The organism is Thermus sp. NMX2.A1 (genome assembly GCF_000511705.1).
GTDB classification, from domain to species: Bacteria; Deinococcota; Deinococci; order Deinococcales; family Thermaceae; genus Thermus; species Thermus scotoductus.
The window spans coordinates 1-52,343 of sequence record NZ_ATNI01000063.1; the positions used below are offsets into that span (position 1 = coordinate 1).

Sequence of the window (52,343 nt, forward strand, 5' to 3'; positions counted from 1 at the left end):
ATCTTCTTGACGCTTCCCAGGGCCTCCTGCTATAGTGCCTAGTGCGGTCGGTCCGCGGTAGCTCAGCAGGTAGAGCGGCCGGCTGTTAACCGGTTGGTCGCAGGTTCGAGTCCTGCCCGCGGAGCCATATGGGGGCCTTAGGGCCCCCTGGGTCTTTTTTTAGGGGAGGCGAAAGGGTATAATCTTAGCTCGTGCGGCCTGCCGGGCCCAGAGAGGAGGTGTAGATGCGCAAGTACGAGGTGAACATCATCCTGAACCCCAACCTGGACCAGAGCCAGCTCGCCCTGGAGAAGGAGATCATCGGGAAGGCCCTCGAGGCCTTCGGTGCCCGGGTGGAGAAGGTGGAGGAATGGGGAATGCGCCGCCTGGCCTACCCCATCGCCAAGGACACCCAGGGCTACTTCCTCTGGTACCAGGTGGAGATGCCCGAAGACCAGGTGAACAACCTGGCCCGGGAGCTCCGCCTGCGCGATAACGTGCGCCGGGTCATGGTGGTGAAAACCCAGGAGCCCCTCCTCACCAAGGCGTAGACTGTTCCCATGGCAAGAGGCCTGAACCGCGTTTTCCTCATCGGTACCCTTACCGCCCGTCCGGACATGCGCTACACCCCGGGGGGGATGGCCATTCTGGACCTGAACCTGGCGGGCCAGGATACCCTCCTGGATGCTTCCGGCCAGGAGCGGGAGGTGCCCTGGTACCACCGGGTGCGCCTTCTGGGCCGGCAGGCGGAGATGTGGGGGGACATCCTGGAAAGGGGCCAGCTGATTTTTGTAGAAGGCCGGCTGGAATACCGGCAGTGGGAGCGGGAAGGGGAGAAGCGGAGCGAGGTCCAGATCCGGGCGGATTTCATCGATCCCTTGGAGGGGCGGGGCCGCGAGACCCTCGAGGACGCCCGGGGCCAGCCCAGACTTCGCCACGCCCTAAATCAGGTGATCCTCATGGGCAACCTCACCCGCGATCCCGATCTGCGCTACACTCCCCAGGGGACGGCGGTAGCCCGGCTGGGCTTAGCCATCAACGAGCGCCGCCCGGGCCAGGGACCGGACGGGGAGAGGACCCACTTCATAGAGGTTCAGGCCTGGCGCGACCTGGCCGAGTGGGCCGGGGAACTCAAGCGGGGCGAGGGGCTTTTGGTGATCGGCCGTTTGGTGAACGACTCCTGGACGAGCTCCACCGGGGAGAGGCGCTTCCAGACCCGTGTGGAAGCCCTCAGGTTGGAGCGACCCACCCGTGGGCCTGAAAGGACCGGCGGAAGCAGGCCCCAAGAGCCAGAGCGCTCTGTCCAGACGGGTGGGGTGGACATTGACGAAGGACTGGAAGACTTCCCGCCGGAGGAGGATTTGCCGTTTTGAGCACGAAGAACGCTAAACCCAAGAAGGAGGCGCAGAAGCGCCCTTCCAGGAAGGCCAAGGTCAAGGCCAGCCTGGGGGAGTTTGACCTTAAGGATTACCGCAACGTGGAGGTGCTGAAGCGGTTCCTGTCGGAGACGGGGAAGATCCTTCCCCGCCGCCGCACGGGGCTTACCGCCAAGGAGCAGCGCATCCTGGCCCGCACCATCAAGCGGGCGAGGATTCTTGGGCTTCTTCCCTTCACGGAGAAGCTGGTGCGCAAATAGGGGGTGGATATGAAGGTCATCCTGCTTGAACCCCTGGAGAACCTGGGCGATGTGGGCCAGGTGGTGAACGTGAAGCCCGGCTACGCCAGGAACTACCTCCTGCCCCGGGGCCTGGCGGTCTTGGCCACGGAGAGCAACCTGAAGGCCCTCGAGGCCAAGATCCGCGCCCAGGCCAAGCGCCTGGCGGAAAGGAAGGCGGAGGCGGAGAGGCTTAAGGAGATCCTGGAGAACCTCACCCTCACCATTCCGGTGCGGGCGGGGGAGACCAAGATCTACGGCTCCGTGACCGCCAAGGATGTCGCCGAGGCCCTTTCGCGCCAGCACGGCATCACCATTGATCCCAAGCGCCTGGTGCTGGAAAAGCCCATCAAGGAGCTGGGGGAGTACGTCCTCACCTACAAGCCCCACCCCGAGGTGCCGATCGCCTTGAAGGTGAGCGTGGTGGCCCAGTAGGGGCCTGGGGATCCGGCAGGCTGCCTTGGGACCCCTGGGAAGCCAGGGGTCCTTAAGCTTTTCCTATGGGGGCTGTGCTCATCGCGGGAGCGGGTAGCGGCATTGGCCTGGCCACGGCCCGGCTCTTGGCGGAAAGGGGTTTTCGGGTCTATGGCGGGGTGCGCAAATCCGAGGATGCAAAGGCCCTTCGCGCCCTGGGGGTGGTGCCCCTTTTCCTGGATGTAACCCAGGAGGAAAGCCTTGTGCAGGCCAGGAGGCTTCTGGAGGGGGAGGGGTTGGAGGGACTGGTGGCCAATGCGGGGATTGCCGTGGCGGGGCCCTTGGAGCTTATTCCCCCTTCCGTCTTCCGCCAGGTGCTGGAGGTGAACGTCCTCGGGGCCTTAGCCACGGTGAGGACCTTTTTGCCCCTTCTTCGAAAGACCCGGGGGCGGGTGGTGCTCATGGGCTCGGTTTCCGGCCTGGTAGCCCTGCCCCTGGCGGGACCCTACGCCGCCAGCAAGTTCGCCCTCGAGGCCCTGGCGGATGCCCTGAGGGTGGAGCTCCTTCCCTTTGGGGTGAGGGTGGTCTTGGTGGAACCGGGGCCCGTGGCCACCCCCATCTGGGAACGTTCGGAACGCTGGGCGGAAAGCTACTTGGAACCTCCTCCTTCCGGTACGGAAAGGGTGTACGGCCGCTACCTGGAGGTGGCCCGCAGGGCGGCCCGGGCCAGCGCCAGAAGGGGCCTGCCCCCCGAGAGGGTGGCGGAGGTGGTGCTTAAGGCCCTCCAAGACCCAAGGCCCAGGGCCCGCTACCTGGTGGCCCCTAGGGGGTGGCAGACCCTTCTTCTCCGCCACCTCCCTGAGGCCTTACGGGACCGGCTTCTGGCCCGCTTTCTGGCCTAGGCCAGCTCCAGGTTCACCAGAAGGATCAAGTGGCCCTCCTGCCGCTTCAGGATGCCCTCGAGGCTCCGCACGGGAAGGTGCTGGCGGAAAACCGCCAGCACCTCATCCATCAGCCTCTCCGCAAGCCCTGGGTCCAAGGCCTCGGGGTCAAGCTCCAAAAGCATCTCCAGCCGGGTTTCCAAGTCCATGCCCCTAGCCTAGGTCCCTGGGGTCAGAGGCCGGTCAGGGCTACCTGGCAGCATGCTTGCGCAAGCCAGCGAAGCTGGGCCCGGTGAGGCCCGATACTTTAAGGGAGCTTTCCCCTGGCGTATGCTTAAGGACGTGGAGTTTCTGGTGGAGGACCTGGGCCTTTTGCCCTACCCCCAAGCCTGGGAGTACCAGAAAAAGGTGCACAAGGAGGTGGTGCGGGGCGAGCGCCCCCCCACCCTGCTTCTTTTGGAGCATCCCCGGGTCATCACCCTGGGGAGAAAGGCCACGGGGGAGAACCTCCTTTTTCCCGAAAGCTGGTACCGGGAAAACGGCTTTGAGGTCTACTGGGTGGAGCGGGGTGGGGACGTCACCTACCATGGGCCCGGGCAGCTGGTGGGCTACCCCATCTTTCCCGTGGGCCGGGAGGTGCGCCGCTTCCTTCGGCAGATAGAGGAGGCCATCGTCAAGGTGGCGGCCTCCTATGGCCTGAAGGCCTACCCCACCCCGGGGTACGCGGGGGTCTGGGTGGGGGAGGACAAGCTCTGCGCCATCGGGGTGGCGGTGAAGGAGGAGGTGAGCTTCCACGGCTTTGCCCTCAACGTGAACACCGACTTAAACGACTTCTCCGTCATTATCCCCTGCGGGCTAAAGGGGAAAGGGGTCACCTCCCTGGAGCGGCTTTTGGGCCGCAAGGTTCCCATGCCGGAGGTAAAGGACAGGGTGGTGCGGGCCTTCGCCGAGGTTTTCGGAATGGAGCCCCGTGTAAAGGAGGATCATCGTGAAGCCCAAGTTTGAAACCGTGGAGCTCCTTGCCCCCACCGGGGAGGTGGTGGAGCTCAAGGTGGTGAAACACGGCCTTGCCCAGGCCCGGCCCGAGCCTGTGGACCGGAATAAGCCCGCCTGGCTCAGGGCCACCCTGCCCACGGGGGCCAAGTACCAGGCCCTGAAGGCCACGGTGAACGAGCTCAAGCTCCACACCGTCTGCCAGGAGGCCCTCTGCCCCAACGTGGGGGAGTGCTGGAGCCACGGCACCCTCACGGTGATGATCTTGGGAAGCATCTGCACCCGGGCCTGCAAGTTCTGCGCCGTGGACACGGGAAACCCCAGAGGCATTGTGGACCCGGAGGAGCCCAGGAGGGTGGCCGAGGCCATCGCCCGGCTCCATATCCGCTACGTGGTCCTCACCAGCGTGGACCGGGACGACCTTCCCGATGGCGGGGCGGCCCACTTCGCCGCCACCATCCGGGCCATCAAGGAGAAGGCCCCTGGGGTCTTGGTGGAGGCCCTTACCCCCGACTTCCAGGGGGACCTCAAGGCAGTGGAAACGGTTTTGGATGCGGGCCCTGAGGTCTACGCCCAGAACCTGGAGACCGTGCGCCGCCTTACCTCCAGGGTAAGGGACCCCCGGGCGGGGTACGATCAGACCCTTAGGGTCCTGTCCCACGCCAAGCGCTATCGGCCTGACGTTCTTACCAAAAGCAGCCTCATGCTGGGCCTGGGGGAAACGGAGGAGGAGATCCTCGAGGCCATGCGGGACCTGAGGGCGGCCGGGGTGGATATCCTCACCCTGGGCCAGTACCTGCGCCCCACCCCTGCCCACCTGCCCGTGGAGCGCTACGTGCCCCCGGAGGACTTCAAGCGCTACGAGGCCTGGGGGTACCAGCTGGGCTTCCGGGAGGTCTTCGCCGGGCCTTTGGTGCGGAGTTCCTACCGGGCGGATAAGGTCTTCCTGGAGGCTTCAAAGAAGTAGGGGGCCTTCCACCTGGTAGGCTAAGGCCATGACCGGAGGCCGCACCGCTGGCATGCCCCTTTTTCTTCTGGACCTCTTGGCCCTTCTCTTCTTTGCCGGGACCGGGCTTCTTTCCCACGGGCTTCCCATCACCCTGGGGGGCCTCGCCCGGAACGTGCTCCCCGTGCTTTTCGTGTGGCTATTGCTTTCGCCTCTTCTGGGAACCTACCGCCAGCCCACCTGGAAAAACCTCCTCCTCACCTGGGCCATTGCCTTCCCCGCGGGGCTTTGGCTTAGGCAGATGGTCCTGGACGGGAGCTTTGGGGTGGGGTTTTTCGTCTTCCTGGGCGTGGCCATGGCCTTTGGCCTTCTCTTCCTCCTCCTTTTCCGGGGCCTCGCCAAGCTTTTGAAGTTCTGGTAAAACGGGAACATGGAGACGCTGGCCTTCCTCGGTCTTGGGGCCATGGGCTACCCCATGGCCGGCCATCTGGCCAAGAGGTTTCCCACTTTGGTCTGGAACCGCACCTTCGCCAAGGCCTTAAAGCACCAGGAGGAGTTCGGTTCCAAGGCCGTGCCCCTGGAAAAGGTGGCGGAGGCCCAGGTGATCTTCACCTGCCTGCCCACCACCAAGGAGGTGGTGGAGGTGGCGGAGGCCCTGTGGCCCCACCTGAGGCCCGGCACCTACTGGGTGGACGCCACCAGCGGGGAACCCGAGGGAAGCCGCAAACTGGCGGAGCGCCTTTTGGAAAAGGGCGTGGTTTACCTGGACGCCCCGGTCTCCGGTGGGACCGTCGGGGCGGAGAAGGGTACCCTCACGGTGATGATGGGGGGGCCCGAGGAGGCAGTGGAGAGGGTGAAGCCCTACCTGGCCTACGCCGCCAAGGTGGTCCACGTGGGGCCCGGGGGGGCGGGGCATGCGGTGAAGGCCATCAACAACGCCCTTTTGGCGGTGAACCTCTGGGCGGCTGGGGAGGGATTGGTGGCCCTGGTGCGGCAGGGGGTGTCCGCCGAGAAGGCCCTCGAGGTCATCAACGCCTCCAGCGGCCGCTCTAACGCCACGGAGAACCTGATTCCCCAAAGGGTGGTCACCCGGGCCTTCCCCAAGACCTTCGCCCTGGGCCTCCTGGTGAAGGACCTGGGGATTGCCATGGGAGTTTTGGATGGGGAAAAAGCCCCAAGCCCCCTGCTTCGCCTCACCCGGGAGGTGTACGAGATGGCCAAAAGGGAGCTGGGCCCGGAGGCCGACCACGTGGAGGCCTTGAAGCTTTTGGAGCGCTGGGGCGGGACGGAGATCCGCTAGGGATGGGAGAAGGCCTGCGGGCTGCCTGGCCCATCGCCCTGGGCTACTTCCCCGTGGCCGTGGCCTTTGGCGCCTTGGGGGCCCAGGCGGGGCTTGGCTACCTTTGGATCCAGCTCACCTCCCTTCTGGTCTTCGCCGGGGCCAGCCAGTTCGCCCTGGTGGGGCTTCTAGCCCAGGGGGTGCCGCCCCTTTTGGCGGCCTCCCTGGGCCTTCTCCTTAACCTGCGCCACGCCTTCTACGGCCCGGCCCTGAGGCCCTACCTGAAAGGAGGCCCCCTGGAGGCCTTTTTCCTCACCGACGAGGTCTTCGCCCTGGCCTTAAGGACGCTTCCCGGCCTTTCCCCGGAAAAGAGGCGGGGCTACTTCCTGGGCCTGGGTTTGGGAGCGTACCTTTCCTGGAACCTGGGCACCGCCTTGGGGGCCTTGGGGGCTAAGGGGCTTCTGGCCTGGCCCCGCCTGGGGGAGGCCCTTGCCTTTGCCCTTCCCGCCCTTTTTCTCCTCCTGGCCCTGCCCCACCTGCGGAACCCAGCGGCCCTTCTGGCGGGCGGAGTGGCCCTGGGGTTTCACCTCCTGGGCCAGACGGCCTGGGGTCTATTCCTGGCAGGGGTGGTGGGGCTCCTTTGGAAGGAGCCCTGGAAAGGGAGGAAGGCATGACCCTGGCCCTTCTCCTTCTGGCTTTGGGCACCTTTCTCCTCCGCTTTCTGCCCTGGCGGGGGGAAAAAAGCCTGAAGACGGGCCAGGCAGGGCCCGCCTTGGTGGTGGCCCTTTTCCTGGTCTCCGCCTTTAGCCCGCCTCCTTCTTCCGAGTGGGTCCGGGCGGCCTTGGCCCTTCTTGGCACCTATCTGGGGCTTAGGCTCACCGGGAACCTGGGCGTGGCCGTCTTCCTGGGGGCAGGGCTTTACGGGCTTCTCGGGGCCCTGGGCTTTTAAGGGTCCGGTGGGGCAGAAGCCCCACCGGGAACTCCCAAGAAACCTGTTGGGTCAACGGTTCAGGATGTGGATGGCCTGTTTGTGGAGGGCTTCCGCCGCCTCCATGAGCCCCTCGGAGAGGGTGGGGTGGGGGTGGATGGTGAGGCCCAGGTCGGAAACCGTGGCCCCCATCTCCAGGGCCAAGGTGGCCTCGGCGATGAGCTCCCCCGCTTGAGGACCCACCACGAAGACCCCGAGGAGGAGGTCGGTCTCCGCATCCCCCACCACTTTCACCAGGCCCTCCGCCCCACCCAGGGTAAGGGCCCGGCCGCTGGCGGAAAAGGGAAACTTCCCCACCTTGACCTTATACCCCGCCTTCTCTGCCTCCTCCTCCGTGAGCCCCACCCCGGCCCATTCGGGGCCGGTGTAGACCACGCTGGGCACCTGGAAGTCGAAGAGGGCGTTTTTGCCGGCGGCGTTTTCGGCGGCCACCAGGCCCTCCTTCATGGCCTTGTGGGCAAGGAGGGGGGGCCTGGCCACATCCCCGATGGCGTAGACCCCGGGGGCCGAGGTTTCCATGCGGGCGTTCACCTGGATGAAGCCCCGTTCGTCCACCTTGACCCCGGCCTTTTCCAAGCCGAGCCCTTCCGTGCGGGGCCTGCGGCCCACCGCCACCAGGATTTTGTCCACCACGATCTCCTCCTGGCTGCCTCCCTGGGCGGCCTCGAGGAGCACGTGGAGGCCATCCTGCTTCTTCTCGTAACCCACCGCCTTGGTGCCCGTGCGTACCTTAAGGCCTTCCTTCTCCAGGGCCTTGCGCAGGAGGGCGGCGGTTTCCCTGTCGCCTGCGGGGAGGATCTCCGGCATGTATTCGATCAGGGTCACCTCCGAGCCCAGGCGGTGGTAGATCTGGCCAAGCTCGAGCCCCACCGCCCCGCCCCCGATCACCAAAAGGCGCTTGGGGATGCCCTCTTCCACCCTTAGGGCCCGGGTGGAGTCCCACACGTCCTCTCCGAAGGGAAAGCCCTTTAAGGGCATGGGCTCGCTTCCCGTGGCGATAATGAGGCTTTTCGCCCCATAGGCCTCGCCGTTTACCTCGATCTCCTTGGGTCCCTTGAAGCGGGCGAAGCCCCGCAAAAGCTCCACCTTGTTGCCCTTTAAAAGCCCGGCCACGCCCCCGGTGAGCTTCTTCACCACGCCATCCCGCCAGGCGCCGAGCTTGTTGAAATCCAGTTCGGGCTTGGCCTTCAGGCCAAAGCCCTCGGCCCCCTTGAGGTGGTGTACGGTTTCCGCGGCGTGCAAAAGCGCCTTGGTGGGGATGCACCCCACGTTCAGGCACACGCCCCCCACCTCGGCGGCCTCCACCGCCAGAACCTTAAGCCCGAGCTGGGCTCCCCGGATGGCGGCGTGGTAGCCGCCGGGTCCGGTGCCGATCACGATGAGGTCGTAGGTCTTCATGGGGTCCATCCTACATTTCCAGAAGGAGCAGGTCGGGGTTCTCCAGGAGCCGGATCACCTCCCGGGTGAAGGAGGCCGCCTCGGCCCCGTCCACCAGGCGGTGGTCAAAGGAGAGGGAGAGGTACATGATATCCCTCGCCTGGATGGAGCCATCCGGCATCACCCAGGGCCGCTTCCGGATGGAGTGCACCCCCAGGATGGCGGCCTCGGGTACGTTGATGATGGGGAAGCTCATCAAAGCCCCCACGGAGCCAATGTTGGTGATGGTGAAGGTGGAACCCGTGACCTCCTCGGGGGAGAGCCTTCCTTCCCGGGCCTTGGCGGAGAGCTCGGCGATCTCCTGGGCCAGCTCCAGGATGTTTTTCCGGTCCACGTCCCGCACCACGGGCACGATGAGCCCCCTTTCCGTGGCCACCGCCAGGCCCAGGTGGTAGTAGCGCTTGTAGACGATCTCCTGCCTTTCCTCGTCCAGGCTGGAGTTCAGCATGGGGTACTTCTTCAAAGCCCGCACCACCGCCTTGAAGATGAAGGGGAGGTAGGTGAGCTTCACCCCCTGGCGTTCGGCCTCGGGCTTCAGGCGCTCCCTCAGGGCCACCAGTTCCGTGAGGTCGGCCTCGTCCACGTTCAGGGTGCGCACGGTGTAGAGGTGGCTTTGCCAAAGCCCCTGGGCGATGGTGCGGCGGATGCCCCTTAGAGGGATGCGCTCCTCCAGGTGCTCGTAGCCCTTGGGGGGGGTGTAGCGGGGTGGGGGCGGGAAGCCCGTGGGAAGGGGTGCTGGGGCCTCCTTGGGGCTTGGGGGCGGGGGTGCGGCCTGGGCCTTAAGCTGTTCGGCATAGGCCCGCACGTCCTCCACCCGGATGCGGCCCATGGGGCCGGAGCCGGGGATGGCCTCGAGGGGAATCCCCAGTTCCCGGGCCAGCTTCCGGGCGGCGGGCACCGCCAGGATGCGGCCTGGAGCCTGGCCTTCCCTGGGAGCCTGCTCCGCTTGGCCTCTTAAGAAGGGGTTCTTCACCGCCACCTGGGTGGTGTCCGGTTTGAAAAGGGAGAGATCCTCCTTTTCCTCCTTTGGGGGAAGCCCGGGCTCCACGATGGAGCGCTCCTCCACCGCTTGCACGGGCGGAGCCTCCTCCTTTACCTCCTTTACCCCAGCCACGGCCTCCCCGGGCTCCGCCAGGAGGGCGATGGGGGCGTGGACCTTGACCACCTCCCCTTCCTTGGCCAGCTTTTTCAAAAGCACCCCCTCGTAGGGGGAGGGTAGCTCCACCGTGACCTTGTCGGTCATCACCTCCACGAAGGGCTGGTCCTTCTTGAGGTAGTCCCCTTCCTCCACCAGCCACTTGAGGATCTCGCCTTCCACCACGCTTTCCGCCAGTTCGGGCATGAGGATTTCCTTGGGCATAGGCCTCCTAGATCAAATCTAAAAATTCCTCGAGGGAGATCTGCGCATCTTTGAGAATGTGGGCTAGGGTGGAGCGCTTTATGGGGATATGCGCAGGCACGATGACGATGATCCGCTTTTCTCCCAGCTGCCTCTCCATCCGGATATGGCTTCCCCGTTGGCGCACCACCTGAAAGCCTGCCTTTTCTAAAGCCTTGATCACCCGCTTGTAGGACAAGGAGGGGACCTTCAAACCTCTACCTCGGCCAGCTCAGCGTTCTCCGGCAACTTTTCCTCTAGCGGTTCCAGGTAGAGGGCGATGGCCTCACGGATGTTGGCCAAAGCTTCTTCCAAGGTGTCCCCCTCGCTAATACAACCAGGAAGGGCAGGCACGTAGACGGTGTACCCTCCCTCCTCGCTCTTTTCCAGGACCACCTTTAGCCGCATAAAGCCTCCCTTCAGTCAGTAGTCTAACGCCCGCTTGGCGGCGTTGAGGATGCGGGTGACGGTGGGCAGGTACAGCTTGTCCTGGGCGTAGGGGTACGGGGTGTCAAACCCCGTCACCCGGATGGGAGGGGCGAGGAGCATGTCCAGGATGTCCTCGGCGATGGTGGCCGCCACCTCGCTGACGAAGCTGGCGTGCCGGGGGGCGTCGGATACCAGCACGGCCCTTCCTGTTTTGGCCACGGAGTTCATCACCGCCTCGTAATCCCAGGGCATGAGGGTGCGGAGGTCCAGAACCTCGGCGGAAACCCCCGCCTTCTCCAGCTCCTCCGCCGCCTGGAACACCTCGGGCATGACGGTGCCGTAGCCGATGAGGGTGAGGTCCTTCCCTTCCCGCCTGATGGCGGCCTTGCCCAGGGGCAGGACGTAGTCCTCCTCCGGCACCTCCTCCTTCACCGAGCGGTAAAGCCTTTTGGGCTCCAGGAAGACCACGGGGTCCTCGTCGCGGATGGCTGCCTTTAAAAGGCCCTTGGCGTCGTAGGGGGTGGAAACCGCCACCACCTTGAGCCCGGCGGTGTGGACGAAATGGGCCTCGGGGCTTTGGGAATGGTGGTGCCCCCCCTTGACCCCGCCCCCGGAGGGCATCCGCACCACCAAAGGGGCGGTGAACTGCCCGCCGGAGCGGTAGCGGAGCTTGGCCACCTGGCTCACCAGCTGGTCGAAGCCGGGGAAGATGTAGTCGGCGAACTGGATCTCGGCCACGGGCCTTAAGCCGTGGGCGGCCATGCCCAGGGCAGCTCCCACGATGGCGGCCTCGGAAAGGGGGGTGTCCATAACCCGGTCGGGGCCATACTTCTGCAAAAGACCTTCCGTCACCAGGAAGACCCCGCCCCTCTTACCCACATCCTCTCCTAGGACCACTACCCGGGGGTCCAGGGCCATCTCCTCGTCCAGGGCCCGGTTCAGGGCTTGCACCATGGTCATGGGGGCCATGGGGACCTCCTTAAAGCTCTTCCTTGAGAAGGGCCTCCTGGCGCTTTAGGTGCCAGGGCTTTTCCGCAAGGACGTCGTCGAACATCCACTCGGGGGGTACAGCGCCGGCCTCCTCGGCTTCCTTCAGGCCCCGCTCCAGCTCGGCGCGGATCTCCGCCCTCAGGTCCTCCTCCCACTCCAGGTTCCAGAGGCCCCTTCCCTCCAGGAAGCGCTGGAAGCGGAGGATGGGGTCCCGTTTCCGCCAGGCCTCCACCTCCTCCTTGGGGCGGTAGCGGCTGTCGTCGTCCGCGGAGGAGTGGGGGCCATAGCGGTAGACCCTGAGCTCCACCAGGCTCGGGCCCTCTCCCATGCGGGCTCGCTCCACCGCCTCCTTCACCACGTAGTAGGAGGCCAGGACGTCCATGCCATCCACCAGATAGCCGGGGATGCCGAAGGCGTGGGCCTTGTCGGCGAGGGTGGGGCTGTGGGTCTGGTGGCGGTAGTCCACGCTGATGGCGTAGAAGTTGTTCTCGGCGATGAAGACTGCCGGCGCCCCCTGCACGGCGGCGAAGTTGATCCCGGCGTACCAGTCCCCTTCGCTGGTGGCCCCGTCCCCGAAGGTGCAGACCGCCACCTGGCCCGTGCGCAGAAGCTTCATACTGATGGCGGCCCCGGCGGCGGGGGGAACGTGGGAGGCGATGGGGCTCGCCACGGTGAAGAAGTTAAGGGCCTTGGAGCCGGGGTGCTCGGGCATCTGGCGGCCTTTGTTGGGGTCGGCCTGGGTGGCCAGCATCTGGCCGAAGAGCTCCTTGAGAGGGATCCCGAGGGCCAGGGCCAGGCCGTGGTCGCGGTAGTAGGGGAAGACCCAGTCAAAGCCCGGCCTTATGGCGTGGGCGATGGCCACCTGGGCGGCCTCGTGCCCGGCGGCGGGGGCGATGAAGCTGGTCTTGCCCGTGCGGATGAGGATGGTGTAGCGCTCGTCAAGCATCCGGGCCGCCAGCATGTCCCGGTACAGGCGGCGTAGCTTATCCTCGTCCAGATCCAAGGGGAAATCCCCCAGCCACTCCCCCTTCTCCCCGATGAGCCTTATGGGCTCGGGGGTGAAGGGCTGAAACCGGTGGGTGTCCTTTACCATAAACCCTCCTTTTCCGGCGCTTTTGGCGCCTGTAGAGCCTGCCCTGGGTAAGGGCCTGGGGCTCCTTTATCGGGGTGGGTGAGGTCCCACTTTCCCTTCGCCCTGAGTATACCCTGGCCCTAAAATGGGGGGGTGCGCCTAAGGGTGGTGGCGGTGGGCAAACCCAGGCTGGATTACGCCCGGCTGGGAGTGGAAGAGTATGCGATGCGCATCCGGAAATATGCTTCCCTCGAGGTCCACTTCGTCAAGGAAGCCCAGGACCTCCTGCCCAAGGCGGAGGGCCACCGCAAGGTGGTCCTGGACGAAAGGGGAAAGCTCTTCACCACGGAGGGCCTTTGGGAAGAGTTGAGGCGCTGGGAGGGGGAACGGGTGGCCTTTTTGGTGGGGGGCGCCGAGGGGTACTCTGAGGGGGTACGTGAGGGAGCCGACCTCCTCCTTTCCCTTTCCCCCCTTACCCTGCAGCATGAGCTGGCCCTTTTGGTCCTCATGGAGCAGCTCTACCGGATCCTTACCCTGAGGGCCGGGCATCCCTACCATCGGCCATGACCTACGAGGCCTTTGTGGCGCTGGTGGAAAGGCTTTGGGCGGAGATCCCCGAGGCCTTCAAGCGGGAGCTTCAGGGGGTGCACGTCCTTCCCCAGGCCAAGCCGGAGCCCGGGCTAAAGGGGGTGTGGCGGCTTGGGGAATATCTGGACCCCGGCCCTCCTTCCACCTTCCGGGGATTTGAGGGGCTCGGGCGGCACATCGCCCTCTACTACGGTTCCTTCCAAAAGGTGGCGGGGCCGGGGTTTGACTGGGAGGAAGAGGTCTGGGAAACCCTCCTCCATGAGTTAAGGCACCACCTGGAGTCCTTGGCGGGCCAGGACGACCTGGTGCGGGAGGACCTTAGGCGCCTGGCCGAGTTTCGCCGGGGCGGGAGGCCTGGGGGAGAAGGCCATTAGGTTCTCCCTTTAAGGGGCGCCGCTCGGCAAACCCCCCCGCCAGGGGATGGTAGTGGGCCACCTCGGGTTCGCCTTCCTGCCAGCAGAGGAAGACCACCTCGCCGCCCACCCGGCTGGGGAAGTCCACCAGGCCCCGGTCCAAGTCCTTGAGGAAGACGCCCAGGGAGGCCAGGTAACGGGCGTCGGCTTCCAAGGAGCCCAGGAGGAAGCGGGCCTCCTCCTCCAGGGCCCTTCGTTCCAGCCCGCGGGCCTCGGGAAGCCGGGCCTGCACCTCGGAAAGCTCCTTCCGGGCCTGCCGCATCTGGGAGAGGACCCGCTGGATCTCGGGCAAGAGGGCATCGGCCTCTTCCTTGGTGAAGATGCGGGCAAACATACCTAGCCTTATCCTAGCACAAACGCTTTGGGAAATTTAAGCCTGGAATACTCAAGGGTCGGACTCCCCGGTCCGGAGGGGGGACACGAGGGCCACCTCGCCCGCGCCGATCCTGACCCCCTCCACCTGGAGGCTGCCGTCGGGGAGGATGGCCTCCGCCACCCCCTCCACCACCCCCTTAGGGGTTTGGACCCGCACCCTTCGGCCCAGGGTGTAGGAGGCCTCCCGGTAGAGGGAGAGGAGGGTTTCCGGGCTTTCCAGAAGGGGGAGGAGGCTTTCCAGGTGGAGGAGGAAGCCCGAAAGCACCTCCCGCCGGGAAAGGGGAGAGAACTCCCTCAAGGCGGCGGCGCCCTCGGGAGCCCAGTCCACGTTCACCCCTACTCCCAGGAGGACGTAGGCCACCTCCTCTCCCTCGGCCTTGGCTTCCAAAAGGACCCCGGCCAGCTTCCGGCCATCGGGGGCCAGGAGGTCGTTGGGCCACTTGATCCCCCCCACCCCCACCGCCCGCCAAAGGGCCAGGCCGGCGAGAAGGGGAAGGAGGCCCATGGAGGAGAGGGGAAGGGTGGGACGGAGGAGGAGGGAGAAGGTGAGGCTTTCCCCCGGGCGGCTTGCCCAGGGCCTTCCCCGCCTGCCGCGGCCCCTTTCCTGCACCTCGGCCAGGACCAGGGCTCCCTCCTCGGCTCCTTCCTCCGCCCAGGCCCTTAGGACATCCTGGGTGCTTCCCACCCGCCCCAGGTAGCGGTAGGGCCGGCCGAGGCGCCCTGAGGGGTGGAAGAGGTGGGGAAGGGGAGTGCCGGGCCGGATGCGGTAGCCCTTCCGGCTCATCTCCACGGGGAAGCCCTCGGCGAGAAGCTTTTTCGCCTCCTTGGAAACCGCCTGGCGGCTTACCTTTAGGCGCTGGGCCAGGGCCTCGCCGCTTTGGTGGTCCTCGGTGAGGAGGTCCAGAAGCCGGGCCATGGGGGGTGCTCTTCAGGCCAGCTCCACCTGGGAGAGATCCCCCAGGATCAGGCGGTGGGCCCGGGGGAGGCCATCGCGGTTTTTCACCTGGGCCCCCACCCCCAGGATGCTTTCCTGGAGGCGTAAGGCCACGTCCTCCAGGATGGCGTGGTCCTCGAGGATGGAGTACTCCACCTCCGAGCGCACCACCTTGGCCCCGGGCCCTAAGGAGGTGAAGGGCCCGATGTAGGCTCCTTCCACCACCGCTCCCTCCCCGATGAAGGCGGGGCCGATCACGGTGCTTTTCCGTACCCTAGCTCCTTTCTCCACCACCACCCGCCCGGTGAGCTGGCTTTCCACCACCTCCCCCTCCACCTGGGGTTCCAGTTCTTCCAGGATGAGGCGGTTGGCGTCCAGGAGGTCCTGGGGGCGGCCGGTGTCCTTCCACCATCCCTCCACCTCCACCCCCACCACCCTCTTCCCCCGGTCGATGAGGCCCTGGATGGCGTCGGTGATCTCGTACTCCCCCCGGGCGGAGGGCTTGAGCCCCTCGATGACCTCCAGCACCTCCGGGGTGAAGACATAAACCCCGGCCACCGCCAGGTCCGAGGGCGGCTCCTTGGGTTTTTCCAGAAGGCGCACGATCCTTTCCCCTTCCAGCACCGCCACCCCGAACTGGCTGGGATTTTCCACCCGCACCAGGGCGATCACCGCGCTCACCCCCGGGGTAAAGGCCTGGAGAAAGTGGGCGATTCCCTTCTGGAAGAGGTTATCCCCCAGGTAGAGGACGAAGGGGCTTTGGCCCAGGAAATCGCGGGCCACCGCCACCGCATGGGCCAGGCCCTGGGGCTCCTCTTGCAGGATGTAGCGCACGTGGTAACCCGAAAGGGCCTCCCGGATGTCCTTTTCCGTTTCCGGGGAAACCACCACCCCGATCTCCTCTATCCCCGCTTGCAGGAGGTTTTCCAGACCGTAGTGGAGGATGGGCCTTCCCGCCACCCGGATCACGGGTTTGGGCCGGGTGTGGGTGAGGGGGCGGAGCCGGGTGCCCCGTCCGGCAGCCAGAATGAGTCCTTTCACGCCGGGAAGTATACCCCGTAAAATGAAAAGAAGGATGCCCAGGGCCTCCGTGCGTATGGCTTACGCCTACGACCGCCTCCGGGCCTACCCCCCGGAGGTGGCGGGCCGCATCGCCACCGCCATAGGGAATGCCCTGGGGGTGCGGGGGGAGGAGGCGGTGCTCCTGGAGCTTGGGGTGGGTACCGGGCGCATCGCCCTGCCCCTCATCGCCCGGGGATACCGCTACCTGGCCCTGGACAAGGATCCCGGCATGCTGGAGGTCTTCCGCCAGAAGGCGGCGGGGGTTATGCGCAAGGTGCGCCTTATAGAGGCCGATGCCCGGGCCATTCCCCTGCCCGACGAGAGCGTGCACGGGGTGATCGTGGTCCACCTTTGGCACCTCCTCCCCGACTGGCCCAAGGCCCTGGCGGAGGCCTTGAGGGTGCTGAAGCCGGGAGGGGTGCTTCTGGAAGGCTGGGATGAGATGGAGGCGGAGGAGGAGCGCCTGATCCAGGACAGGTGGCGCTTCCTGGTGGAGGCGGAGGGCGTGGGGGTAGTGCGGGGCTTGCACAGAAAGCGCCTCGAGGAGGTGGAGGAAGCCCTAAAGCGGCTTGGCCTCAGGCCCAAGACCAAGCAGGTGGTCCAGTGGCGGGAGGAGCGCACCCTGCGCCAGGCCCTCGAGGCCCTGGAGGAAAGGCTTTACTCCTTCACCCAGCTGGTTCCCGAGGAGGTACACGAGCGCATCATGCCCGGGCTCTGGGCCTGGGCCCAGGGGGAGTTCGGCGATTTGGACCGCTCCTTCACCCTGGAACGGAGCTTTACCCTGCGGGCCACCCGCATGGCCTGATACCACCCCATCCTGGCAGGGCCACGCTTAAGCCCTTGCTTAAGGGATCTATTTTCTTGGCCCGATATGCTTAAAGGATGAAGGCCATCCGCATTTCCACCCCCAAGGAAGGTTTGGTGAACATCACCCGCCAGGTGGAGGAGGTCTTGGCCGGGCACACCGGCTTGGTCTACCTCTTCGTTCCCCACACCACCTGTGGCCTTACCGTGCAGGAGGGGGCGGATCCCGATGTGGCCCACGACCTTCTCGCCCGCCTGGAGGAGCTGGCCCCCAGGGTGCATCCCAAGGACCGGCATGCGGAGGGAAACTCACACGCCCACCTGAAAAGCCTCCTCACCGGGGTGCACCTCCTCCTTCCCGCCGAGGGGGGGCGGCTTCGGCTTGGCCGCTGGCAGCAGGTTTTTCTGGCGGAGTTCGACGGGCCGAGGATGCGGGAGGTGTGGGTCAGGCTCCTCTAGCCGGGCCCGCCTAGACCCAGCGCACCTCCTGCACGCTTTTCACGCCCTTTATGGCCTGGACCAGGGATTCCCGCTCCCCGTCCTGCACGGTGAGGCGGAGGCGGATGCGGGCCAGGGGTCCGAGGATCCGGGTTTCCGAGCCCAAGGCGCTCTTCCCCGCCTCGGCCACCACCTGCATCACGTCCCTCAGGAGGCCGGCGCGGTCCTGGGCCAGGACCTCGAGGGTGGCCACCTTGCCCCCCACCCCCTCCCAGTAGGCCCCGATGACCCGGTCTGCCTCCGGTCCCTGGAGGATGCGGCGCAGGTTGGGGCAGTCCGCCCGGTGGATGGTGACCCCCCGGCCCCGGGTGACGAAGCCCAGGATGGCGTCCCCCTTCATGGGCTCGCAACAGGAGGCCAGGCGGATGGGGGCCTGGAGGTCCTGCTCCAGGCGGATCCCCCACTCGTTCCTGGGGGGTGCCTTGGGCTTTTCCGGCTTGAGAAGGGCCTTGGGGTAGAGCTTCTCCGCCACCTGCTTGGGGGTGAGGCGGTTTAGGGCCAGGGCCAGGTAGAGCTCCTCGGGGGAAGGGGTGAGGCCCAGCTTCCTGGCGGCCTCCTCCAGCTGGCTGTCGCTGGGTTTGGGGAGGCCCCGGCGCTTAAGGTAGCGCTCCAGGAGGTTCTGCCCCCTCTCCAGGGTTTCCTGGCGCTCCTGGGTGCGGAAGTACTGGCGGATCTTGCTCTTGGCGCTCCGGGTTTTGGCGAACTCCAGCCAGTCCTTGGAGGGGTGGGCGTTTTTGGCGGTGAGGATCTCCACGATCTCCCCGTTTTGCAGCTCGTAGGAGAGGGGGACGATCCTTCCGTTCACCTTGGCCCCCACCATGTGGTGCCCCACCTCGGTGTGGATGTGGTAGGCGAAGTCCACGGGGGTAGCCCCCTTGGGCAGATTGATGATCCGCCCCTTGGGGGTGAAGACGAAGACCCTGCCCCCGAGGAGGTCCCGGGTCACCGCCTCCACGAACTCCCGGGAGCTGCTGAACTCCTGCTGCCACTCCTGGATGCTTTTAAGCCAGGAAACCCGCCTCTTTAGCTCCTCGGGGTCGGTGAGGCCCTCCTTGTAAAGCCAGTGGGCGGCGATCCCGTACTCGGCGATGCGGTGCATCTCCCGCGTGCGGATCTGCACCTCCAGGGGAAGCCCCTCCAGGGCGATGACCGTGGTGTGGAGGGACTGGTAGCCGTTGGGCTTGGGCACGGCGATGTAGTCCTTGACCCGCCCGGGGATGGGCTGCCAGAGGGCGTGGACCAGGCCCAGGACGTGGTAGCAGACCTGCTTTTCCCTCAAGGCCCTTCCTTCCTCCGTGGGGGCGGGCTTGGGGTCCAGGATGACCCGGACCGCCAAGAGGTCGTAGATCTGCTCCAGGGCCTTCCCCTCCCGCTCCATCTTCTTCCAGATGGAGTAGAGATGCTTGGGGCGGCCCGTCACCTCCAGGCCTTGGAGCTGGGCCTGGAGGAGCTCATCCCTCCTTAGGGCTTCCTCCAAGGCCACCATGGCCTTTCTGATGATCTGTTCCCGGGCCTCCTGGGTTTCCTGGATCCGGGAAAGAAGGGCGTGGTAGGCCTCGGGGTGGAGGTAGCGGAAGGAAAGGTCCTCCAGCTCCCACTTGAGCTGCCCCATCCCCAGGCGGTGGGCCAGGGGGGCGTAGATCTCCAGGGTTTCCTGGGCGATGCGCCTTTGCTTCTCGGGGGGCATGTGCTCCAGGGTGCGGAGGTTGTGAAGGCGGTCCGCCAGCTTCACGATGATGATGCGCACGTCCTCCGCCATGGCGATGAGCATCTGGCGGAGGTCCTCGGCCCGTTTCTCCTCCCCCTCGAGGTTGGCCAGCTTGTAGAGCTTGCTGACCTTGGTCTCCCCCTCCACCAGCCTGCGCACCGCGGGCCCAAAGCGCCTTTCCAGCTCCTCGGGGGCCACCCCGCAGTCCTCCAGGGTGTCGTGGAGGAGGCCCGCCATCACGGTATCCGCATCCATGCGCAAGGAGGCCAGGATCTCCGCCACCGCCACCGGGTGGGTGATGTAGGGCTCCCCGCTTCGCCTGAGCTGGCCCCGGTGGGCCTCCTCGGCGAAAAGGTAGGCCTCCCGCACCTTTTCCCGCTCCCCTGCCGGGAGGTAGTCTAGAAGGGGTGCAAGCTTTTCCCAAAGAGCCGAGACGGATACCACCATTTTTCAGTGTAGCACCCCTAGGAGGTGAGCTCCTGTAATCGGTCAATACATCTGAGACTGGGGGACCGACTCCGCTTGCATTTTAGCCAAGAACTCCAGGGGCGCCAGCCCCCCCAGGGCCATGTGGGGCCTGCGGTGGTTGTAGTACGCCAGATAAGCGTCCAGCTCGGCCTGCAGGCGCACAAGCCCCCTTGGCAAGGGCAGGGTATAAAACTCGTCGCGGAAGGTGCGCTGCATCCGCTCCACGTGCCCGTTGAGCTTCGGGCTCCGTGGGGGCAGCACAAAGAGCCGGATTCCCAGGCTCCGGCAGGCTTCCTCAAACTCGGCCATGAACTCGCTCCCCCCGTCCACCTGGACGGCCCGGATGGGGAAGGGGGCCTTGGTCACGAGGGCGGAGAGGAATCCCGCCGCCAGGTTGGCCGTGGCCCTGGTGTGCACCTGGGCCAGGGAGAAGCGCGTGACCAGGTCCAGGGCCGAGAAGTGCTTGACCACCTCCCCGGGCCCTAGGGTCACGGTGAGGGTGTCCAACTGCACCAGGTCCCCGGGCGCCCTGGCCTCGTATCCCCGGGGCTTCCTCTGGGCGTAGGGCCTCTGGGGTCTTGGCCTCCCCTTGCCCCGCCTCGCCCGGGCCAGGAAGGCGGCCACCCTTTCCACCCGCCCCCTGGCTTCCAGATGGGCGAGGATGCGGCCCACGGTGCGCTCGCTGACCTCAAAACCTCCCTTCCTCAAGCTCCACCAGATGGGCCAGCGGCCCCAGGTGGGGTTTTGTCTCCGCAAGTCCTCGGTGGCGATGAGGAGTTCGGAGGTCCAGTGCACCTTCCGCCGTAGGCGTTTGGGGCGTTTGGGTTTCGGAAGAAGGCCTTTAAGTCCTTCGTCCTTGAGCCTGCTCCGCCAGCGGTGATAGGTGGCCCGGCTGATCCCCACCAGGGCCTGGATCTCGGGCCAGCTCACCCCGTGCTTCCTGAACGCCTCCACCTGCTTGAGCTTGCGCAGCCGTTCCTGGACCAGGGGGTCGCCGGCCCCCGCCATCTCCAGCTCCTGGGCCTTCCTCGCTCCTCGCCAGATCGCTTTGCCAACCGTGGTAAGCTGCACTCGGGGGGCCTCCTTCCGGAGTCGGTCCCCCTCTTTTTATCCCAGCCCAGAGTCTCACATGTGTTTGTCCGGGTTCAGCTCCAGGAGGAAGGCGGACAGGCTGGTTTTTTCCAGCAGGGCCACCAGGATGCGGCCCTTGCGGGGGGCCAGGACCAAGGCCTTCTCTCCCAGGAGGATGGCTGCAGGCCCCCGGGTCTGGCCCAGGCTTTTATCCAGCTGGTCCAGGGCCTGGACAAAGGCCTCCAGGGGTTCCCTGGGCAGGGGAAGGGCCTCCCCCAGGTAGCCCAGCACCTCCACCCCGGGAAGGCGCAAGGGGGCGAGGTCTGCCTCCAGGTCCATGGTAGAGGGTGCCTCCGGTGGCTTTGCCTGGGCCGGGGTCCTGCCCTGGTCGAAGACTCCCAGGAGGGCCTCGAGGTCCTCGCCTCTGATCTCCTGGAGCACAGCCTTGGCCGCCTCCCGCTCCTTTTCCAGCTCCCGGAGAAGGGCCTCCGCCTGGCTTAGGGTTCTTTCCACCTGGAGGAGGCCTTGGGGTCCCAGGCGGGGTAGCTTTTCCTGGGCGCTTTTCAGCACCGGCAAAAGGGCCTTTAGGCGGCGGTTCGTTTCGCTTTGGAACCCCTCGAGGCGGGCGTAAGCCTGGAAGAAGGCGGTGAGGCGGGTGGTGAGCTCCTCCCGCTTCACCTCCATCCGCCGCTTCAAGGCCTCCAGGGCCCGGGCAATGGGGGTGGGGTCAGGGAGGGGCTTGCCCTTTTCCTCGGCGATGGCCCGCAAGACCCCTTCCCCCCCGAAGCCGCGGAAGCGCTCCGCCAGGGCCTGGAGGCGGGAGAGCTCCAGAAGGGCTTCCTGCCGGGCCTGAGCCTTGGCGTCCTCCAGGCTTTTCCGTAAGGACCCCAGGTCGGGAAGGTTCCCCTGGGCCAGGAGGGCTTCCGCCTCGGCCACCTTCTCCCTTAGGCCCAGGGCCAGGGCCTCGGGCTTTAGGGCCTCCAGGGCCTTGGCCGCCTCGGCGAGCTTGGCCCTCAAGGCGGCCTCCTCCCCCTGGGCCTTGAGGAGCTCGGCATACCGGGCCCGCACCTCGGGAAGCCTTTGGGGAAGGGCCTCCAGGGGGAGCGCCTTCAGTTCCTCCAGGAGGGGGCGGAAGGCCTCGCCCTTTTCCTCTAGCTCCTCCACCAGGGCTTCCTTTTCCTGGAGGAGGCGCTTTTCCTCCTCCGCCTTGCGCCGGGCCGCCTCCTCCAGGCGCCTGAGTTCCTCCTCCAGGGGAAGGAGGTCGGGGTAGCCTCCCTCCTCGAGGGTTTCCTCCGCCAGCTGCAAGGCCCGCTCTAGGGGGAGCTTGGCCTCCTCGGGCAGGGAGAGGAGGCGCAGGGCCTCCTCAAGCTGGATCAGGCGGGCCCGCTTCTCGGCCCGGAGGTTCCTCTCGGCCTCCTGGAAGGCTTCCTCCAGGGCTTTGAGCTTTTCCCCCACGGGGGTGCCCGCATCCAGAAGGGCCTGGACCTCGGCGAGAAGGGGGCTTACCGTGGCCCGCTCCACCAGGGGGGCGAAGCGGCTTAGGAGTTCCTCCAGCTTGCGCTTCTCCTCCTCCACCTCCAGGGCCAGGATCCTCTGGCTGGCCTCCTGGGAGAGGGCCTCGAGGTCCACCAAAAGCTCCCCTTCCAGCTCGGAGGCCTCCTCCACGGTGAGGAAGACGTCGGTGGGATGGGAGGAGGGTGTTTCCGCCCGGGGTGGGGTTTCCGGGGGAGTTTCCTGGGTTTCAAAGACGATCTCCGGCAGGGTGGGGGCCTTGACGGCGCTGGACTCCAGGAACTTCCGTAGCTCCAGGGCCAGGCTCCGGGCCCGCTCCACCTCCGCCTGGGCCAGGATGCCCTCCCTCTGGGCCTGGCGGATGGTTTCCACCAGGCTTTCCAGCCGCCGTACCTTGGGCCCACCCAGGTGGCGCACCCTTTCCAGGGCCTCCTCCAGGTGGGCCAGGTCCTTGGCCTGGCGCAGGAGGGCCTCCTCCAGCTTCTCCTCCAGGGCCTCTACAAGCTCCTCCCCCTCCGCCAAAAGCCCGGGGTCCGGGGCCTGGCGCAGGCGGTTGACCAGGGCCCGGAGGCGGGCCACCTCCGGCCAGTCCACATAGAGCCCGAAGCGCTTCAAGCCCTGTTCCAGCTTGGCCAGCCTGGCCCCCTGCCCTTCCATTTGGGCCAGGACCCCCTCCACCATCCGCCTGGCCTCCTCCGGGCGCATGCGGGCCTGGAGCTCGCGGTAGACCAGGCCCTTCAGGAGGTGGGCCCCATCCGCCGGGGTGAGCTCGGAAGGCCGCTTGCCCAGGCGCTTCAGCCCTTCCTCCAGCACCGCCTCGGCCCTGGCGCCCAGGTGGGGGTGGATGGCCTCCAGGATGGTTTTGTAGACGTCCGGCATCCTTACGCTCCTTTTTCCAGCCTAAGGGGTTCGCCGAAGTAGAGCTTCTGGTGGGGATAGGGGATCTCTATGCCCTCGCGGTCCAGGCGGTTTTTGATGCGGCGGCGGAACTCCCGGGCCACGGCCCACTGTTCCGCGGGCTTGGTGCTGAAGAGGACCCGGATGACCACGGCGCTTTGGTCCAGGTTCTGCACCCCCAGGACCTCCGGGGGTTCGGTGAACCGGTCCTGCCACTCCGGATCCTGGTGGAAGCGGGCCACCTCGTCTTGGAACACCGCCAAAACCCGGTCCAGGTCCTCCTTGTAGGCCACGCCCACGTCCACCACCGCCCGGCTCCACTCCTGGGTGAGGACCGTCACCTGGCGGACCTCGGAGTTGGGGATGAAGTGGACCCGGCCCTCCAGGTCCCGCAGGACGGTGAGGCGCAGGTTGAAGCGCTCCACCCTCCCCCCCACCCCGTTGATGAGCACGATATCCCCCACCCCGTACTGGTCCTCCAGGAGGATGAAAAACCCGTTGATGAAGTCCCGGATCAGGTTCTGGGCGGCGAAGCTGATGGCCAGGCCCACCACCCCGGCCCCCGCCAGGAGGGCGGTGACGTTGAAGCCCAGGTTGGAAAGGAGGAAGAGTCCCCCCAGGGTGAGGATGGCCCCCTTCAGCACGGAATCCGCCACCGCCCTCAGGGTTTTGCGCCGCACCGCCTCCCGGGTGAGCTCCCCTTCGGGCTCGGGAAGCCGGGCGAGGAGGAGGGGCACGAGGCGGTAGGCCACCAGGGTGAGGCCCACCACCGCCAGGATGGCCAGGCCCCGGCTTCCCAGCCACTGGGCGAGGGCCTTCCCCCAGGTGGCCAGGGGCTCCAGGGGCCAGGCGAGGGCGTGGGCCAGGTAGCTCAGGGCCAGGAGGACCACCACCCCCCACCAGAGGAAGCCGAGGGCCCGGAAGAAGCGGTCGTCCCGCTCCGTGGGGGTGAGGCGCCCCAGGGCGTTCAGGGCCCTGGCTCCGTAGAGGCCTAAAAGCCAGGCCAGAAGGAGGGCGAGGGCTACGTGTAGGGCCACCATGGTGGGAGTATATCCCCGGGTATATTGGGGGCATGGGAGGTTACATTCCTGAGCCCACCTTTACCCTCGAGGGCTGGCACATCCTTCACGACTTCCGCCGCCTGGACCATGCCGCCTGGTTCTCCGCCCCCAAGGAGGAACGGCAGGCCGCCTGGGGGGAGCTTTCGGAAATCCTGAGGGAGTGGGAGAAGGTGGAGGCGGAGGGCAAGGGGTCCTTCGGCGTGTACCAGGTGATCACCCACAAGGCCGACCTCCTCTTCCTGAACCTGAGGGAGAACCTGGATGCCCTCCTGGAGGTGGAGGCCAGGCTCAACAGGAGCCTTTTCGCCCGCTACCTAAGCCCCGCCTACGGGTTTTACTCGGTGGTGGAGCTGGGAAGCCAGACCGGGCCCTTGGATCCCGAGGCCCCCTACATCAAGCCCCGCCTGACCCCCAGGGTGCCCAAGACGGGCTACGTCTGCTTCTACCCCATGAACAAGCGCCGCCAGGGCCAGGACAACTGGTACCTCCTCCCCGCCAAGGAGCGGGCGGAGCTCATGAAGGCCCACGGGGAAACGGGAAGGAAATATCAGGGCAGGGTCTTGCAGGTGATCAGCGGGGCCCAGGGCCTGGACGACTGGGAGTGGGGGGTGGACCTCTTCAGCGAGGACCCCATCCAGTTCAAGAAGATCGTGTACGAGATGCGCTTTGACGAGGTTTCTGCCCGCTTTGGCGAGTTCGGGCCCTTCTACGTGGGCAAGCGCCTCAGCCAAGAGGCCCTGGCCCGTTTCCTGGAGGTGGGGTGAGGCATGCCGCGCCTTTGGGGGTTCAGCCTCTATAGGCTTTTGCCGGAGTTCCGCCGCCTCGAGGCCGAGCACCAGGAGCACCTTAAAGAGGAGTTCGCCCAGTTCCTGGCCCGCTGGCAGGAAAAGGAGGGCTTTTTCCAGGTCTACAGCCTGGTGGGGCTTTCTCCCGAAGCCGACTTCCTCCTCTGGCAGGGGGCCTCGCACCCGAAGGCCCTCCAGGCCCTGAGGCGGGAGATGCACCGCACCCGCCTCATGGGGTTTCTGGAGCCCGTGGCCCTTTACCTGGACCGGGGGGAGGGGGAGCCAGGGGAGGGGTTTTTGGCCCTGTTCCCCTTCGGCCTGGAGGGAGGCCCGCCCGAGGGAGCAAGGGTCTTCCAGGGGGAGGGGCTTTTGGCCCTCGAGGGGCCCTGGGAGGTGCTCTTCCCCCTGGCCCTGCGGGAAGGGGGATACCTCGGCGCCCGGCGCACCCCCAGGGAGCTTCTGGACGAGCTTTAAAGGGAGGCCCAGAGGGCCAGGCCCCCGAAGAGGAGAAGGCCCAGAAGCAGGGTGAGGAGGGCCGGACGCCGGGTTTTGCGCAGGAAGAGGCTCAGTAAGAGGCCGGTGAGGCTCACCAGGGCCAGGAAGAGGGCGGAGAGGTCTATGGCCCATTTCCAGGCTCCCGGGGTATCCCGGCCCTTATGCAGGTCGTTGAGGGCCGCTACCAGGCCGGCCTCCGTGAGGCTTAGGGTGTACGCCCCCGTCTTCAGGTCCACCTGGGCATCGGCCCCGTAGCCGGGGGCCCGGAAGGAAAGCCAGGCCTGGGCCCCGCTTTGGCCGTACTCGGAAACCCGCCCCCTGAGCCCGAGGGCCCGGAGGTCCTCGGAAAGCCTCAGCCAGTCCACGGCCTCCCCCTGCAGGTAAGGGGCACCGGATAGGGTTCCGGTGAGCTTCCGCACCCGCCCTTCCCCGAACCACTCGGGGTGGTTCAGGGTGAGGCCGGTGAGGGCGAAGAAGAGGACCGCCATCAGGGCCAGCATGGAAAGGTAGAGGTGAAGGACCCGGGCCCAGGCGTAAAGACGGGCCCTGAGGGGGCCGGCCCCGCTTCTAGGTTTTCCTGCGGTAATCAAGGCTCACCTCCTTAAGCTCCCCCCTCAAGGGGTAGGTTTTCTGGAAGGGCTTGTCCCCGATCTCCACCCTTTCCCGGAAAAGCTCGTAGGGGCCATGCTCCCGGGCGTACTCCACGCACACGTAGTAGCCCCCCTGGGGCACGGTGCGCCCCCGGTCGTCCAGGCCATCCCAGGCCAGGGTGTACTGCCCTGGGGGACGGGTGGGGCCGGAAAGGGTGCGCATGGCCTCGAGGCTCCCCAGGGTGAAGTAGCGCCGGAGGGCGTTCCACCACCGCTCCCCCTTCCCCGGCATCAGGAAAAGCCCCAGGGTGCGGACCAGGTTCCCCTTCTCGTCCTCCACGTACACGGCCACGTAAGGGGCCCGGTAGCGGAACCCTCCACCCTCGTAGGTGAAGCTGACCCTGAGCTCCATCCCTTGCGGCCAGGCCTTGCCTTGGCCCCGGGCCAACCCCAGGGCCAGGGCCCCGCCCAGCACCCTTCGGAAAAAGCTCCTGCGGCTGTAATAACGCTTAAGCATCCTTCCCTCCCCTAAGCCCGGGGCTCGGTACGGGGCCATCCGGGGTGAAGAGGATTCCCTCGGCTCCAAAGCCCCTGAGCACGGAAAACCCCTCCTTCCCCAGGAGGAAGAGGGCCTTGGTGAGGCCATCGGCCAGGAGGGCGCTGGGGGCGATCACCGTGGCCTGGAGGGCCGTTGGGGGGTTTGTCGGGGCTTTCCGGCGGGGGTCCAGGAGGTGGAGCCCCTTATGCCGTAGCCCGCTGGTGGCCACGCCCCCTTCCCTCAGGGAAAGGATCCAGGCGGGCTTGGCGTTGTCGGGGCCCTGGGGGTCCTCCACCCCCACCTCCGCCTGCCCGGGCCCCCGGCGGGCCAGGTCCCCACCCAGGTTCACCAGGACGGCCCGGGCCCCCGCTTGGATGGCCGCTTGGGCCGCCCGGTCGGCGATGTAGCCCTTGGCCAGGCCGTCCAGGTCCAGGGGAGCCAGGACCTCCACCTCCTCCCCGTGGAGGCGCAGGGCTTCCCCCCCGTGCCGGGGAGCGGGGTGGAAGGCCCCGCCCGTGGCCTCCTGAAGCCTGAGGGCCCAGGCGAGAACCTCCCGCACCTCCGGGCTTGGCCGGCCTCCCCCCTGGCACACCAGGCGGGTGAGCTCGCTATCCCGGTAGCGGCTCAATAGGCCCTCCAGCCTGACCACCTCCTGCACCACTGCCGGGAAGACCCTGCGGACCCGCCAGGGCGGGGCGAGGACCTGGACCTCCAGGAAGCTTCCCAGGATGCCCTCCCATCTGGCCCCGTACCGGCCCATGCCCTAAAGGGTAGGGGAGGGCGGTTAGGTGAGGGTTAGCCCGGCCCATAACCCCCGCCTAACCGCAGGGGGGCATACTGGAGGCGTGCAGGTTCTCCTCCTCGAGGACGAGCCCCGCCTGGGCCGGGCGGTGGAGGGAGCCCTTAGGGCCCAGGGCTACGGGGTGCGCTGGGCCAGGGGTTTGGAGGAGGCCAGGGATGCCTTCTTGGAGCTGGAGCCCGACCTCATGGTGCTGGACGTGCGCCTGCCCGAGGATCCCGACGGGGGCTTCCGCTTCGCCCAGGAGGTGCGCCAGGCGGGGTACAAGGGGCCCATCCTGTTCCTCACCGCCCGGGATACCCTCGAGGACCGGGTCTTCGGCCTGGACCTGGGCGGGGACGATTACCTGGTGAAGCCCTTCCACCTGGAGGAGCTTCTCGCCCGGGTGCGGGCCCTTTTCCGCCGGCAGGCGGAGGCGAAGGGGGCCCGCCTGCGCCTTGGGGACCTGGAGGCGGACCTGGCGGGGCGGGCGGTTTACCACCGGGGCCAGCGGGTGGACCTCTCCCTTAAGGAGTTCGCCCTCCTGGAGGTCTTCCTCCTGCATCCGGGCCGGGTCTTCTCCCCGGAGGAGCTGGCGGAAAAGGTCTTTGGGGATGCGGAAAAGGTGGGGGCGGTGAAGGTGTACATCCACTACCTGAGGCAGAAGCTTCATCCGCAGGTCATACGCACCGTCCCCGGGGGGTACCGGCTTGGGCATGAGCCTTAGGGCCCGCTTGGCCCTCTTCCTGGCCCTTTCCGTGGGGCTTGCCCTCCTCTTCCAGGGGGCCTTGAGCTACCTGGCCTTCAAGCGCCTCCTCGAGGCCGACCTGGACCGCTCCCTCCTCTTCTACGTGGAGGCCCTCTCGGAGGGCCGGAGGCCCCCTAGGGGGGAGTTTGCCTTCCGCCTGGTGCAGGGGGACAAGGCCCACCAGAGCGCCAACTTCCCGGACTGGCCGGAGCTTCCCCCGGGGGCCCGCTGGCGGGAGGGGTGGCGGGTTCTGGTCCTGGAGGTGCCGGGGGGTACCCTCACCGTGGCCCGCTACGACCCGGGGGCGGCGGGGGCCTTGGCCCGCTTCCGCCTGGCCCTTTGGGGAAGCGGGGCCTTGCTCACCCTCTTGGCGGTGCTCCTGGCCTCGAGGGTGGCCCAGGCGGCTTTGACCCCCCTTTCCCGCCTCACGGAGGTGGCCCGGCGGGTGGCGGACTCCGGGGATCTTTCCCACCGGGTGGCCCCCGGAGGGGGAGGGGAGCTCAAGGCCCTGGCGGAGGCTTTCAACCACATGCTGGAGCGCCTCCAGGCCTTTTTGGATAGGGAGCGCCGCTTCACCCGGGACGCCGCCCACGAGCTGAGGACCCCGGTGGCCGCCGCCCTGGCCCAGCTGGAGGCGGCGGAGGCAGGGTATCTGCCCCGGGAGGAGGCCCAGGAGGCAGTCAAGGAGGAACTTCTCCGCATGAAGCGCCTGGTGGAGGCCCTCTTGGTCCTGGCCCGGGAGGGAAGGGTGGAGCGGATTCCCCTGGACCTGGCCCAGCTGGCCCGCCAGGAGGCCGAGGCCTTCGGCGTGCCCTACCGGGGTCCCGGCCATCTGGCCTTCCAGGGGGATCCCCTGCTTCTTTCCCAGGCCCTGAGGAACCTTCTGCAGAATGCCCTCCTGCACGGGGAGGGCCTGGGGGTGGAGGTGGCCTTGCGGGTGGAGGGGGAGGAAGCCTTCCTGGAGGTGCAGGACCAGGGGCCGGGAATGCCTGAAGAAGCCTTGAAGGAGGCGGCCAGGCCCTTCTTCCGGGCCTCCGGGAAGCCTGGGGAGGGCCTTGGTCTTTCCGTGGCCGCCAAGGTGGCCGAGGCCCATGGAGGGCGGTTGGAGCTCAAGCCCAACAGGCCCCGGGGCCTTATCGCCACGCTCCGGCTTCCCTTAACCCCAGGCTAACCGCCCACTCGCCAGGGGGCGGGGAGATGAGGAGGTATGGTTTTTTCCCTGCTTTTTCCCGCCTGGGCCCGGGAAGAACCCGTGCTTTCGGGCAGGCTAAAGGCCTGGATCACCCGGCCTGGGAAGCGCTAGCGGAGGCGCTTCAGGGCCTCCTTGATGAGCTCCTGGGCGTTGGCCGAGGGGCGCTTGGCCAGGAGGTCCAGGACCACCCCCCGGGCCTGGCCCTCCTTGAAGCCCAAGGCGGTGAGGGCCAGGATGGCCTCCTCCGCCGCCTGGCTTTCCACCTTTTGCCCGCTGAGGAGGCTTAGGGGTACCTTCCCTTTGAGCTCCAAAGCGATCCGCTCGGCGAGCCTTCTTCCCACCCCGCTTGCCGCGGTGAGGAGGCGCAGGTCCCCCTGGGCCAGGGCCTGGGCCAGAAGCCTGGGGGTGAGGGCGGAGAGAAGGGAGAGGGCCACCTTGGGCCCCACCCCGCTCACGGAAAGGAGGAGCTCAAAGAGGAGGAGGCTTTCCTCGTCGGGAAAGCCATAGAGAAACAGGCCCTCCTCCCGGAGCTGGAGGTGGGTGTGGACCGCCACCTCCTGGCCCTCTTTGAGGCTTTGCAGAAAGGTCTGGGGGGCTTGCACCAGGAAGCCCACCCCGTTCACCAGAAGGAGAAACCCCCCTTCCTCCCTCTTCAGGACCGTGCCCCGGAGGTAGCGGATCATCGGCCCACGAACCTGGGCGGGCGTTTTTCCCTAAAGGCCCTTACCCCCTCCTCGTGGTCCTGGGTGCGCCCGGCCTCCCCCTGGAGGATGGCCTCGAGGGCCAGGGCTTCCGTCAGGGAAAGCCGGTAGGTTTCCAAAAGGAGCTTCTTGGTGAGGGCGTAGGTCCGGGTGGGCCCCTGGGCCAGCTCCCGGGCCAGGGCCAGGGCCTCCTCCAAAAGCCTTTCCCCCGGCACCACCCGGTGCACCAGGCCCAGGGCCTGGGCCTCCTCGGCGGAAAGCCTGGGGGAGAGGAGGAGGAGTTCCTGGGCCTTGGCGAACCCCACCAGCCGGGGCAGGATAAAGCTCATCCCCGAGTCCGGCACCAGGCCGATGCGCACGAAGGCGGGGGTGAAGCTGGCCTCCAGGGCCGCCAGGCGCAGGTCGCCCCAAAGGGCCAGGCTCATCCCCGCTCCCGCCGCCACCCCGTTCACCGCCACCACCAGGGGCTTCTCCAGCCCCGCCAGAGCCTCCACCACCCGGTTGTAGCGGCGGAGGTGGGCCTCGTAGTCGGGCTTGCCCTCCCCGAACTCCAAGAGGTCCTGCCCCGCACAGAAGGCCCGCCCGGCCCCCGTGAGGAGGAGGGCCCGGACCCCGGGGTCTTCCTGGGCCTCCTTTAGGACCTGGTAGAGTTCGTCCAGCAGGGCACCGGTTATGGCGTTCAGCTTTTCCGGCCGGTTTAGGCTGAGGATAAGGACGCCTTCCTGTCTCTCCTTCAGGACCATGGCCCTATTGTAAAGGTCCTAAAGCACCTACACCGCTTTTTGGTGTAGCGTAGATGAAGGGGGTATACGCCCCCTTCTTGGGAGGTAGGATGGAGCTCACGTTGGAAAGCCAAGGCTACCTGGAGGCCCTCTACCGGGCCTATCTGGAGGATCCCTTCTCCCTGCCGGAGGAGTGGCGCCGCTACTTTTCCGCCCTCGCCCTGGAGGGTTCCCGAAGAGAACCCCTCGAGGACGGCCGACGAGCCACCCCCGCTCCCCTGGCCGAGGCGGTGGACCTGGCCTTCCTCCTCAAGGTGGAGCGCCTGGTTCAGGCCTACAGGGAGCTTGGTCACCTGGCGGCCCGCATCGATCCCTTGGGGCGGGAGCGGCCTAGGCCCAAGGAGCTTTCCCTGGAGGCCCACGGCCTTTTGCGGGAGGATCTCTTTAGGTCCCTTCCCCCCTTCTTCGGCGCCCCCACCCTGGGGGACCTCTTGGGCCGCCTGGAGGAGGTTTACCTGGGCCCGGTGGGGTTTGAGGTGGTCCATACCGAGCCCGAGGAGCGGGCCTGGCTTCTTTCCCGCATCGAGGCCCCCTGGCCCAAGCCTCCCCGCGAGGTGCGCCGGCGCATGCTGGAGCGCCTCATGCAGGCGAGCCTCTTTGAAGCCTTCCTGCAACGCAAGTACCTGGGGGCCAAGACCTTCAGCCTCGAGGGCCTGGAAGGCCTGGTCCCCCTTCTCTTGGAGGCGGTGGAGGAAGCCGCCCGCCACGGGGTCAGGGAGGTGGTCCTGGGCATGGCCCACCGGGGGCGGCTCAACGTCCTGGCCCACGTGGTGGGCAAGCCCTTTGAACGCATCTTCCGCGAGTTCGAGGAGATCTTCCCCGAGGGCTACTCGGGGGATGTGAAGTACCACCTGGGCTTCTCCAACGACCTCACCACCCCCTACGGGAAGGTGCACGTTTCCCTCAACTTCAACCCCAGCCACCTGGAGTTCGTGAACCCCGTGACCCTGGGGAGGCTTCGGGCCAAGCAGGACCGCTTCGGCGATCGGGAGCGGAAAAGGGGCCTGGCCATCCTGGTCCACGGGGACTCGGCCTTCATCGGGGAGGGCATCGTCCAGGAAACCCTTAACCTCTCCCGGCTTCCCGGCTACCGGGTGGGGGGGACCCTCCATGTGGTGGCCAACAACCAGCTGGGCTTCACCACCCTGCCCGAGGAGTACACCTCCTGCCGCTACCCCACGGACATCGCCAAGATGGTGGGGGCCCCCGTCTTCCACGTGAACGCCGAGGCCCTGGACGAGCTCTGGTTCGTGCTGGGCCTGGCCCTGGAGTACCGCCAGCGCTTCGGGAAGGACGTGGTCATCGACCTGGTGGGCTACCGCCGCCGGGGCCACAACGAGACGGACGAGCCCACCTTCACCCAGCCCCCCATGTACGCCCTCATCTCCAAGAAGCCCGAGCCCTGGAAGGTCTATGCGGAGAGGCTCCTTGCCGAAGGGGTGGTGGCGGAGGGGGAGCTTAAAGCCAAGGAGGAAGCCTACCTGGCGAACCTGGAGAGCGAGTTCGCCCGGGTCAAGGCGGAGCCGGGCCCCGTGGTGCCCCACGGCCTTTCCGGCATCTGGCAGGGGTACGTGGGTGGGCCCGACCACCTGGTGCCCGAGGTGGATACCGGGGTGCCCAAGGAGGCGCTAAAGGAGCTCCTTCTCCGCCTGAGCGCCGTGCCCGAGGGCTTCCAGGTGCATCCCAAGCTGAAGCGGTTCCTCGAGGCCCGAAAGGAGATGGCCGAGGCTAAGCGCCCCCTGGACTGGGCGGCGGCCGAGGCCTTGGCCTTCGCCTCCTTGGCCGCCGAGGGGCACCGGGTGCGCCTCACGGGGCAGGATGCCCTAAGGGGCACCTTCACCCAGCGCCACGCCGCCCTGTACGACTACCAGACGGGAAGGCCCTACATTCCCTTGCAGCACCTGGCCGAGGGGCAGGCGGAGGTGGAGATCTACAACTCCCCCCTCTCCGAGGCCGGGGTGCTGGGGTTTGAGTACGGGTACAGCCTGGACTACCCCGAGGCTTTGGTCCTCTGGGAGGCCCAGTTTGGGGACTTCGTCAACGTGGCGCAGGTATACATCGACCAGTTCCTGGCCAGCGCCGAGGCTAAGTGGAACCGGCTTTCCGGCCTGGTCCTCCTCCTGCCCCACGGCCTCGAGGGCCAGGGCCCCGAGCACTCCTCCGCCCGGCTGGAGCGCTTCTTGCAGCTTGGGGCCAAGGACAACCTCCAGGTGGCCTACCCCACCACCCCCGCCCAGTTCTTCCACCTCCTCCGCCGCCAGGTGAAGCGCCCCATCCGCAAGCCCCTCGTGGTCCTCACCCCCAAAAGCCTCCTCCGCCACCCCGAGGTGGTCTCCAGCCTGGAGGAGCTTGCCCAGGGGCGCTTCCAGAAGGTGATCCCGGAAAGGGTCAAGGGGGCGAGGAAGGTCCTTCTCACCTCGGGGAAGGTCTACTACGACCTCCTGCAAAAGCGGAGGGAGCTTGGGGCGGAGGACGTGGCCTTGATCCGGCTGGAACTCCTCTACCCCTTCCCCGAGGCCGAGCTCAAGGAGGCCCTGGGCTTCTACCCCAGGAAGACCCCGGTGGTCTTTGTCCAGGAGGAGCCGGTGAACCAGGGGGCCTGGTGGTACCTCTCCGCCCGCTTCTGCGGGGAGATCTACGGCCACCCCTTCAGCGTGGTGGCCCGGCCGGAGTCCCCAAGCCCCGCCGTGGGTTCTTCCAAGGTGCATAGAGAGGAACAGGAAGCGCTTCTTGAGGAAGCCTTTAAGTGAGGAGGTAGACGATGCAGGAACTGAAAGTGCCCTCCGTGGGCGAGTCCATCGTGGAAGTGGAGATCGGCGCCTGGCTGAAGAAGGAAGGGGAAAGCTTTGCCCAGGATGAGCCCCTGGTGGAGCTCATCACCGACAAGGCCACCCTGGAGCTCCCTGCCCCCTTTGCGGGAACCCTGGAGCGGATCCTGAAGCGCACCGGGGAAACCGCCAGGGTGGGGGAGGCCATCGCTCTTCTTAAGGCCTTGGGAGAGGGGCTTCCCCGGCCTGAGCCCGAGGCTGCGGTACCCCAGGCACCCGAGCCCCAGGAGCCCCTGGCCATGCCCGCCGCGGAGCGGGTTTTGCGGGAGGCGGGGGTATCCCCCGGGGAGGTGGTGGGCACGGGCCTGGGCGGGCGGATCCTCAAGGAGGACGTGGAGCGCCACCTGGAGGAGAGGGCCAGGCAGGCCCCACCCCAGGCGGTGCCTTCCCGGATGCCGGAGTCTGCGCCGCTTCCCGCCCAACCCCCGGCCGACCGCCCCTGGCGGGTGAGCGAGGCGGTGCCCATGAGCCCCTTGCGCCGCCGCATCGCGGAGAGGCTCCTCATGGTGCGGCAGACCACCGCCATGCTCACCACCTTCAACGAGGCGGACATGTCCGCCATCATCGCCTTGAGGAAGGAGCTCGGGGAGGCCTTCCAGAAGAAGCACGGGGTGAAGCTGGGCTTCATGAGCTTCTTCGTGAAGGCGGTGGTCCAGGCCCTCAAGGAGATCCCCGAGCTCAACGCCGAGATCCGGGACAACACCATCCTCTACCACCGCTACTACGACATCGGGGTGGCCGTGGGCGGGGGAGAGGGGCTGGTGGTGCCGGTCATCCGGGATGCCGACCGGCTTTCCTTCGCCGAGATCGAGCGCCAGATCGCGGATTTCGCCGAAAGGGCCCGCACCAAGAAGCTGAAGCCCGAGGAGCTCATGGGGGGCACCTTCACCATCACCAACGGGGGGGTGTACGGCTCCCTCAACTCCACTCCCCTCCTCAACCCCCCTCAGGTGGGCATCCTGGGCATGCACGCCATCCAGGAAAGGCCCGTGGCCCGGGAGGGGCAGGTGGTGGTCCGGCCCATGATGTACCTGGCCCTTTCCTACGACCACCGCATCGTGGACGGCCGGGAGGCGGTGACCTTCCTGAGGCGGGTCAAGGAGCTGGTGGAAAACCCCGTGCGCCTGATGCTGGAGGTCTAGCGTGGAGGCCTACGACCTGTTGGTGATCGGGGCGGGGCCCGGGGGGTATGTGGCCGCCATCCGGGCCGCCCAGCTGGGGATGAAGGTGGGGGTGGTGGAGAAGGAGAAGGCCCTGGGGGGCACCTGCTTGCGGGTGGGGTGCATTCCCTCCAAGGCCCTTTTGGAAACCACCGAGCGCATCTACGAGGTGAAAAAGGGCTTGATCGGGGCTAGGGTGCAGGGCCTCGAGGTGGACCTCCCCGCCCTTCTCGCCCACAAGGACAAGGTGGTCCAGGCCAACACCCAGGGCATTGAGTTCCTCTTCAAGAAAAACGGCATCGCCCGCCATCAGGGCACGGCCCGTTTCCTCTCTGAGCGCAAGGTTTTGGTGGAGGAGACGGGGGAGGAGCTAGAAGCCCGCTTCATCCTTATCGCCACGGGAAGCGCCCCCCTCATCCCTCCTTGGGCCCAGGTGGACTACGAAAGGGTGGTGACCTCCACCGAGGCCCTTTCCTTCCCGGAGGTGCCGGGCCGCCTCATCGTGGTGGGGGGCGGGGTGATTGGCCTGGAGCTTGGCGTGGTCTGGCACCGCCTGGGAGCGGAGGTCCTCATCCTGGAGTACATGGACCGCATCCTCCCCACCATGGACGCCGAGCTATCCCGGGCGGCCGAAAAGGTCTTCCGGAAGGAAGGGCTTGGGATCCGCACCGGGGTCAAGGTGAAGGCGGTGCGCCCCGAGGGCCAGGGGGCCCGCATTGAGCTGGAAGGGGGCGAGGTCCTCGAGGCGGACCGGGTCCTCGTGGCCGTGGGCCGCAGGCCCTACACCGAGGGCCTGGACCTGGAGAGGGCCGGCCTTGCCACCGACGAGAAGGGGCGGATCCCCGTGGACGAGCACTTGAGGACCCGTGTCCCCCACATCTACGCCATCGGGGATGTGGTGCCGGGGCCCATGCTGGCCCACAAGGCGAGCGAGGAGGGGATCGCCGCCGTGGAGCACATGGCCAGGGGGTTTGGCCACGTGGACTACCTGGCCATCCCCAGCGTGGTCTACACCCACCCCGAGGTGGCGGGGGTGGGGTACACGGAGGAGGAGCTCAAGGCGAAGGGGATCCCCTACAAGGTGGGCCGCTTCCCCTACTCCGCCTCAGGCCGCGCCCGGGCCATGGGGGAGACGGAGGGCTTCGTCAAGGTCCTGGCCCACGCCAAGACCGACCGCATCCTGGGGGTTCATGGGATCGGGGTCCGGGTGGGGGATGTGCTGGCCGAGGCCGCCTTGGCCATCTTCTTCAAGGCCAGCGCGGAGGACCTGGGCCGGGCCCCCCACGCCCACCCCTCCCTCTCCGAGATCCTCAAGGAGGCTGCTTTGGCGGCTTGGGAGAAGCCCATTCACCTTTAGGGAAAAGCGTGACCCCGGCCAGGAGAGCCTGGCCGGGGCTTTGCTGTGGCTCAGTTTGTCTTGACCAGCTCCAGGCGGTACTTGTTGAAGGGGCTGTTGTCCGAGGCTGCCAGATCAGAGGCGATGGTGTAGCTGGTCACCACCAGGTAGTAGGTGCCGCTTGCGGGCAGGGAAAAGGTGATTTCGGAGTCGGTGATCTGGCCGGGTACCAGGTCGTCGTTCTCCTCCAAGACGTTCCCCGCGGCGTCCAGGAGGAAGAGGTAGGAGTCCAAGGTGCCGCCGATGCTGGACTTGGCGTAGACCCGGGCTCGAATCTCGTCGCCTGCGGTCCCGGTGAAGGCGAAAAAGTCAAAGTCCCTGGGCTGGCTGAAGATGTAGGCGAGCTGGGTAGTGATCCCGTAGGCGATGGGCGTGGCTTGGGATGGGCTGTCGTTGGGCTCGTAGGGGTCGGTGGGGTTGAGGTTGACCTCGGTGGCGTTCAGGCGCACCAGCTTGAAGACGGGGTTAGCTGCTGTGGAGCCGGAGGTGGCTATCAGGGTGCCCACGAAGGTGCCCCGCTCCTCGGGGAGCCCGCCTGTGAGGGAGAGGTCAGCCCCAGCCACGTAGATGTCGTACTCCCCGGGGGCGATCTCGTAGAACCAGGCTTCCCCACTGAGGTCGGTGCGGGCCCAGTAGACCGGGGTGGGGTCGGCGGCGTCTCCAGGCCGCAGGCCCTTGCCGCGGAGGATCACGTCCGCCAGGAGGCCGGGGAAGAGGCCGTTTTCGTTGAAGTACTCCACCTTCACCCGCACCACCGCACCCTTGGACGGCAAGTCGGCGCAGCCCCGGCGGAGGAGATCCGCCAGGTTTCCGGCGTTCAGGTGGCCAAAGCCCTTCTCCCGGGAGAAAGTTCTCTCCCAGGTGGTGGTTTCCAGGGACCGGCGCACCTGGTAGGGGGTGGCGCCCGGGCAGGCTTGCTTCACCAAGGCGGCAGCAGCGGCCGTATAGGGGCCAGAGAAGGAGGTGCCGGAAATCAGGCCGTAGCCCCCTCCTAGCCAGGTGGGGTTGGCCAGCAGCACGTCCAAGCCGGGAGCGGCGCTGGACACGTGGCGGCCGTAGGTGGAGAAGTCGGTCTTGTTGCGGTTGCCGTCCGCCGCCACCGAGGCAATGATGCCCGGGTAGCCGGCGGGGGTGCGCACCTCGTCCTTGGAGGAGTTGCCGGCGCTGGCTACCACCACCACCCCGTTGGCCAGGGCGTAGTCAAAGGCTTCCTTTACCAGGTTCCCGTAGCCCAGGCCGCCCCAGGAGTTGTTCAGCACCTGGGCGCCATTATTTACTGCCCACACGATGCCCCGAGCCACGTAGAAGTCGCCCACATAGTCGGGCTGGAAGATGGCCACGGGGAGGAACTTGCTTTTGGGAGCCAGACCCGCGATGCCCTGGCCATCCCGGGGAGCGCTCACGGTGGAGGCCACGAAGGTGCCGTGGTAGATGTTGGGGTTGTTGTTGATGAAGGCCAACCAGTCGCTTGCCGAGGTGTAGGTGGTGTCGGTGACGGGGTCATAAGCTTTCCCGGCCCAGTTGGCGGCCAAGTCAGGGTGGGTGACGTCGGCGGCGTCATCGATGATGGCCACCGTAACCCCTTCTCCCTCAAAGCCCAGGTCCCAGGCCCGCTTAGCGTCCAGATGGCGCGGGTCCAGGGCGTACTGGGGCAGAGCGTCCAGAAGCTGATCGGCGGGGTTGCCCAAGGGCGAGAGGTCGCTGGCCCGAGTCCTGGGGATTTCCACCGGGTCGTCTTTGGGCGGGACTACCTGGGCCAGGTGGGGTTCGGCGTAGCGCAAGCCCGGCAGGCCCTTTAGGGCACGGCTGGCCTTGAGGGCATCCCCGGGAACCTGGAGCAGGGCGGCCTTGAGCTCGGGGATGCGGGCCAGCTCCTTAGCCCCGAGCTTGGCCACGATTTCCTGGAGAGCGGTCTCGTCCTGATACCCCACCACCACCTGCCCCTGGAAGTGGCGGATGCCCTCGGAGCTCACGAGGAGGCCGGGGTTGGCCGGCGGGGTGGCCGTGCGGGGAGCTTGGGAGCAAGCGGCCAGCAAGGCGGTGAGGCCGAGGAAAAGCAAGCGGAGCGTCTTCATGGTTCCTCCTTACTGCCCCGTGGTGAAGTCGAAGACCTGAGTGCCTGGACGGGTGATGCGGATGAAGGACGTGGAGCTGGGCCAGGTCTGGATGCTGTAGGCCGAGATCCGGTAACCCTCTGCGGGGTTGTACTTGTAGGCGTAGCTCACGTAAAGCTGCCAGGCGTAGGTGCGCAGGGCCTGGAGGGCGGAAAGCTGGGCTAGGCCATCGAAGTTGTAGGGCATGGTGACGGTGCCCTGAGGTACATTTACAGGGACCAGGCTGGGTTTAGTGGGAGCAACCACGCCTGCAGTATCGGTGAAGATCACGACATTGTTGACTGTGGGGTGGAACCCGTAAACCAGGGCTTCTCCTTCGGGGATACCGTTTTCCGGAGTGCCGAACTCCACCAGGAGGTTGTACCCGGCCAGGGTCTGCCACGCCACGCTGTCCCCGGTAAGGGTGTCCCACAAGACCAGGTTGTAGGCGGCGCCGTCCGCGCCGATGCCAAGTTGGGGGTGGCCGATGGTGAAGTTGGGCGTGAGGGGAACACCGGTGCTTTCGTCCGCGGGGCTCATCAGGGGGGCGAAGAAGGGAGGCAAGGGCGTGGTGGTGCTAGGCGCACTTTCAGCACGGTTGGTGCCCCGGGCCACGACGCGGTAGGAGTAAGTCTGGCCAGGGGTGAGGTCAGGGGAGGCGTCGCGGAAGAAGAAGGGTCTGTTGAAAGGATTGGTGGGACAGCTATCGCTGCGGGCTCCGCCTACTGTTCCTACCCGCATCCAGTTGGTTCCGTCGGAGGAACGCTCGATGTCAAAGGCGAAGGGGACAGCCGTAGCTGTGTAGCACCAGCGCACTTCCACGTAGAGGTTGCTGCCCTCGGGGACAGCCTGGGGATCAAGGGTGAGGTCCGCTGTTTCCGCTTTACCTTTAACCACAGGAACGGTTATCTTGGCTGGGGTTTTGAAATCGTAGAACCCCACGGCCTGGGTCAAGGTGATGGCGGTTGCGGCTACATCGGTGGGGGAACTCACGGTATTGTTCTGGGAAGTGGAGGTGTTAACGAAGGTGATGGGGATAATGTAGTGGTTCCGGTTTTCGTTGAAGTCGTAGGCCACCACCTCCAGGTAAACCGTTTCCCCACTGGTGCTACCAAAGCCCGCTACGTTGCTGCCGGAAAGGGATTGGTTGCCCGTGTCCTCGGTGTCAATGAAGATGCGGCGGGTCCATGTGGCGCTGTTGGTGATGAAAGCAGAACCCGGGGCCCGGCCCAGGGCCACGTAGATGTAGCGCATGGGACGGACGTAGTCCTTAGCAGTGTCCACCTGGACGCGGAAGGGGATGGTGTTGGTAAAGGTTTGGCCCTCGAGGGGCTGGGTCCCGTCTTGCGTGATGATCAGGGTGGGGGGTGTGGTGGTGGCGGTAGCGTCAAAGGCCGGCTTCTGGACGAGGGTCACGGAGGCCATTTCCGGAATTCGGATCCCCTCCAGCACGCTTCCGGCCATGCCGGGTTGCTGGGCCTCAAGACGATAAACTCCGGGCGCTAGGGTTGTAAACGAAAAGGAGCCGTCTGCTCCGGATTGGGTGGTGGCCACAAGGTTGCCTTCTCTGTAAAGTTTCAGGGTACTGCCAGCTACTGGGCCACCGGCGTACTCGCTCACCAGGGTACCCGAGAGGGTATGAATGGCTTGGGGATCGTACGTAACGGAAACCGCCTTGGTTCCCTTATTGCCGTTAGGGTCATAAGCATTTACGGTGATGGTGTTTGTCCCCTCTCGTAGGTTAACCTGGAACTGGAAGGTTACCGTTTTCCCCGGGGTGATGTTTATGGTCTGTTCACTTCCGCCATTAAGCTGATAGGTTATCCGGTTTACACTCACGTTATCCGAAGCTGTGCCTCGAACGGTCACCTGGGCTTGGTTGGCTGTGGCTCCTTCGGTGGGCTCGGTTATCGTGACCGTGGGGCGAGTCGTGTCTGCGGGAGTGCACGCCGAAAGCCCAAGCAAACCGAGCAAGAGAACTACGGGCAGCAAGCCCATCTTGTCCAAAGAAAGGTTTCTCCATACTCTCATGCTGCGCCTCCAAAGACAGAGATCCTTGATGCCGAAATAGGCCGCTGGCGCAAGCCGTTTACCCCTTTGATTTTCACCTCCCTCCTCTTTGGGGATCATACTATGTGCCAAAAGCCTGGTCAACGGCTCATTTTGTGACGTATACTTATGCATATCCCCCTCGAGGGGGTAGACTAGGGGTTGGCATGAAGATCGTCCTGGCATACTCCGGCGGGCTGGATACCAGCATCATCCTCAAGTGGCTCAAGGAAACCTACAAGGCCGAGGTCATCGCCTTCACCGCGGACATCGGCCAGGGGGAGGAGGTGGAGGAGGCCCGGCAAAAGGCCCTCAGGACCGGGGCCTCCAAGGCCATCGCCCTGGACCTGAGAGAAGAGTTCGTGCGGGACTTCGTCTTCCCCATGTTCCGCGCGGGCGCGGTGTACGAGGGATGCTACCTCCTCGGCACCTCGATCGCCCGGCCCTTGATCGCCAAGTACCTGGTGAGGATCGCCGAGGAGGAAGGGGCGGAGGCCGTTTCCCACGGGGCCACGGGCAAGGGCAACGACCAAGTGCGCTTTGAGCTCACCGCCTACGCCCTGAAGCCCGACATCCGGGTGATCGCCCCCTGGCGGGAGTGGAGCTTCAAGGGCCGGCAGGAGATGATCGCCTATGCCGAGGCCCACGGCATCCCCGTTCCCGTGACCCAGGAGAAACCTTATTCCATGGACGCCAATCTCCTGCATATTTCCTACGAGGGAGGGGTCCTCGAGGACCCCTGGGCCGAACCCCCCAAGGGGATGTTCCGCATGACCGTGGACCCCGAGGAAGCCCCCGATGCCCCGGAGTACGTGGAGGTGGAGTTTGAGCGGGGGGATCCCGTGGCGGTGAACGGGGAACGGCTCTCCCCGGCAGCCCTGCTGCAAAGGCTCAACGAGATCGGAGGCCGCCACGGGGTGGGCCGGGTGGACCTGGTGGAGAACCGCTTCGTGGGCATGAAGTCCCGGGGGGTCTACGAAACCCCGGGGGGGACCCTCCTCTACCACGCCCGCCGGGCGGTGGAAAGCCTCACCCTGGACCGGGAGGTGCTCCACCAGCGGGACCAGCTTGCCCCCAAGTACGCCGAGCTCGTCTACTACGGCTTCTGGTACGCCCCGGAGCGGGAGGCCCTCCAGGCCTACTTTGACCACGTGGCGAAAGGCGTCACCGGGGTGGCCCGGCTCAAGCTCTACAAGGGCAACGTTTACGTGGTGGGCAGGAAGGCGGAGAAAAGCCTCTACCAGAAGGACCTGGTTTCCTTCGACGAGCTCGGGGGCTACGACCAGAAGGACGCCGAGGGTTTCATCCGGATCAACGCCCTGAGGCTTAGGGTTAGGGCCTTGGTGGAGGGGAAGGCTCATGGGACATAGGACCTGGGGTGGCCGGTTTGCCGAGGGTCCAAGCGAGCTGGCGGCTCGCTTCAACGCTTCCCTTCCCTTTGACCGGGCCCTTTGGCGGGAGGACCTCTGGCAGAACCGGGTGCACGCCCGGATGCTCCACCGGGTGGGCCTTCTCACCGAGGAGGAGCTAGGGGCCATCCTCGAGGGCCTGGACCAGATCGAGCGGGAGATCGAGGCGGGCACCTTCCCCTGGCGGGAGGAGCTTGAGGATGTACACATGAACCTGGAGGCCCGCCTCATCGAACTCGTGGGTCCACCGGGGGGCAAGCTCCACACGGCGAGGAGCCGGAACGACCAGGTGGCCACTGATCTCCGGCTTTTCCTCCGGGGGGCCATAGACGAGCTTCTCTCCCTCCTTTTGGACCTGCGCCGGGTTCTGGTGCGGGAGGCCGAGCGGCACCTCGAGCCCCTTTACGTCCTTCCCGGCTACACCCACCTGCAACGGGCCCAGCCCATCTTGCTTTCCCACTGGTTTTTGGCCTACTACGAGATGCTTCTCCGGGATGCAGGAAGGCTGAGGGACGCCAGGGAGCGCCTTAACGAAAGCCCCCTGGGGGCCGCGGCCCTGGCGGGGACGGGCTTCCCCATAGACCGCCACTACACCGCACGGGAGCTTGGCTTTTCCGCTCCCATGCGGAACTCCCTGGATGCGGTGGCGAGCCGGGACTTCGCCCTGGAGGTGCTTTCCGCCCTCAACATCGGCATGCTGAACCTCTCCCGGATGGCGGAGGAACTCATCCTCTATAGCACCGAGGAGTTCGCCTTCGTGGAGGTCCCGGATGCCTTCGCCACCGGCTCTTCCATCATGCCCCAGAAGAAGAACCCGGACATCCTGGAGCTCATCCGGGCCAAGGCGGGAAGGGTCTTAGGGGCCCTGGTGGCCCTCTCCACCGTGGTGAAGGGCCTGCCCCTTGCCTACAACAAGGACCTGCAGGAGGACAAGGAACCCCTTCTGGATGCCCTCGCCACCTACCGGGATAGCCTTAAGCTCCTCACCGCCCTTCTTCCTGGGCTTAGGTGGCGGCGGGAGAGGATGTGGCGGGCGGCGGAGGAGGGCTATGCCTTGGCCACGGAGCTCGCCGACTACCTGGCGGAAAAGGGGCTTCCCTTCCGGGCGGCCCACCACGTGGTGGGGCGCCTGGTGCGGAGGCTTGTGGAGGAGGGAAGGGCCTTGAAGGACCTGACCCTGGAGGAGCTTAAGGCCCACCACCCCCTCTTCGCCGAGGATGCCCTGTCGCTTCTCCGGCTGGAATCCGCTATCCATCGGCGGGGTTCCTTCGGGGGCACGGCTCCCGAGGCGGTGCGGGAGAGGCTAGAGGAGGCCAAGAAGGAGGTGGGCCTTGCTTGAGACGGGAATAGAACTCTCCACGGTTACCCTGCCCGAGGTGCGGCGCCAGGCGGGGGTGGAGCTCAGGAAGGCCAGGCTGAGCGATGTGGACGCCATCTACTGGCTCATCCGCTACTGGGCGGAGAAGGGCCTGATGCTCGTCCGGAGCCACAGCCACCTCTACGAGAACATCCGCGACTTCCAGGTCCTCGAGGACGAGGACGGGAACATCGTGGGCACCGTGGCCCTGCACGTGCTCTGGCGGGATCTGGCGGAGATCAGGGGCCTGGCGGTGCACCCCAACAGGCAGGGGGAGGGGCTTGGGCGCTGGCTGGTCCTGGGGGCGGAACGGGAGGCCCGGGATCTGGGCCTGCCCCGGGTCTTCGCCTGGACGCTTCAGGTGGGCTTCTTCCGCTCCTTGGGCTACCAGGTCACCACCCGGGAGGCCCTGCCCCCCAAGGTGTGGAGCGAGTGCAACGCCTGCCCCTTCTACGAGAACTGCCGGGAGATCGCCGTCATCAAGCACCTTTCCCCGGGGGCCTTCGGGGGCTAGAATGGATGGGATGGGGACCCTGACCCGCTACTTGGAGGAGGCCATGGCCCGGGCCCGCTACGAGCTCATCCAGGACGAGGAGCCCTACTATGGGGAGGTTCCGGACCTGCCCGGGGTGTGGGCCACGGGCAAAAGCCTAAGGGAATGCGAGGCCAACCTGCAGGCGGCCCTCGAGGACTGGCTTCTCTTCCTGCTTTCCCGGGGTGAAACCCCTCCGCCCCTGGGCGAGGTCCGCATCGAACTGCCCCATGGCGAGGCGGCTTAGGCCTGTTTCCCGGAGGGAGCTGGTGGCGAGGCTTAAAGCTTTGGGATTTGCTGGGCCTTACACGGGGGGTCGGCACCAATTCATGGTGCGGGGTTCCGTGCGCTTGGTCCTGCCCAATCCCCATCGGGGTGAGATCAGCGTGGACCTTTTGAAGCGCATTCTCAAACAAGCCGGGATTGAGGAGGAGGAATGGCTGGAGTGAAGGAACGGGCGGTTTTGGTCCTGGAGGACGGGACCGTCTACCACGGCTACGCCTTCGGGGCCCGGGGGAAGACGGTGGGGGAGGTGGTCTTCAACACCGCCCAGACCGGCTACCAGGAGATCATGACCGATCCCAGCTACCACGGGCAGATCGTGGTCATGACCTACCCCCACCAGGGCAACTACGGGGTCAACGTCTACGACATGCAGTCCAACCGCCCCTGGGTGAAGGGTTTCGTGGCCAAGGAGTTCAGCCGCATCGCCTCCAACCCCAGGGCCCAGCAGACCCTTAAGGAGTTCATGGAGTTCTACGGGGTGGTGGGGATCGAGGGGATCGACACCCGGGCCCTGGTGCGCAAGATCCGCGAAGGAGGGGTGCTCAAGGGCACCATCGCCCACGCCAGCCTTTTCGGGGATCCCCAGCACGCCTTCACCCCCGAGGAGCTCGAGGCCCTCCGCCAGGAGGCCAAGGCCTGGACGGACATCGACGGGCGGGACATGACTCCCGAGGTCTCCACCCCCTTGCCCTACGCCTGGCCCACCCTGAAGTCGGGGCGGCGCATTGTGGTCATGGACTTCGGCATCAAGCACGCCATCGTGGAGAACCTGGCGGCTTTGGGCTTCGAGATCCTGGTGGTGCCGGGCAAGACCCCGGCGAGCCAGATCATGGCCCTGGAGCCCCACGGGCTTTTTATCTCCAACGGCCCCGGGGACCCCTCCATGCCCCGCTACGCCCACGAGACCATCTGGAAGCTCATGGGGCTACTTCCCACCTTCGGCATCTGCCTGGGGCACCAGCTCCTGGCCCTGGCCGCGGGGGGGCGCACCTACAAGATGAAGTTCGGCCACCGGGGGGCCAACCACCCGGTGAAGAACCTCCTCACCGGGAAGATCGAGATCACCAGCCAGAACCACGGCTATGCGGTGGACATCGACTCCCTGAAGGAGTTCAAGCCCACCCACATCAACCTGAACGACGGGACCCTCGAGGGCATGGCCCACGCCCGCTATCCCGTCTTCTCCGTGCAGTACCACCCCGAGGCCGCCCCCGGGCCCCACGACGCCCTCTACCTCTTCCGCCGCTTCCTGGAGGAGGTGGAGGCCTTCCACGGGGCCACGGGGCTTCCCGTGGAGAAGCAACGGGCGGACGGGCACGGGGTCTAGCCCGGTCCTTCCGTTTCCAGGTCGGGGCGGTCTCAGTAGTCCATCCCCCGGATGTTCCCCTCCTCGTCCACGTCGATCCCCAGGGCCTGGGGTACCTTGGGCAGGCCGGGCAGGGTCTCAATCCCTCCCATGTAGACCACCACGAACCCCGCTCCAAACCGGCACCTCAGGTCCGTGACCCGCACCCTAAAGCCTTGGGGCCTTCCCCGGAGCTTGGGGTTGTCGGAAAGGGAGGTGGCCGCCTTGGCCATGACCACGGGGAGGGCCTCGCACCCCTCCTTCTTGGCGGCCTTGAGGGCTTTCTTGGCCTCCTCGCTCCACTCCACCCCCTCCGCCCCGTAGATGCGGGTGGCGATGGTTTCCACCTTGTCCTCGAGGGGCATCTCAAGGGGATAGAGGGGCCGGTAGGCGTGGGGCAGGGAAAGGGCCTCGAGGACCTTCTCCGCCAGCTCCAACCCTCCTTCCCCCCCTTTGGCGTAGACCTCGCTTAGGGCGAAGGGCAGGCCCCGTTCCCGGGCGAACTCCCGCACCAGGGCGATCTCCTCCTCGGCGTCCGTGGGGAAGCGGTTCAGGGCGATCACCGGCTTGAAGCCGAATAGCTCCACGTTCTCCACGTGCTTTTCCAGGTTGGCGAGGCCCCTCACCACCGCCTGCGGGTCCGGTATCTCGTAGGCATCCTGCCCCCCGTGGTAGCGGAGGGCCCGGAGGGTGGCCACCAGCACCACCGCCTCGGGGACCAGGCCTCCCGCGCGGGCCACCACGTTCATGAACTTCTCCATGCCGAGATCCGTGGCAAATCCCGCCTCCTGCACCACGTAGTCCGCCAGGCCCAGGGCGAAGAGGCTTGCCCTTAGGGAGTTGGTGCCGTGGGCGATGTTGCCGAAAGGCCCCATGTGGATGAAGGCGGGGTTCCCCTCCGCCGTCTGCACCAGGTTGGGGAGGAAGGCCTGCCGTAAAAGGGCGGCCATGGCCCCCACCGCCCCCAGGTCCTGGGCGTAGACGGGCTTCCCCCCGTAGGTGAAGCCCACCCGGATCCTTCCCAGGCGCCTCTTTAGATCCTTGAAGTCCCGGGCCAGGCTCATGAGGGCCATGACCTCGCTGGCCACGGTGAGCTCAAACCCTCCCTCCCGGGGCACCCCGTGGGCCTTGCCCCCCAGGCCTAGGACGATGTGCCTTAAGGCCCGGTCGTTCATGTCGATGGCCCTCTTGAGCTCGATGCGCCTGGGGTCGATCCCGAGCTCGTTTCCCTGGTGCAGGTGGTTGTCCAGGAGGGCGTTCAGGAGGTTCACGGCGCTGGTTACCGCATGGAAGTCCCCGGTGAAGTGCAGGTTGATCTCGTGCCGGGGCTCCACCCGGGCCCGGCCGCCTCCCGTGGCCCCGCCCTTCACCCCGAAAACCGGGCCCAAGGAGGGCTCCCGGAGGGCCAAGGCCGCCCTTTTCCCAAGCCGCCATAGGGCGTCCACCAGGCCGATGGCGGTGGTGGTCTTGCCCTCCCCTGCCGGGGTGGGGGTGATGGCGGTGACCAGGATCAGCTTTCCTTTGGCCTTAGGGGGTTCCCCCAGGACCTTGGCCATGTGGGGGCCGTAGAGGTAGAGCCTATCCCGGCTTAAGCCCAGCTTGCCGGCCACTTCCTCTATGGGTAGAAGCGCTTCCTTGACGATCACGGGCTAAGCTTACTCCGCCTTTCCAGGGAAAGAAGTCCCGCCTTGCGCCGGGGCTGGGCCTAGGGGCGAGGGATCATCCTAGAAAATGCCGCATCGCCATGTCAGATTTTCAAGGATAAACCCCAAACCCCCGGTTTCCCCCCGAAAGGAGAAGGGCCAGAACCTGAGGAAGCCTTTCCCTATGCTCCAGCACCGCCGCCAGGGGCAGGGCCCCGGTGGGCTCCACCACCTGCTTCGTGCGGGTGAAGAGGAGGCCCTCGGCCTCCAGGATGGCCTCCTCGCTCACGGTGAGGATGGCGTCCACCTTCCTCTTCAGGATGGGGAAGGTGTGCTGGCCCAAAGCCAGGGTCCTTACCCCGTCCGCCCGGGTTTGGGGGGCCTGGGAGAGGCGCACGATCTCACCCTTTTCCAGGCTCCTTCGGGCGTCGTCCGCCCCTTCCGGCTCCACCCCCAGGACCAGGGTGCTTGGGGAGAAGGCCTTCACCGCCGTGGCTACCCCGGCGATGAGCCCTCCTCCCCCCACCGGGACCAGGACGGCCTCCGGGAAAAGGCCCATCTCCCCCGCCTGGGCCATGAGCTCCAGCCCGGCGGTGCCCTGGCCGGCCATGACCAAGGGATCGTCAAAGGGGTGGATGAAGGCGTAGCCGGTTTCCTCCAGGAGGGCCTTGGCCACCTCCTCCCGGTTTTCCACCGTGACCCCCTGGTCCACCACCTGGGCCCCGTAGGCCCGGGCCGCCTCCTTCTTGTAGGGGTTTGCCTCCTCGGGCATGACGATGAGGGCCTTGACCCCCAGGATCCGGGCGGCGTAGGCCACCCCCTGGGCGTGGTTGCCGCTACTCACCGCAAGAAGCCCCTTGGGGTTTTCCAGGGTCAGGGCCTTGGCAAGGGCCCCCCGGGCCTTGAAGCTTCCGGTTTTTTGCAGGTGCTCGGCCTTGAGGAGGAGGCGCTTGCCCAGTAGCTCATCCATGAGCCTCGAGGTGAGGAGGGGGGTGCGGTGGATGTAGGGGCGGATGCGCTGGTAGGCGGCATGGATCTCGGTAAGCTCCACACCTCTTTATACCGCGCCCGGGTGGACACGCCCTTCGCTCCGCGCTAAAGTGGTAGGGGTATGGACTTCCTTTACACCTTGGTCATCCTTCTTTACCTGGGCGTGGCGGGGCTTTTGGTCTACCTGGTCCTGGTGCAGGAGCCCAAGCAGGGCGCCGGGGACCTCATGGGGGCTTCCGCGGATCTCTTCTCCGCCCGCGGGGTCACGGGGGGGCTTTACCGCCTGACGGTGATCCTCGGGGTCATCTTCGTGGCCCTGGCTCTCCTCATCGGCCTCTGGACCCGTTGACAAAAGCCTTCCCCCTCGGTACCATAGGCGTTGCCTGGGGCCGTGGCGCAGTTGGGAGCGCGCCTCAATGGCATTGAGGAGGTCAGGGGTTCGAATCCCCTCGGCTCCACCAGGAACCCCCTGGGGAAACCCAGGGGGTAAGGCTTTTACCGTAAGGCCCGGATCCCCAAAAGGAGGAAGAGCAGGTTGGCCCCTCAAGCTCGAGGTGGCGGGGTAGCTTCCTGGTTGCTTGAAGTAAGCGGTTGGGTTGGGTATAGTAGAAAGCCGGTAGCCCCTTCGGGGGCTTTGGGAAGGGGAAGCCATGTTCGCAATCGTCAAGACCGGTGGCAAGCAGTACCGGGTGGAGCCCGGGTTGAAGCTTAGGGTGGAGAAGCTAAAGGCCGAGCCCGGGAGCCAGGTGGAGCTTCCCGTCCTTCTCCTTTCCGGGGAGAAGACGGTGGTGGGGGCTCCCTTCGTGGAAGGGGCCAAGGTGGTGGCCGAGGTGTTGGGCCACGGCAAGGGCAGGAAGATCACCATCTCCCGCTTCAAGGCCAAGGTGCAGTACCGCAGGAAGAAGGGGCACCGCCAGCCCTACACGGAGATCCTCATCAAGGAGATTCAGGGGTGAGCCATGGCACATAAAAAGGGTTTGGGTTCCACCAAAAACGGCCGGGACTCCCAGGCTAAGCGCCTAGGGGTGAAGCGGTACGGGGGCCAGGTGGTGAGGGCCGGGAACATCCTGGTCCGCCAGCGGGGCACCCAGTTCAAACCCGGCAAGAACGTGGGCATGGGCCGGGACTTCACCCTCTTCGCCCTGGTGGACGGGGTGGTGGAGTTCCAGGATAAGGGGCGGCTCGGCCGCTACGTGCACGTGCGTCCCTTGGCGTAGACCCAAGGGACGGCTTGGATGTTCCGGGATGTCCTGACCATCACCGTCGCCGCCGGTAAGGGGGGCGACGGTGCCATTTCCTTCCGCCGGGAGAAGTTCGTGCCCAAAGGGGGGCCCGACGGGGGGGATGGGGGACGAGGAGGGAGCGTGTACCTGCGGGCCAGGGGAAGCGTGGACTCCCTCTCGGAGCTTTCCAAGCGCACCTACAAGGCGGAGGACGGGGAGCACGGCAAGGGAAGCGGCCAGCATGGCCGTGCGGGCCAGGACCTCTACATCGAGGTGCCCCGGGGAACCCGGGTCTACGATGCGGACACCGGGGAGCTCTTAGGGGACCTCACGGAGGAGGGCCAGGTCCTCCTGGTGGCCAAGGGGGGGGAGGGAGGCCGGGGGAACATGCACTTCGTCACCCCCACCCGCCAGGCCCCCCGCTTCGCCGAGGCGGGGGAGGAAGGGGAAAAGCGGAGGCTTCGCCTCGAGCTCATGCTCATCGCCGACGTGGGCCTGGTGGGCTACCCCAACGCCGGCAAGTCCAGCCTGCTTTCGGCCACCACCCGGGCCCATCCCAAGATCGCCCCCTACCCCTTCACCACCCTAAGCCCCCACCTGGGGGTGGTGGAGGTGGGGGAGGAGGAAGGGGAGCGCTTCACCCTGGCGGATATCCCCGGGATCATCGAGGGGGCAAGCCAGGGGAAGGGCCTGGGCCTGGAGTTCCTGCGCCACATCGCCCGCACCCGGGTGTTGCTCTACGTTCTGGACGTCGCCGAGGAGCCCTTAAAGACCTTCCGCACCCTGCGCAAGGAAATAGAGGCTTACGACCCCGCTCTCCTCAGGCGGCCTGGCCTCATCGCCTTGAACAAGGTGGACCTCCTCACCCCCAAGGAGGTGGAGGAGAGGGTGGCGGAGCTGGCCCAGGAGGGGCTTCCCGTTCTGCCGGTGAGCGCCCTCACGGGGGAGGGTTTGGCGACGTTGAAGGAAGCCCTCCTCAGCTTGGTGAAGGCCACCCCGGCCCCCGAGCTTCCCAGGCCAGCCCCCAGGGTTCTCGTGGAGGCAGGGGTGGAGGTGGTGCCCCTGGAGGAAGGAGTGTACGAGGTGCGCTCCCCTGCCCTGGAGCGGTACCTGAGCCGGCTCAAGGGGGATCTCTCCGAGGCGGCGGGCTACCTGCAGGAGGTCTTCCGGCGCCAGGGGGTGGAGGCGGCCCTCAAGGCCAAGGGGGTGCGGGCGGGGGATATCGTGCGGATAGCGGGGCGGGAGTTTGAGTACATCCCGGGGTAAAGGCGGCTTGACCACGGAGGTTGAACCTTGCGCATAGGCCTTTTCGGCGGGAGCTTCGATCCCATCCACCTGGGGCACCTTTTGGCGGCGGCGGAGGCTCGGGCAGCCTTGGGGCTGGACCTGGTCCTCTTTGTGGTGGCGGCCCGCCCCCCCCACAAGACCCCGGTGGCCCCGGCGGAGGCCCGCTACGAGATGGTCCTCCTGGCCACGGCGGAGGAGAAGGGGTTCTTGGCCTCGAGGCTGGAGCTGGACCGGCCGGGCCCAAGCTACACCGTGGACACCCTAAGGGAGGCCAGGAGGCTTTTCCCGGAGGATGAGCTCTTCTTCATCACCGGGGCCGATGCCTACCGGGATATCCTCACCTGGAAGGAAGGGCACCGGCTTCATGAGCTGGCCACCTTAGTGGCCGTGGCCCGGCCCGGCTACCCCTTGGAGGGGATGCCGGTGCCCGTGGTGCCTTTGCTGGTGCCCGAGGTGGGGATATCCAGCACGGAGATCCGGAGGCGGATCCGGGAAGGAGAGAGCACCCGCTTCTGGGTGCCCAGGCCCGTGGAGGTGTACCTTGAAAAGCACGGTCTCTACCGCTGAGCTGGAGGAGAGGGTAAAGGCCTTGGTCCGGCCGGAAAGGTGGGCGCACATCCAGAGGGTGGCGGCCCTGGCCCAGGAGATCGCCCTTAAAAACGGCCTGGATGGGGAGCGGGCTTACCTGGCGGGGCTTCTCCACGACGCCGCCCGGGACCTGGGGGAGGAGGAGCTCCTTAGACTGGCCCCCCCGGAGAACGAGGTGGAAAGGGCTCATCCCCTTTCCCTCCACGGCCGGGCGGCCCGGGTTCTGGCCGAGGCCTGGGGGGTAAAGGACGAGGAGGTTTTGGAGGCGGTGGAGGGGCACGTGTACGGGGTGGACCCCCAAAACGGCCTGGGCATGGCCCTCTACATCGCCGACATCTCCGAGCCCGGCCGGGGGGTGAACGGGGAGATCCGGGAGCTCGCCCTTTCGGGGAGGCTCCTCGAGGCCTACCGCCTGGCGGTGGGGAACAAGGTGGCCTACCTCACCGCCAAGGGCATCCCCCTGCACCCTAAGACCCTGGCCGTGTACCGCCGCTTGCAGGATGCGCCCTAGGCTTTCCCTCCTCCTCCTTTCCCTGGCCCTTTTCGCCCTCGGGGGGGTGCTCTCCTGGCCGCGGCCGGGAGAGGAGGAAGGAATGCGGCCCAGGAGGGCTGGGGCCTTGCCCGAGATGGGGGTGGTGGTGGCGGCCCGGGACATCGAGTACTGCGGCTACCACACCCCATGCGGCCCGGGAAGCCGCACGGACACCATCTTCTACGTGCGCCTTAGGGGAGGGGAGGCCAGGGCCTTGGCCATTCCCCGGGACCTCTATAGCCCGGTGGTGGGGGGCAAGATCAACGCCGCCTACGCCCGGGGTGGGGCGGAGCTTTTTAAGCGGGCGGTGGCGGAGGCCACGGGCCTGGTGGTGGAAAGGCACCTCATCCTCACCCTGGAAAGCGTGGCCCGGGTGGTGGACGCCGTGGGGGGGGTGGAGGTCTACCTGGAGCGCCCCATGCGCTACACCGACCGGGCGGCGAGGCTTTTCATCGACTTCCCCGCGGGAAGGCTTCACCTAAACGGGGAGGAGGCGGTGAAGTACATGCGCTTCCGCCACGACGCCCTGGGGGATTATGCCCGGCTGGACCGCATCAAGGGGGTGGTATCCCAGGTGCTCAAGAAGGCCCAGGACCCCCGCACCTGGCCGGCCTTGGCCCTGGCCCTAAGGGAGGCCTGGCGGGAGCTGGACACCGATCTTTCCCTGGATGAGGTTTTGGCCTATCTGCCCGGGGTCCAGGGCCTGAGGCTTTCCGTGGCCACCCTGCCCACCCGCGAGGGGAGGGGGACCTTCCTCCTGGTGGACGAGGAAGCCCGGGCCCAGGTCCTGGCCCAATGGATGGGGATGGCCCTGCCTTCCTCTCCGCCCCAAGTGCCCGTGCGCCTAAAGGGGGAAAGGAGCCTGATCCTTTGGGGCCAAGCCCTTCTTGCCCGGGAGGGAATCGAGGCCCAGGTGGAGGAGGCGGAGGTGGCGCAGAGCGCGGTCTACACCAAGGACCTCGAGGCCGGAAGCTACTTCGCCGAGCTTTTCCACCTGCCCCTTCTTGCGCCCCACGGGCCGGTTCCCGGGGTGGTGGTGGAGCTCGGGCGGGACCTGGTACAATAGGGGTAGATGGTAAAGACCCTCGGTCAGCACGAAGGGCTAGATTTGCGTAAGCAAGAGGCAGTGGAGCTGGTAGCGAGGATCAAGGATCTCCTTGGGGAAAAGAAAGCGGAAAACGTGGTG

General features: G+C 66.5%; 59 protein-coding genes, 2 tRNA genes and 1 pseudogene (1 of these 62 running past the window's edge). 38 read left to right on the plus strand and 24 right to left on the minus strand.

Going from position 1 to position 52,343, the window contains the following annotated elements; translation table 11 throughout:
- Window positions 1-51: 51 nt before the first annotated feature.
- The 6 genes from TNMX_RS06770 to TNMX_RS06795 all read left to right on the plus strand — a co-directional run bounded on the left by TNMX_RS06770 (window position 52) and on the right by TNMX_RS06795 (window position 2,949).
- Window positions 52-127 (plus strand) — tRNA-Asn (locus tag TNMX_RS06770).
- 97 nt (window positions 128-224) lie between these two features.
- Window positions 225-530, plus strand: a complete 306-nt coding sequence (gene rpsF, locus TNMX_RS06775) for a 30S ribosomal protein S6 (RefSeq protein ID WP_038030682.1) — start codon at window positions 225-227, stop codon at window positions 528-530.
- A gap of 9 nt (window positions 531-539) precedes the next feature.
- Window positions 540-1,352, plus strand: a complete 813-nt coding sequence (locus tag TNMX_RS06780) for a single-stranded DNA-binding protein (protein ID WP_015716148.1) — start codon at window positions 540-542, stop codon at window positions 1,350-1,352.
- Window positions 1,349-1,615: a 30S ribosomal protein S18 gene (rpsR, locus tag TNMX_RS06785; RefSeq protein ID WP_015716149.1), complete on the plus strand. Its 267-nt coding sequence runs from the start codon at window positions 1,349-1,351 to the stop codon at window positions 1,613-1,615. The genes TNMX_RS06780 and rpsR overlap by 4 nt, the downstream gene beginning before the upstream one ends.
- Window positions 1,616-1,624: 9 nt before the next feature.
- On the plus strand, window positions 1,625-2,068 hold the full coding sequence (gene rplI / locus TNMX_RS06790) for a 50S ribosomal protein L9 (RefSeq protein ID WP_019550443.1): 444 nt from the start codon (window positions 1,625-1,627) through the stop codon (window positions 2,066-2,068).
- A 65-nt stretch (window positions 2,069-2,133) separates the two neighbouring features.
- A complete protein-coding gene (locus TNMX_RS06795; protein ID WP_038030684.1) occupies window positions 2,134-2,949 on the plus strand; it encodes an SDR family NAD(P)-dependent oxidoreductase in 816 nt (271 codons plus the stop codon).
- Here TNMX_RS06795 and TNMX_RS06800 read toward each other — a convergent pair.
- A complete protein-coding gene (locus tag TNMX_RS06800; RefSeq protein ID WP_015716152.1) occupies window positions 2,946-3,137 on the minus strand; it encodes a hypothetical protein in 192 nt (63 codons plus the stop codon). The two genes, TNMX_RS06795 and TNMX_RS06800, sit on opposite strands and share 4 nt — an antisense overlap.
- Before the next feature lie 133 nt (window positions 3,138-3,270).
- On the opposite strand from TNMX_RS06800, the gene lipB reads away from it, so the two are divergent.
- From lipB to TNMX_RS06830, 6 genes are read left to right on the plus strand one after another with little or no spacing between them, the layout of a single operon-like run.
- Complete coding sequence (gene lipB / locus TNMX_RS06805) at window positions 3,271-3,933, plus strand: lipoyl(octanoyl) transferase LipB (protein ID WP_148228676.1); 663 nt, start codon at window positions 3,271-3,273, stop codon at window positions 3,931-3,933.
- A complete protein-coding gene (gene lipA / locus TNMX_RS06810) occupies window positions 3,917-4,888 on the plus strand; it encodes a lipoyl synthase (RefSeq protein ID WP_038030687.1) in 972 nt (323 codons plus the stop codon). Before lipB ends, lipA begins: the two co-directional genes overlap by 17 nt.
- Window positions 4,889-4,916: 28 nt before the next feature.
- Window positions 4,917-5,288 carry a DUF3054 domain-containing protein gene (locus TNMX_RS06815; RefSeq protein WP_253269379.1) on the plus strand — a complete coding sequence of 124 codons (372 nt, stop codon included), beginning with the start codon at window positions 4,917-4,919 and terminating at the stop codon, window positions 5,286-5,288.
- 9 nt (window positions 5,289-5,297) lie between these two features.
- Window positions 5,298-6,167 carry an NAD(P)-dependent oxidoreductase gene (locus TNMX_RS06820; protein WP_038030689.1) on the plus strand — a complete coding sequence of 290 codons (870 nt, stop codon included), beginning with the start codon at window positions 5,298-5,300 and terminating at the stop codon, window positions 6,165-6,167.
- Between the two features lie 2 nt (window positions 6,168-6,169).
- Window positions 6,170-6,820 (plus strand): AzlC family ABC transporter permease, encoded by a 651-nt coding sequence (locus tag TNMX_RS06825; protein ID WP_038030692.1) that lies wholly within the window; start codon window positions 6,170-6,172, stop codon window positions 6,818-6,820.
- On the plus strand, window positions 6,817-7,095 hold the full coding sequence (locus TNMX_RS06830; protein ID WP_015716159.1) for a hypothetical protein: 279 nt from the start codon (window positions 6,817-6,819) through the stop codon (window positions 7,093-7,095). Before TNMX_RS06825 ends, TNMX_RS06830 begins: the two co-directional genes overlap by 4 nt.
- A 51-nt stretch (window positions 7,096-7,146) precedes the next feature.
- Here TNMX_RS06830 and lpdA (TNMX_RS06835) read toward each other — a convergent pair whose 3' ends face one another.
- From lpdA (TNMX_RS06835) to TNMX_RS06860, 6 genes are read right to left on the minus strand one after another with little or no spacing between them, the layout of a single operon-like run.
- A complete protein-coding gene (gene lpdA, locus TNMX_RS06835) occupies window positions 7,147-8,532 on the minus strand; it encodes a dihydrolipoyl dehydrogenase (RefSeq protein WP_038030808.1) in 1,386 nt (461 codons plus the stop codon).
- Between the two features lie 10 nt (window positions 8,533-8,542).
- On the minus strand, window positions 8,543-9,931 hold the full coding sequence (locus TNMX_RS06840; protein ID WP_038030694.1) for a dihydrolipoamide acetyltransferase family protein: 1,389 nt from the start codon (window positions 9,929-9,931) through the stop codon (window positions 8,543-8,545).
- 7 nt (window positions 9,932-9,938) lie between these two features.
- Entirely contained in the window at window positions 9,939-10,148 is a 210-nt protein-coding gene (locus tag TNMX_RS06845; protein ID WP_019550432.1) for a type II toxin-antitoxin system HicA family toxin, read from the minus strand.
- A gap of 11 nt (window positions 10,149-10,159) precedes the next feature.
- Window positions 10,160-10,357 (minus strand): type II toxin-antitoxin system HicB family antitoxin, encoded by a 198-nt coding sequence (locus tag TNMX_RS06850; RefSeq protein ID WP_018111076.1) that lies wholly within the window; start codon window positions 10,355-10,357, stop codon window positions 10,160-10,162.
- Between the two features lie 15 nt (window positions 10,358-10,372).
- Window positions 10,373-11,347 (minus strand): alpha-ketoacid dehydrogenase subunit beta, encoded by a 975-nt coding sequence (locus tag TNMX_RS06855; RefSeq protein WP_038030700.1) that lies wholly within the window; start codon window positions 11,345-11,347, stop codon window positions 10,373-10,375.
- Between the two features lie 10 nt (window positions 11,348-11,357).
- A complete protein-coding gene (locus TNMX_RS06860) occupies window positions 11,358-12,461 on the minus strand; it encodes a thiamine pyrophosphate-dependent dehydrogenase E1 component subunit alpha (RefSeq protein WP_038030702.1) in 1,104 nt (367 codons plus the stop codon).
- A gap of 132 nt (window positions 12,462-12,593) precedes the next feature.
- On the opposite strand from TNMX_RS06860, the gene TNMX_RS06865 reads away from it, so the two are divergent.
- On the plus strand, window positions 12,594-13,007 hold the full coding sequence (locus TNMX_RS06865; protein ID WP_038030704.1) for a 23S rRNA (pseudouridine(1915)-N(3))-methyltransferase RlmH: 414 nt from the start codon (window positions 12,594-12,596) through the stop codon (window positions 13,005-13,007).
- Window positions 13,004-13,402 (plus strand): metallopeptidase family protein, encoded by a 399-nt coding sequence (locus tag TNMX_RS06870; RefSeq protein ID WP_028494709.1) that lies wholly within the window; start codon window positions 13,004-13,006, stop codon window positions 13,400-13,402. The genes TNMX_RS06865 and TNMX_RS06870 overlap by 4 nt, the downstream gene beginning before the upstream one ends.
- On the opposite strand, the gene TNMX_RS06875 is transcribed toward TNMX_RS06870, so the two are convergent.
- The 3 genes from TNMX_RS06875 to TNMX_RS06885 are packed head-to-tail and all read right to left on the minus strand — an operon-like array spanning window position 13,347 to window position 15,791.
- Window positions 13,347-13,775, minus strand: coding sequence for a DUF2203 domain-containing protein (locus TNMX_RS06875; protein WP_015716167.1), 429 nt, complete (start codon window positions 13,773-13,775; stop codon window positions 13,347-13,349). The genes TNMX_RS06870 and TNMX_RS06875 overlap by 56 nt on opposite strands.
- Before the next feature lie 51 nt (window positions 13,776-13,826).
- Window positions 13,827-14,732: a biotin--[acetyl-CoA-carboxylase] ligase gene (locus TNMX_RS06880; RefSeq protein ID WP_038030706.1), complete on the minus strand. Its 906-nt coding sequence runs from the start codon at window positions 14,730-14,732 to the stop codon at window positions 13,827-13,829.
- A 12-nt stretch (window positions 14,733-14,744) separates the two neighbouring features.
- Window positions 14,745-15,791: a glucose-1-phosphate thymidylyltransferase gene (locus TNMX_RS06885; protein ID WP_015716169.1), complete on the minus strand. Its 1,047-nt coding sequence runs from the start codon at window positions 15,789-15,791 to the stop codon at window positions 14,745-14,747.
- A 34-nt stretch (window positions 15,792-15,825) separates the two neighbouring features.
- Between TNMX_RS06885 and TNMX_RS06890 the strand changes: the two genes are divergently transcribed.
- Both TNMX_RS06890 and TNMX_RS06895 read left to right on the plus strand, forming a co-directional pair.
- Window positions 15,826-16,617, plus strand: a complete 792-nt coding sequence (locus TNMX_RS06890) for a class I SAM-dependent methyltransferase (RefSeq protein ID WP_038030708.1) — start codon at window positions 15,826-15,828, stop codon at window positions 16,615-16,617.
- Between the two features lie 77 nt (window positions 16,618-16,694).
- Entirely contained in the window at window positions 16,695-17,075 is a 381-nt protein-coding gene (locus tag TNMX_RS06895; RefSeq protein ID WP_015716171.1) for a secondary thiamine-phosphate synthase enzyme YjbQ, read from the plus strand.
- Between the two features lie 10 nt (window positions 17,076-17,085).
- Here TNMX_RS06895 and TNMX_RS06900 read toward each other — a convergent pair whose 3' ends face one another.
- From TNMX_RS06900 to TNMX_RS06915, 4 genes are read right to left on the minus strand one after another with little or no spacing between them, the layout of a single operon-like run.
- The gene (locus tag TNMX_RS06900) at window positions 17,086-19,269 is read right to left on the minus strand and encodes a bifunctional (p)ppGpp synthetase/guanosine-3',5'-bis(diphosphate) 3'-pyrophosphohydrolase (RefSeq protein WP_038030710.1); all 2,184 of its coding nucleotides are present in this window, start codon (window positions 19,267-19,269) and stop codon (window positions 17,086-17,088) included.
- 42 nt (window positions 19,270-19,311) lie between these two features.
- Window positions 19,312-20,361: an IS481 family transposase gene (locus tag TNMX_RS06905; RefSeq protein WP_026175045.1), complete on the minus strand. Its 1,050-nt coding sequence runs from the start codon at window positions 20,359-20,361 to the stop codon at window positions 19,312-19,314.
- Window positions 20,362-20,415: 54 nt separating this feature from the next.
- Window positions 20,416-22,752: a hypothetical protein gene (locus TNMX_RS13095; protein WP_038030714.1), complete on the minus strand. Its 2,337-nt coding sequence runs from the start codon at window positions 22,750-22,752 to the stop codon at window positions 20,416-20,418.
- 2 nt (window positions 22,753-22,754) lie between these two features.
- Window positions 22,755-23,810 carry a mechanosensitive ion channel family protein gene (locus TNMX_RS06915; RefSeq protein WP_015716175.1) on the minus strand — a complete coding sequence of 352 codons (1,056 nt, stop codon included), beginning with the start codon at window positions 23,808-23,810 and terminating at the stop codon, window positions 22,755-22,757.
- 32 nt (window positions 23,811-23,842) lie between these two features.
- On the opposite strand from TNMX_RS06915, the gene hemQ reads away from it, so the two are divergent.
- Complete coding sequence (gene hemQ, locus TNMX_RS06920) at window positions 23,843-24,595, plus strand: hydrogen peroxide-dependent heme synthase (protein ID WP_038030716.1); 753 nt, start codon at window positions 23,843-23,845, stop codon at window positions 24,593-24,595.
- A 3-nt stretch (window positions 24,596-24,598) separates the two neighbouring features.
- Entirely contained in the window at window positions 24,599-25,090 is a 492-nt protein-coding gene (locus TNMX_RS13540) for a chlorite dismutase family protein (protein WP_038030718.1), read from the plus strand.
- On the opposite strand, the gene TNMX_RS06930 is transcribed toward TNMX_RS13540, so the two are convergent.
- Genes TNMX_RS06930 through TNMX_RS06940 form a run of 3 tightly spaced genes read right to left on the minus strand, consistent with a single transcriptional unit; the run spans window position 25,087 to window position 26,999 of the window.
- On the minus strand, window positions 25,087-25,701 hold the full coding sequence (locus tag TNMX_RS06930; RefSeq protein WP_038030721.1) for a PepSY-associated TM helix domain-containing protein: 615 nt from the start codon (window positions 25,699-25,701) through the stop codon (window positions 25,087-25,089). The two genes, TNMX_RS13540 and TNMX_RS06930, sit on opposite strands and share 4 nt — an antisense overlap.
- The gene (locus tag TNMX_RS06935; protein WP_038030722.1) at window positions 25,679-26,218 is read right to left on the minus strand and encodes a DUF2271 domain-containing protein; all 540 of its coding nucleotides are present in this window, start codon (window positions 26,216-26,218) and stop codon (window positions 25,679-25,681) included. The genes TNMX_RS06930 and TNMX_RS06935 overlap by 23 nt, the downstream gene beginning before the upstream one ends.
- On the minus strand, window positions 26,211-26,999 hold the full coding sequence (locus TNMX_RS06940) for an FAD:protein FMN transferase (protein WP_038030724.1): 789 nt from the start codon (window positions 26,997-26,999) through the stop codon (window positions 26,211-26,213). Before TNMX_RS06940 ends, TNMX_RS06935 begins: the two co-directional genes overlap by 8 nt.
- Window positions 27,000-27,084: 85 nt before the next feature.
- On the opposite strand from TNMX_RS06940, the gene TNMX_RS06945 reads away from it, so the two are divergent.
- Together TNMX_RS06945 and TNMX_RS06950 are read left to right on the plus strand one after the other, a co-directional pair.
- A complete protein-coding gene (locus tag TNMX_RS06945) occupies window positions 27,085-27,744 on the plus strand; it encodes a response regulator transcription factor (RefSeq protein WP_038030726.1) in 660 nt (219 codons plus the stop codon).
- On the plus strand, window positions 27,734-28,936 hold the full coding sequence (locus TNMX_RS06950) for a HAMP domain-containing sensor histidine kinase (RefSeq protein WP_015716182.1): 1,203 nt from the start codon (window positions 27,734-27,736) through the stop codon (window positions 28,934-28,936). Before TNMX_RS06945 ends, TNMX_RS06950 begins: the two co-directional genes overlap by 11 nt.
- Before the next feature lie 128 nt (window positions 28,937-29,064).
- Here TNMX_RS06950 and ruvA read toward each other — a convergent pair whose 3' ends face one another.
- Both ruvA and TNMX_RS06960 read right to left on the minus strand, forming a co-directional pair.
- Window positions 29,065-29,640: a Holliday junction branch migration protein RuvA gene (gene ruvA / locus TNMX_RS06955; RefSeq protein ID WP_038030729.1), complete on the minus strand. Its 576-nt coding sequence runs from the start codon at window positions 29,638-29,640 to the stop codon at window positions 29,065-29,067.
- Window positions 29,637-30,401, minus strand: coding sequence for an enoyl-CoA hydratase-related protein (locus tag TNMX_RS06960; RefSeq protein WP_038030732.1), 765 nt, complete (start codon window positions 30,399-30,401; stop codon window positions 29,637-29,639). The genes ruvA and TNMX_RS06960 overlap by 4 nt, the downstream gene beginning before the upstream one ends.
- A gap of 89 nt (window positions 30,402-30,490) precedes the next feature.
- Here TNMX_RS06960 and TNMX_RS06965 point away from each other — a divergent pair, with 89 nt between their 5' ends.
- The 3 genes from TNMX_RS06965 to lpdA (TNMX_RS06975) are packed head-to-tail and all read left to right on the plus strand — an operon-like array spanning window position 30,491 to window position 35,785.
- Window positions 30,491-33,190, plus strand: coding sequence for a 2-oxoglutarate dehydrogenase E1 component (locus tag TNMX_RS06965; protein WP_038030810.1), 2,700 nt, complete (start codon window positions 30,491-30,493; stop codon window positions 33,188-33,190).
- Between the two features lie 11 nt (window positions 33,191-33,201).
- Window positions 33,202-34,410 (plus strand): 2-oxoglutarate dehydrogenase complex dihydrolipoyllysine-residue succinyltransferase, encoded by a 1,209-nt coding sequence (odhB, locus tag TNMX_RS06970; protein WP_038030735.1) that lies wholly within the window; start codon window positions 33,202-33,204, stop codon window positions 34,408-34,410.
- 1 nt (window position 34,411) lies between these two features.
- Entirely contained in the window at window positions 34,412-35,785 is a 1,374-nt protein-coding gene (gene lpdA, locus TNMX_RS06975; RefSeq protein ID WP_038030738.1) for a dihydrolipoyl dehydrogenase, read from the plus strand.
- A gap of 50 nt (window positions 35,786-35,835) precedes the next feature.
- Here the strand turns inward: lpdA (TNMX_RS06975) and TNMX_RS06980 are convergent, their stop codons facing one another.
- From TNMX_RS06980 to TNMX_RS13605, 3 genes and pseudogenes are all read right to left on the minus strand, one after another.
- On the minus strand, window positions 35,836-37,899 hold the full coding sequence (locus TNMX_RS06980; protein ID WP_038030742.1) for a S8 family serine peptidase: 2,064 nt from the start codon (window positions 37,897-37,899) through the stop codon (window positions 35,836-35,838).
- A gap of 9 nt (window positions 37,900-37,908) precedes the next feature.
- Window positions 37,909-39,561 (minus strand): carboxypeptidase-like regulatory domain-containing protein, encoded by a 1,653-nt coding sequence (locus TNMX_RS06985; protein ID WP_371180291.1) that lies wholly within the window; start codon window positions 39,559-39,561, stop codon window positions 37,909-37,911.
- Between the two features lie 21 nt (window positions 39,562-39,582).
- Window positions 39,583-40,152: pseudogene (locus tag TNMX_RS13605) on the minus strand (Ig-like domain-containing protein); the annotation flags it as partial.
- On the opposite strand from TNMX_RS13605, the gene TNMX_RS06990 reads away from it, so the two are divergent.
- From TNMX_RS06990 to carA, 6 genes are read left to right on the plus strand one after another with little or no spacing between them, the layout of a single operon-like run.
- A complete protein-coding gene (locus tag TNMX_RS06990) occupies window positions 40,134-41,336 on the plus strand; it encodes an argininosuccinate synthase (protein WP_038030744.1) in 1,203 nt (400 codons plus the stop codon). The pseudogene TNMX_RS13605 and the gene TNMX_RS06990 overlap by 19 nt on opposite strands.
- On the plus strand, window positions 41,326-42,714 hold the full coding sequence (argH, locus tag TNMX_RS06995; protein WP_038030746.1) for an argininosuccinate lyase: 1,389 nt from the start codon (window positions 41,326-41,328) through the stop codon (window positions 42,712-42,714). The genes TNMX_RS06990 and argH overlap by 11 nt, the downstream gene beginning before the upstream one ends.
- Entirely contained in the window at window positions 42,707-43,246 is a 540-nt protein-coding gene (locus TNMX_RS07000) for an N-acetyltransferase (RefSeq protein WP_015716201.1), read from the plus strand. Before argH ends, TNMX_RS07000 begins: the two co-directional genes overlap by 8 nt.
- 1 nt (window position 43,247) lies before the next feature.
- A complete protein-coding gene (locus TNMX_RS07005) occupies window positions 43,248-43,511 on the plus strand; it encodes a type II toxin-antitoxin system HicB family antitoxin (protein ID WP_028494691.1) in 264 nt (87 codons plus the stop codon).
- On the plus strand, window positions 43,495-43,713 hold the full coding sequence (locus tag TNMX_RS07010; protein ID WP_038030749.1) for a type II toxin-antitoxin system HicA family toxin: 219 nt from the start codon (window positions 43,495-43,497) through the stop codon (window positions 43,711-43,713). The genes TNMX_RS07005 and TNMX_RS07010 overlap by 17 nt, the downstream gene beginning before the upstream one ends.
- A complete protein-coding gene (gene carA / locus TNMX_RS07015) occupies window positions 43,701-44,876 on the plus strand; it encodes a glutamine-hydrolyzing carbamoyl-phosphate synthase small subunit (protein ID WP_038030751.1) in 1,176 nt (391 codons plus the stop codon). Before TNMX_RS07010 ends, carA begins: the two co-directional genes overlap by 13 nt.
- Before the next feature lie 32 nt (window positions 44,877-44,908).
- On the opposite strand, the gene TNMX_RS07020 is transcribed toward carA, so the two are convergent.
- Complete coding sequence (locus TNMX_RS07020; protein WP_038030753.1) at window positions 44,909-46,540, minus strand: formate--tetrahydrofolate ligase; 1,632 nt, start codon at window positions 46,538-46,540, stop codon at window positions 44,909-44,911.
- Between the two features lie 109 nt (window positions 46,541-46,649).
- A complete protein-coding gene (locus TNMX_RS07025) occupies window positions 46,650-47,588 on the minus strand; it encodes a threonine/serine dehydratase (RefSeq protein WP_038030755.1) in 939 nt (312 codons plus the stop codon).
- Window positions 47,589-47,648: 60 nt separating this feature from the next.
- On the opposite strand from TNMX_RS07025, the gene secG reads away from it, so the two are divergent.
- The 9 genes from secG to rsfS all read left to right on the plus strand — a co-directional run.
- Complete coding sequence (secG, locus tag TNMX_RS07030; protein ID WP_038030757.1) at window positions 47,649-47,876, plus strand: preprotein translocase subunit SecG; 228 nt, start codon at window positions 47,649-47,651, stop codon at window positions 47,874-47,876.
- A 36-nt stretch (window positions 47,877-47,912) separates the two neighbouring features.
- Window positions 47,913-47,988: transfer RNA gene (locus TNMX_RS07035), tRNA-Ala, on the plus strand.
- A gap of 189 nt (window positions 47,989-48,177) precedes the next feature.
- Entirely contained in the window at window positions 48,178-48,483 is a 306-nt protein-coding gene (gene rplU, locus TNMX_RS07040; RefSeq protein ID WP_038030758.1) for a 50S ribosomal protein L21, read from the plus strand.
- 3 nt (window positions 48,484-48,486) lie between these two features.
- The gene (gene rpmA / locus TNMX_RS07045) at window positions 48,487-48,744 is read left to right on the plus strand and encodes a 50S ribosomal protein L27 (RefSeq protein ID WP_015716231.1); all 258 of its coding nucleotides are present in this window, start codon (window positions 48,487-48,489) and stop codon (window positions 48,742-48,744) included.
- A gap of 18 nt (window positions 48,745-48,762) precedes the next feature.
- Complete coding sequence (gene obgE, locus TNMX_RS07050; RefSeq protein WP_038030760.1) at window positions 48,763-50,016, plus strand: GTPase ObgE; 1,254 nt, start codon at window positions 48,763-48,765, stop codon at window positions 50,014-50,016.
- 27 nt (window positions 50,017-50,043) lie between these two features.
- Window positions 50,044-50,604, plus strand: a complete 561-nt coding sequence (gene nadD / locus TNMX_RS07055; RefSeq protein WP_038030762.1) for a nicotinate-nucleotide adenylyltransferase — start codon at window positions 50,044-50,046, stop codon at window positions 50,602-50,604.
- The gene (yqeK, locus tag TNMX_RS07060; protein WP_015716234.1) at window positions 50,579-51,136 is read left to right on the plus strand and encodes a bis(5'-nucleosyl)-tetraphosphatase (symmetrical) YqeK; all 558 of its coding nucleotides are present in this window, start codon (window positions 50,579-50,581) and stop codon (window positions 51,134-51,136) included. The genes nadD and yqeK overlap by 26 nt, the downstream gene beginning before the upstream one ends.
- A complete protein-coding gene (locus TNMX_RS07065; protein WP_038030764.1) occupies window positions 51,126-52,223 on the plus strand; it encodes an LCP family protein in 1,098 nt (365 codons plus the stop codon). The genes yqeK and TNMX_RS07065 overlap by 11 nt, the downstream gene beginning before the upstream one ends.
- A 6-nt stretch (window positions 52,224-52,229) precedes the next feature.
- Window positions 52,230-52,343 carry the beginning of a ribosome silencing factor gene (gene rsfS / locus TNMX_RS07070; RefSeq protein ID WP_019551193.1) on the plus strand. Its footprint extends 261 nt past the window's final position, so 114 of the gene's 375 nt are visible here — the first part of the coding sequence; it begins with the start codon at window positions 52,230-52,232; its stop codon lies beyond the right edge, outside the window.

Coding starts and splice junctions, on each gene's coding strand:
- TNMX_RS07065 (WP_038030764.1), top strand. CDS start 51,126: ATGCGCCCTAGGCTTTCCCTCCTCCTCCTTTCCCTGGCCCTTTTCGCC.
- secG (WP_038030757.1), top strand. CDS start 47,649: ATGGACTTCCTTTACACCTTGGTCATCCTTCTTTACCTGGGCGTGGCG.
- TNMX_RS13095 (WP_038030714.1), bottom strand. CDS start 22,752: ATGCCGGACGTCTACAAAACCATCCTGGAGGCCATCCACCCCCACCTG.
- TNMX_RS06900 (WP_038030710.1), bottom strand. CDS start 19,269: ATGGTGGTATCCGTCTCGGCTCTTTGGGAAAAGCTTGCACCCCTTCTA.
- TNMX_RS06780 (WP_015716148.1), top strand. CDS start 540: ATGGCAAGAGGCCTGAACCGCGTTTTCCTCATCGGTACCCTTACCGCC.
- TNMX_RS06950 (WP_015716182.1), top strand. CDS start 27,734: ATGAGCCTTAGGGCCCGCTTGGCCCTCTTCCTGGCCCTTTCCGTGGGG.
- TNMX_RS07005 (WP_028494691.1), top strand. CDS start 43,248: ATGGATGGGATGGGGACCCTGACCCGCTACTTGGAGGAGGCCATGGCC.
- TNMX_RS06840 (WP_038030694.1), bottom strand. CDS start 9,931: ATGCCCAAGGAAATCCTCATGCCCGAACTGGCGGAAAGCGTGGTGGAA.
- TNMX_RS06960 (WP_038030732.1), bottom strand. CDS start 30,401: ATGGTCCTGAAGGAGAGACAGGAAGGCGTCCTTATCCTCAGCCTAAAC.
- TNMX_RS06890 (WP_038030708.1), top strand. CDS start 15,826: ATGCCCAGGGCCTCCGTGCGTATGGCTTACGCCTACGACCGCCTCCGG.
- TNMX_RS06830 (WP_015716159.1), top strand. CDS start 6,817: ATGACCCTGGCCCTTCTCCTTCTGGCTTTGGGCACCTTTCTCCTCCGC.
- TNMX_RS06870 (WP_028494709.1), top strand. CDS start 13,004: ATGACCTACGAGGCCTTTGTGGCGCTGGTGGAAAGGCTTTGGGCGGAG.
- TNMX_RS06935 (WP_038030722.1), bottom strand. CDS start 26,218: ATGCTTAAGCGTTATTACAGCCGCAGGAGCTTTTTCCGAAGGGTGCTG.
- TNMX_RS06880 (WP_038030706.1), bottom strand. CDS start 14,732: ATGGCCCGGCTTCTGGACCTCCTCACCGAGGACCACCAAAGCGGCGAG.
- TNMX_RS06980 (WP_038030742.1), bottom strand. CDS start 37,899: ATGAAGACGCTCCGCTTGCTTTTCCTCGGCCTCACCGCCTTGCTGGCC.
- rpmA (WP_015716231.1), top strand. CDS start 48,487: ATGGCACATAAAAAGGGTTTGGGTTCCACCAAAAACGGCCGGGACTCC.
- TNMX_RS06800 (WP_015716152.1), bottom strand. CDS start 3,137: ATGGACTTGGAAACCCGGCTGGAGATGCTTTTGGAGCTTGACCCCGAG.
- lpdA (WP_038030808.1), bottom strand. CDS start 8,532: ATGAAGACCTACGACCTCATCGTGATCGGCACCGGACCCGGCGGCTAC.
- TNMX_RS07010 (WP_038030749.1), top strand. CDS start 43,495: ATGGCGAGGCGGCTTAGGCCTGTTTCCCGGAGGGAGCTGGTGGCGAGG.
- obgE (WP_038030760.1), top strand. CDS start 48,763: ATGTTCCGGGATGTCCTGACCATCACCGTCGCCGCCGGTAAGGGGGGC.
- TNMX_RS06915 (WP_015716175.1), bottom strand. CDS start 23,810: ATGGTGGCCCTACACGTAGCCCTCGCCCTCCTTCTGGCCTGGCTTTTA.
- hemQ (WP_038030716.1), top strand. CDS start 23,843: ATGGGAGGTTACATTCCTGAGCCCACCTTTACCCTCGAGGGCTGGCAC.
- odhB (WP_038030735.1), top strand. CDS start 33,202: ATGCAGGAACTGAAAGTGCCCTCCGTGGGCGAGTCCATCGTGGAAGTG.
- rplU (WP_038030758.1), top strand. CDS start 48,178: ATGTTCGCAATCGTCAAGACCGGTGGCAAGCAGTACCGGGTGGAGCCC.
- rpsF (WP_038030682.1), top strand. CDS start 225: ATGCGCAAGTACGAGGTGAACATCATCCTGAACCCCAACCTGGACCAG.
- ruvA (WP_038030729.1), bottom strand. CDS start 29,640: ATGATCCGCTACCTCCGGGGCACGGTCCTGAAGAGGGAGGAAGGGGGG.
- TNMX_RS06940 (WP_038030724.1), bottom strand. CDS start 26,999: ATGGGCCGGTACGGGGCCAGATGGGAGGGCATCCTGGGAAGCTTCCTG.
- argH (WP_038030746.1), top strand. CDS start 41,326: ATGGGACATAGGACCTGGGGTGGCCGGTTTGCCGAGGGTCCAAGCGAG.
- carA (WP_038030751.1), top strand. CDS start 43,701: ATGGCTGGAGTGAAGGAACGGGCGGTTTTGGTCCTGGAGGACGGGACC.
- TNMX_RS06815 (WP_253269379.1), top strand. CDS start 4,917: ATGACCGGAGGCCGCACCGCTGGCATGCCCCTTTTTCTTCTGGACCTC.
- TNMX_RS06855 (WP_038030700.1), bottom strand. CDS start 11,347: ATGGCCCCCATGACCATGGTGCAAGCCCTGAACCGGGCCCTGGACGAG.
- TNMX_RS06825 (WP_038030692.1), top strand. CDS start 6,170: ATGGGAGAAGGCCTGCGGGCTGCCTGGCCCATCGCCCTGGGCTACTTC.
- TNMX_RS13540 (WP_038030718.1), top strand. CDS start 24,599: ATGCCGCGCCTTTGGGGGTTCAGCCTCTATAGGCTTTTGCCGGAGTTC.
- TNMX_RS06965 (WP_038030810.1), top strand. CDS start 30,491: ATGGAGCTCACGTTGGAAAGCCAAGGCTACCTGGAGGCCCTCTACCGG.
- TNMX_RS06850 (WP_018111076.1), bottom strand. CDS start 10,357: ATGCGGCTAAAGGTGGTCCTGGAAAAGAGCGAGGAGGGAGGGTACACC.
- TNMX_RS06895 (WP_015716171.1), top strand. CDS start 16,695: ATGAAGGCCATCCGCATTTCCACCCCCAAGGAAGGTTTGGTGAACATC.
- rplI (WP_019550443.1), top strand. CDS start 1,625: ATGAAGGTCATCCTGCTTGAACCCCTGGAGAACCTGGGCGATGTGGGC.
- TNMX_RS06820 (WP_038030689.1), top strand. CDS start 5,298: ATGGAGACGCTGGCCTTCCTCGGTCTTGGGGCCATGGGCTACCCCATG.
- TNMX_RS06860 (WP_038030702.1), bottom strand. CDS start 12,461: ATGGTAAAGGACACCCACCGGTTTCAGCCCTTCACCCCCGAGCCCATA.
- TNMX_RS06990 (WP_038030744.1), top strand. CDS start 40,134: ATGAAGATCGTCCTGGCATACTCCGGCGGGCTGGATACCAGCATCATC.
- TNMX_RS06875 (WP_015716167.1), bottom strand. CDS start 13,775: ATGTTTGCCCGCATCTTCACCAAGGAAGAGGCCGATGCCCTCTTGCCC.
- TNMX_RS06795 (WP_038030684.1), top strand. CDS start 2,134: ATGGGGGCTGTGCTCATCGCGGGAGCGGGTAGCGGCATTGGCCTGGCC.